Annotated in this window: 68 protein-coding genes and 1 pseudogene (2 of these 69 cut by a window edge); 36 read left to right on the plus strand and 33 right to left on the minus strand. The window is 63.5% G+C overall.

Annotation, left to right across the window (positions count from 1 at the left end; all coding sequences use genetic code 11):
• Nucleotides 1-1325 carry the 3' portion of a calcium-binding protein gene (locus tag GGR44_RS07840; RefSeq protein WP_183955029.1) on the plus strand. It extends 1099 nt beyond the left edge of the window, so only the last 1325 of its 2424 coding nucleotides appear in the window; the start codon falls outside the window, past its left edge; the stop codon is at nt 1323-1325.
• A gap of 27 nt (nt 1326-1352) precedes the next feature.
• Here GGR44_RS07840 and GGR44_RS07845 read toward each other — a convergent pair whose 3' ends face one another.
• The 5 genes from GGR44_RS07845 to pspF form a co-directional block, all read right to left on the minus strand.
• Nucleotides 1353-2774, minus strand: coding sequence for a DNA recombination protein RmuC (locus GGR44_RS07845; protein ID WP_183955030.1), 1422 nt, complete (start codon nt 2772-2774; stop codon nt 1353-1355).
• A gap of 86 nt (nt 2775-2860) precedes the next feature.
• Nucleotides 2861-3295 carry a DUF2141 domain-containing protein gene (locus GGR44_RS07850; protein WP_425511306.1) on the minus strand — a complete coding sequence of 145 codons (435 nt, stop codon included), beginning with the start codon at nt 3293-3295 and terminating at the stop codon, nt 2861-2863.
• Nucleotides 3292-4026 carry a sterol desaturase family protein gene (locus tag GGR44_RS07855; protein ID WP_183955264.1) on the minus strand — a complete coding sequence of 245 codons (735 nt, stop codon included), beginning with the start codon at nt 4024-4026 and terminating at the stop codon, nt 3292-3294. The genes GGR44_RS07850 and GGR44_RS07855 overlap by 4 nt, the downstream gene beginning before the upstream one ends.
• Before the next feature lie 31 nt (nt 4027-4057).
• Nucleotides 4058-5149, minus strand: a complete 1092-nt coding sequence (locus tag GGR44_RS07860) for a branched-chain amino acid aminotransferase (RefSeq protein WP_183955265.1) — start codon at nt 5147-5149, stop codon at nt 4058-4060.
• 311 nt (nt 5150-5460) lie between these two features.
• The gene (gene pspF, locus GGR44_RS07865) at nt 5461-6486 is read right to left on the minus strand and encodes a phage shock protein operon transcriptional activator (protein ID WP_183955031.1); all 1026 of its coding nucleotides are present in this window, start codon (nt 6484-6486) and stop codon (nt 5461-5463) included.
• Between the two features lie 181 nt (nt 6487-6667).
• Here pspF and GGR44_RS07870 point away from each other — a divergent pair, with 181 nt between their 5' ends.
• From GGR44_RS07870 to GGR44_RS07915, 10 genes are all read left to right on the plus strand, one after another.
• Nucleotides 6668-6847: a hypothetical protein gene (locus GGR44_RS07870; RefSeq protein WP_183955032.1), complete on the plus strand. Its 180-nt coding sequence runs from the start codon at nt 6668-6670 to the stop codon at nt 6845-6847.
• Between the two features lie 93 nt (nt 6848-6940).
• Nucleotides 6941-7609, plus strand: coding sequence for a phage shock protein PspA (gene pspA, locus GGR44_RS07875; protein ID WP_183955033.1), 669 nt, complete (start codon nt 6941-6943; stop codon nt 7607-7609).
• 4 nt (nt 7610-7613) lie between these two features.
• On the plus strand, nt 7614-7880 hold the full coding sequence (gene pspB / locus GGR44_RS07880) for an envelope stress response membrane protein PspB (protein ID WP_183955034.1): 267 nt from the start codon (nt 7614-7616) through the stop codon (nt 7878-7880).
• Nucleotide 7881: 1 nt separating this feature from the next.
• Nucleotides 7882-8262, plus strand: coding sequence for an envelope stress response membrane protein PspC (pspC, locus tag GGR44_RS07885; protein ID WP_183955035.1), 381 nt, complete (start codon nt 7882-7884; stop codon nt 8260-8262).
• A gap of 38 nt (nt 8263-8300) precedes the next feature.
• On the plus strand, nt 8301-8591 hold the full coding sequence (locus GGR44_RS07890) for a hypothetical protein (RefSeq protein ID WP_183955036.1): 291 nt from the start codon (nt 8301-8303) through the stop codon (nt 8589-8591).
• Between the two features lie 24 nt (nt 8592-8615).
• On the plus strand, nt 8616-8960 hold the full coding sequence (locus GGR44_RS07895) for a hypothetical protein (RefSeq protein ID WP_183955037.1): 345 nt from the start codon (nt 8616-8618) through the stop codon (nt 8958-8960).
• Nucleotides 8961-8997: 37 nt separating this feature from the next.
• Entirely contained in the window at nt 8998-9249 is a 252-nt protein-coding gene (locus GGR44_RS07900; protein WP_183955038.1) for a hypothetical protein, read from the plus strand.
• 57 nt (nt 9250-9306) lie between these two features.
• The gene (locus tag GGR44_RS07905; RefSeq protein ID WP_183955039.1) at nt 9307-9552 is read left to right on the plus strand and encodes a hypothetical protein; all 246 of its coding nucleotides are present in this window, start codon (nt 9307-9309) and stop codon (nt 9550-9552) included.
• Between the two features lie 56 nt (nt 9553-9608).
• Nucleotides 9609-10022 carry a SufE family protein gene (locus GGR44_RS07910; protein WP_183955040.1) on the plus strand — a complete coding sequence of 138 codons (414 nt, stop codon included), beginning with the start codon at nt 9609-9611 and terminating at the stop codon, nt 10020-10022.
• Nucleotides 10023-10118: 96 nt separating this feature from the next.
• Nucleotides 10119-10604 (plus strand): hypothetical protein, encoded by a 486-nt coding sequence (locus GGR44_RS07915; protein ID WP_183955041.1) that lies wholly within the window; start codon nt 10119-10121, stop codon nt 10602-10604.
• Here the strand turns inward: GGR44_RS07915 and ggt are convergent, their stop codons facing one another.
• Together ggt and GGR44_RS07925 are read right to left on the minus strand one after the other, a co-directional pair.
• Nucleotides 10605-12299, minus strand: coding sequence for a gamma-glutamyltransferase (gene ggt / locus GGR44_RS07920; protein ID WP_183955042.1), 1695 nt, complete (start codon nt 12297-12299; stop codon nt 10605-10607).
• Between the two features lie 78 nt (nt 12300-12377).
• Nucleotides 12378-13430, minus strand: coding sequence for a quinone-dependent dihydroorotate dehydrogenase (locus tag GGR44_RS07925; protein WP_183955043.1), 1053 nt, complete (start codon nt 13428-13430; stop codon nt 12378-12380).
• Nucleotides 13431-14095: 665 nt separating this feature from the next.
• Here GGR44_RS07925 and GGR44_RS07930 point away from each other — a divergent pair.
• The 12 genes from GGR44_RS07930 to GGR44_RS07985 all read left to right on the plus strand — a co-directional run bounded on the left by GGR44_RS07930 (nt 14096) and on the right by GGR44_RS07985 (nt 22553).
• Nucleotides 14096-14935, plus strand: coding sequence for a helix-turn-helix domain-containing protein (locus GGR44_RS07930; RefSeq protein WP_183955266.1), 840 nt, complete (start codon nt 14096-14098; stop codon nt 14933-14935).
• Nucleotides 14936-15012: 77 nt separating this feature from the next.
• The gene (locus GGR44_RS07935) at nt 15013-15456 is read left to right on the plus strand and encodes an RrF2 family transcriptional regulator (protein WP_183955044.1); all 444 of its coding nucleotides are present in this window, start codon (nt 15013-15015) and stop codon (nt 15454-15456) included.
• Entirely contained in the window at nt 15453-16949 is a 1497-nt protein-coding gene (gene sufB / locus GGR44_RS07940) for a Fe-S cluster assembly protein SufB (RefSeq protein ID WP_221214312.1), read from the plus strand. The genes GGR44_RS07935 and sufB overlap by 4 nt, the downstream gene beginning before the upstream one ends.
• 115 nt (nt 16950-17064) lie before the next feature.
• Nucleotides 17065-17259 (plus strand): hypothetical protein, encoded by a 195-nt coding sequence (locus GGR44_RS07945; RefSeq protein WP_183955045.1) that lies wholly within the window; start codon nt 17065-17067, stop codon nt 17257-17259.
• 11 nt (nt 17260-17270) lie between these two features.
• A complete protein-coding gene (locus GGR44_RS07950) occupies nt 17271-17726 on the plus strand; it encodes a hypothetical protein (RefSeq protein WP_183955046.1) in 456 nt (151 codons plus the stop codon).
• A 179-nt stretch (nt 17727-17905) separates the two neighbouring features.
• Nucleotides 17906-18652 (plus strand): Fe-S cluster assembly ATPase SufC, encoded by a 747-nt coding sequence (gene sufC / locus GGR44_RS07955; protein ID WP_183955268.1) that lies wholly within the window; start codon nt 17906-17908, stop codon nt 18650-18652.
• A 100-nt stretch (nt 18653-18752) separates the two neighbouring features.
• Complete coding sequence (locus GGR44_RS07960; RefSeq protein ID WP_183955047.1) at nt 18753-19499, plus strand: SufD family Fe-S cluster assembly protein; 747 nt, start codon at nt 18753-18755, stop codon at nt 19497-19499.
• Nucleotides 19496-20704 (plus strand): cysteine desulfurase, encoded by a 1209-nt coding sequence (locus GGR44_RS07965; protein ID WP_183955048.1) that lies wholly within the window; start codon nt 19496-19498, stop codon nt 20702-20704. The genes GGR44_RS07960 and GGR44_RS07965 overlap by 4 nt, the downstream gene beginning before the upstream one ends.
• Nucleotides 20701-21162 (plus strand): SUF system Fe-S cluster assembly protein, encoded by a 462-nt coding sequence (locus GGR44_RS07970; protein ID WP_183955049.1) that lies wholly within the window; start codon nt 20701-20703, stop codon nt 21160-21162. Before GGR44_RS07965 ends, GGR44_RS07970 begins: the two co-directional genes overlap by 4 nt.
• The gene (locus GGR44_RS07975) at nt 21162-21524 is read left to right on the plus strand and encodes a HesB/IscA family protein (RefSeq protein WP_183955050.1); all 363 of its coding nucleotides are present in this window, start codon (nt 21162-21164) and stop codon (nt 21522-21524) included. Before GGR44_RS07970 ends, GGR44_RS07975 begins: the two co-directional genes overlap by 1 nt.
• Nucleotides 21525-21538: 14 nt before the next feature.
• Nucleotides 21539-22348, plus strand: a complete 810-nt coding sequence (locus tag GGR44_RS07980) for a Rossmann-fold NAD(P)-binding domain-containing protein (protein WP_183955269.1) — start codon at nt 21539-21541, stop codon at nt 22346-22348.
• 61 nt (nt 22349-22409) lie between these two features.
• Complete coding sequence (locus GGR44_RS07985) at nt 22410-22553, plus strand: hypothetical protein (RefSeq protein ID WP_183955051.1); 144 nt, start codon at nt 22410-22412, stop codon at nt 22551-22553.
• A gap of 286 nt (nt 22554-22839) precedes the next feature.
• Here GGR44_RS07985 and GGR44_RS16845 read toward each other — a convergent pair whose 3' ends face one another.
• Together GGR44_RS16845 and GGR44_RS16850 are read right to left on the minus strand one after the other, a co-directional pair.
• Complete coding sequence (locus GGR44_RS16845; RefSeq protein WP_246344382.1) at nt 22840-23214, minus strand: cytochrome P450; 375 nt, start codon at nt 23212-23214, stop codon at nt 22840-22842.
• 135 nt (nt 23215-23349) lie between these two features.
• Complete coding sequence (locus GGR44_RS16850; RefSeq protein WP_246344383.1) at nt 23350-23544, minus strand: cytochrome P450; 195 nt, start codon at nt 23542-23544, stop codon at nt 23350-23352.
• A 336-nt stretch (nt 23545-23880) separates the two neighbouring features.
• Between GGR44_RS16850 and GGR44_RS07995 the strand changes: the two genes are divergently transcribed.
• Entirely contained in the window at nt 23881-24147 is a 267-nt protein-coding gene (locus tag GGR44_RS07995) for a hypothetical protein (RefSeq protein WP_246344384.1), read from the plus strand.
• A gap of 32 nt (nt 24148-24179) precedes the next feature.
• Complete coding sequence (locus GGR44_RS08000; protein ID WP_183955052.1) at nt 24180-24323, plus strand: hypothetical protein; 144 nt, start codon at nt 24180-24182, stop codon at nt 24321-24323.
• 30 nt (nt 24324-24353) lie between these two features.
• On the opposite strand, the gene GGR44_RS08005 is transcribed toward GGR44_RS08000, so the two are convergent.
• Both GGR44_RS08005 and GGR44_RS08010 read right to left on the minus strand, forming a co-directional pair.
• Nucleotides 24354-26750 (minus strand): TonB-dependent receptor, encoded by a 2397-nt coding sequence (locus GGR44_RS08005; protein ID WP_183955053.1) that lies wholly within the window; start codon nt 26748-26750, stop codon nt 24354-24356.
• 148 nt (nt 26751-26898) lie between these two features.
• Nucleotides 26899-27777 (minus strand): AraC family transcriptional regulator, encoded by an 879-nt coding sequence (locus tag GGR44_RS08010; protein WP_183955054.1) that lies wholly within the window; start codon nt 27775-27777, stop codon nt 26899-26901.
• A gap of 233 nt (nt 27778-28010) precedes the next feature.
• Between GGR44_RS08010 and GGR44_RS08015 the strand changes: the two genes are divergently transcribed.
• Nucleotides 28011-29285: an MFS transporter gene (locus GGR44_RS08015; RefSeq protein WP_183955055.1), complete on the plus strand. Its 1275-nt coding sequence runs from the start codon at nt 28011-28013 to the stop codon at nt 29283-29285.
• Nucleotides 29286-29336: 51 nt separating this feature from the next.
• On the opposite strand, the gene GGR44_RS08020 is transcribed toward GGR44_RS08015, so the two are convergent.
• The 4 genes from GGR44_RS08020 to GGR44_RS17085 all read right to left on the minus strand — a co-directional run bounded on the left by GGR44_RS08020 (nt 29337) and on the right by GGR44_RS17085 (nt 31932).
• Nucleotides 29337-29729, minus strand: a complete 393-nt coding sequence (locus GGR44_RS08020; RefSeq protein WP_183955056.1) for a carboxymuconolactone decarboxylase family protein — start codon at nt 29727-29729, stop codon at nt 29337-29339.
• Nucleotides 29726-30574: an NAD(P)-dependent oxidoreductase gene (locus tag GGR44_RS08025; protein WP_183955057.1), complete on the minus strand. Its 849-nt coding sequence runs from the start codon at nt 30572-30574 to the stop codon at nt 29726-29728. Before GGR44_RS08025 ends, GGR44_RS08020 begins: the two co-directional genes overlap by 4 nt.
• A gap of 312 nt (nt 30575-30886) precedes the next feature.
• Nucleotides 30887-31411 (minus strand): MFS transporter, encoded by a 525-nt coding sequence (locus GGR44_RS17080; RefSeq protein WP_281374209.1) that lies wholly within the window; start codon nt 31409-31411, stop codon nt 30887-30889.
• Nucleotides 31366-31932 carry an MFS transporter gene (locus GGR44_RS17085; RefSeq protein ID WP_343052308.1) on the minus strand — a complete coding sequence of 189 codons (567 nt, stop codon included), beginning with the start codon at nt 31930-31932 and terminating at the stop codon, nt 31366-31368. The genes GGR44_RS17080 and GGR44_RS17085 overlap by 46 nt, the downstream gene beginning before the upstream one ends.
• A 242-nt stretch (nt 31933-32174) precedes the next feature.
• Here GGR44_RS17085 and GGR44_RS08035 point away from each other — a divergent pair, with 242 nt between their 5' ends.
• Entirely contained in the window at nt 32175-32447 is a 273-nt protein-coding gene (locus GGR44_RS08035) for a PRC-barrel domain-containing protein (RefSeq protein WP_183955058.1), read from the plus strand.
• Nucleotides 32448-32590: 143 nt separating this feature from the next.
• Nucleotides 32591-33136 (plus strand): TetR/AcrR family transcriptional regulator, encoded by a 546-nt coding sequence (locus GGR44_RS08040; protein ID WP_246344386.1) that lies wholly within the window; start codon nt 32591-32593, stop codon nt 33134-33136.
• On the opposite strand, the gene GGR44_RS08045 is transcribed toward GGR44_RS08040, so the two are convergent.
• The 3 genes and pseudogenes from GGR44_RS08045 to GGR44_RS16855 all read right to left on the minus strand — a co-directional run.
• The gene (locus GGR44_RS08045) at nt 33043-33420 is read right to left on the minus strand and encodes a VOC family protein (protein ID WP_183955059.1); all 378 of its coding nucleotides are present in this window, start codon (nt 33418-33420) and stop codon (nt 33043-33045) included. The genes GGR44_RS08040 and GGR44_RS08045 overlap by 94 nt on opposite strands.
• Nucleotides 33421-33452: 32 nt before the next feature.
• A complete protein-coding gene (locus GGR44_RS08050) occupies nt 33453-34322 on the minus strand; it encodes an SDR family NAD(P)-dependent oxidoreductase (RefSeq protein WP_246344388.1) in 870 nt (289 codons plus the stop codon).
• A 52-nt stretch (nt 34323-34374) separates the two neighbouring features.
• A pseudogene (locus GGR44_RS16855) lies at nt 34375-34524 on the minus strand (sulfotransferase family protein); the annotation flags it as partial.
• 166 nt (nt 34525-34690) lie between these two features.
• Here GGR44_RS16855 and GGR44_RS16860 point away from each other — a divergent pair.
• Complete coding sequence (locus GGR44_RS16860; RefSeq protein WP_246344390.1) at nt 34691-34864, plus strand: hypothetical protein; 174 nt, start codon at nt 34691-34693, stop codon at nt 34862-34864.
• A 226-nt stretch (nt 34865-35090) separates the two neighbouring features.
• Here GGR44_RS16860 and GGR44_RS08060 read toward each other — a convergent pair whose 3' ends face one another.
• From GGR44_RS08060 to GGR44_RS16870, 9 genes are all read right to left on the minus strand, one after another.
• Nucleotides 35091-36221 (minus strand): phosphotransferase family protein, encoded by a 1131-nt coding sequence (locus GGR44_RS08060; protein ID WP_183955060.1) that lies wholly within the window; start codon nt 36219-36221, stop codon nt 35091-35093.
• A gap of 2 nt (nt 36222-36223) precedes the next feature.
• Entirely contained in the window at nt 36224-37306 is a 1083-nt protein-coding gene (locus tag GGR44_RS08065; protein ID WP_183955061.1) for a TIGR03857 family LLM class F420-dependent oxidoreductase, read from the minus strand.
• Between the two features lie 61 nt (nt 37307-37367).
• Nucleotides 37368-37823, minus strand: coding sequence for a nuclear transport factor 2 family protein (locus GGR44_RS08070; protein ID WP_183955062.1), 456 nt, complete (start codon nt 37821-37823; stop codon nt 37368-37370).
• Nucleotides 37824-37834: 11 nt separating this feature from the next.
• The gene (locus GGR44_RS08075) at nt 37835-39106 is read right to left on the minus strand and encodes a DUF1214 domain-containing protein (protein WP_246344391.1); all 1272 of its coding nucleotides are present in this window, start codon (nt 39104-39106) and stop codon (nt 37835-37837) included.
• Between the two features lie 28 nt (nt 39107-39134).
• Nucleotides 39135-39899, minus strand: coding sequence for a tyrosine-protein phosphatase (locus GGR44_RS08080; RefSeq protein ID WP_183955063.1), 765 nt, complete (start codon nt 39897-39899; stop codon nt 39135-39137).
• Nucleotides 39900-39903: 4 nt separating this feature from the next.
• Nucleotides 39904-40416 carry a VOC family protein gene (locus GGR44_RS08085; protein WP_183955064.1) on the minus strand — a complete coding sequence of 171 codons (513 nt, stop codon included), beginning with the start codon at nt 40414-40416 and terminating at the stop codon, nt 39904-39906.
• A 63-nt stretch (nt 40417-40479) separates the two neighbouring features.
• Nucleotides 40480-41232, minus strand: a complete 753-nt coding sequence (locus tag GGR44_RS08090; protein ID WP_343052309.1) for an SDR family NAD(P)-dependent oxidoreductase — start codon at nt 41230-41232, stop codon at nt 40480-40482.
• Complete coding sequence (locus GGR44_RS16865) at nt 41123-41749, minus strand: helix-turn-helix transcriptional regulator (RefSeq protein WP_246344392.1); 627 nt, start codon at nt 41747-41749, stop codon at nt 41123-41125. The genes GGR44_RS08090 and GGR44_RS16865 overlap by 110 nt, the downstream gene beginning before the upstream one ends.
• Nucleotides 41750-41753: 4 nt before the next feature.
• Entirely contained in the window at nt 41754-42155 is a 402-nt protein-coding gene (locus tag GGR44_RS16870) for a hypothetical protein (RefSeq protein ID WP_246344395.1), read from the minus strand.
• 82 nt (nt 42156-42237) lie between these two features.
• Between GGR44_RS16870 and GGR44_RS08100 the strand changes: the two genes are divergently transcribed.
• The 3 genes from GGR44_RS08100 (at nt 42238) to GGR44_RS08110 (ending at nt 44478) form a co-directional block, all read left to right on the plus strand.
• Nucleotides 42238-43527 carry a sulfotransferase family protein gene (locus GGR44_RS08100; RefSeq protein ID WP_183955066.1) on the plus strand — a complete coding sequence of 430 codons (1290 nt, stop codon included), beginning with the start codon at nt 42238-42240 and terminating at the stop codon, nt 43525-43527.
• A gap of 91 nt (nt 43528-43618) precedes the next feature.
• A complete protein-coding gene (locus tag GGR44_RS08105) occupies nt 43619-43936 on the plus strand; it encodes a 2Fe-2S iron-sulfur cluster-binding protein (RefSeq protein ID WP_183955067.1) in 318 nt (105 codons plus the stop codon).
• A gap of 38 nt (nt 43937-43974) precedes the next feature.
• Nucleotides 43975-44478, plus strand: a complete 504-nt coding sequence (locus GGR44_RS08110) for an ester cyclase (protein WP_017180948.1) — start codon at nt 43975-43977, stop codon at nt 44476-44478.
• A 161-nt stretch (nt 44479-44639) separates the two neighbouring features.
• Here GGR44_RS08110 and GGR44_RS16875 read toward each other — a convergent pair whose 3' ends face one another.
• Both GGR44_RS16875 and GGR44_RS16880 read right to left on the minus strand, forming a co-directional pair.
• Complete coding sequence (locus GGR44_RS16875) at nt 44640-44939, minus strand: hypothetical protein (protein WP_246344397.1); 300 nt, start codon at nt 44937-44939, stop codon at nt 44640-44642.
• Complete coding sequence (locus GGR44_RS16880) at nt 44902-45207, minus strand: helix-turn-helix domain-containing protein (RefSeq protein ID WP_343052310.1); 306 nt, start codon at nt 45205-45207, stop codon at nt 44902-44904. Before GGR44_RS16880 ends, GGR44_RS16875 begins: the two co-directional genes overlap by 38 nt.
• A 35-nt stretch (nt 45208-45242) precedes the next feature.
• Here GGR44_RS16880 and GGR44_RS08120 point away from each other — a divergent pair, with 35 nt between their 5' ends.
• Genes GGR44_RS08120 through GGR44_RS08130 form a run of 4 tightly spaced genes read left to right on the plus strand, consistent with a single transcriptional unit; the run spans nt 45243 to nt 48270 of the window.
• The gene (locus GGR44_RS08120; protein ID WP_183955068.1) at nt 45243-46181 is read left to right on the plus strand and encodes a Rieske (2Fe-2S) protein; all 939 of its coding nucleotides are present in this window, start codon (nt 45243-45245) and stop codon (nt 46179-46181) included.
• 14 nt (nt 46182-46195) lie between these two features.
• A complete protein-coding gene (locus GGR44_RS08125; RefSeq protein WP_183955069.1) occupies nt 46196-47269 on the plus strand; it encodes an aromatic ring-hydroxylating oxygenase subunit alpha in 1074 nt (357 codons plus the stop codon).
• Nucleotides 47270-47320: 51 nt separating this feature from the next.
• Nucleotides 47321-47506 carry a hypothetical protein gene (locus GGR44_RS16885; RefSeq protein WP_246344399.1) on the plus strand — a complete coding sequence of 62 codons (186 nt, stop codon included), beginning with the start codon at nt 47321-47323 and terminating at the stop codon, nt 47504-47506.
• Nucleotides 47476-48270, plus strand: a complete 795-nt coding sequence (locus tag GGR44_RS08130; RefSeq protein WP_343052311.1) for an LLM class flavin-dependent oxidoreductase — start codon at nt 47476-47478, stop codon at nt 48268-48270. The genes GGR44_RS16885 and GGR44_RS08130 overlap by 31 nt, the downstream gene beginning before the upstream one ends.
• Before the next feature lie 117 nt (nt 48271-48387).
• On the opposite strand, the gene GGR44_RS08135 is transcribed toward GGR44_RS08130, so the two are convergent.
• The 4 genes from GGR44_RS08135 to cofH form a co-directional block, all read right to left on the minus strand.
• The gene (locus tag GGR44_RS08135) at nt 48388-50046 is read right to left on the minus strand and encodes an FAD-dependent oxidoreductase (RefSeq protein WP_246344401.1); all 1659 of its coding nucleotides are present in this window, start codon (nt 50044-50046) and stop codon (nt 48388-48390) included.
• 71 nt (nt 50047-50117) lie between these two features.
• Nucleotides 50118-51038: a TIGR03619 family F420-dependent LLM class oxidoreductase gene (locus GGR44_RS08140; RefSeq protein WP_183955070.1), complete on the minus strand. Its 921-nt coding sequence runs from the start codon at nt 51036-51038 to the stop codon at nt 50118-50120.
• 196 nt (nt 51039-51234) lie between these two features.
• On the minus strand, nt 51235-51891 hold the full coding sequence (gene npdG / locus GGR44_RS08145; protein WP_183955071.1) for an NADPH-dependent F420 reductase: 657 nt from the start codon (nt 51889-51891) through the stop codon (nt 51235-51237).
• 43 nt (nt 51892-51934) lie between these two features.
• Nucleotides 51935-53779 carry the 3' portion of a 5-amino-6-(D-ribitylamino)uracil--L-tyrosine 4-hydroxyphenyl transferase CofH gene (cofH, locus tag GGR44_RS08150; RefSeq protein WP_183955072.1) on the minus strand. It continues 495 nt past the right edge of the window, so only the last 1845 of its 2340 coding nucleotides appear in the window; its start codon lies off the right edge, out of view; the stop codon is at nt 51935-51937.

A 53779-nucleotide genomic window follows, 5' to 3' on the forward strand; every position in this document is an offset into this window, starting at 1 on the left:
ACGATCTGTTGCAAGGCGGCGCGGAAGGCGATCTGCTGCAGGGCGGCGACGGGTTCGACGTGGCGAGCTATGCCCACGCGACCAGCGGCGTGACCGCCAACCTCCATCGCGGCCGCGGCATGGCGGGCGAGGCGATGGGCGACCGGTTCGAGTCGATCGAGGGCCTGGCCGGCAGCGACCATGGCGACCTGTTGCTCGGCGACATCGGCAATAATCGCCTGCTGGGCGCCGGGGGCGATGATGATCTGCGCGGCGGCGGCGGCAATGACTGGCTGAACGGCGGCACGGGCGCCGACCGGCTGGATGGGGGCCTCGGCCAGAACGGCGTCAGCTATGCCGGATCGGCGACAGGCGTCGCCATTGATCTCGCCAGCCAGACCGCATCGGGCGGCGACGCCGACGGCGACCTATTGGCCAATTTCGTCCATGCCGAGGGGAGCGATGGCAACGACGTGATCGTCGGCGACGGCCGGGCCAACCTGCTTTCCGGACGAGGCGGCGACGACCGGCTGGAGGGCGGCGGCGGCGCCGACATTTTGCGCGGCGGCGCGGGCGCGGACATGCTGATCGGCGGGACCGGGATGGACAGCACCGATTACGGCACATCGTCCGCCGGCGTCACGATCAACCTTGCCAACGGAACGGCCCTGGGCGGCGATGCGACGGGCGACAGCTTCGAGAGCATCGAACGCGTGATCGGTTCCGCCCATGGCGACAGCATCACCGGCGACGACAACGCCAACATGCTGTCGGGCGGGGACGGCGACGACCTGCTGACCGGTGGCGGCGGCAACGACGTGATCCGGGGCGGCTTTGGCGTCGACACGATGGATGGCGGCGAAGGGCGGGACACGATCAGCTATCAGGGATCGACCAACTGGGTTTCGGTCTTCCTGTACGCCGGCGTCGCCTATGGATCGGAGGGCGCTGGCGACAGCCTCACCGGATTCGAGAATATCCGGGGCAGCGAAGTGGGCGACGCGCTTTACGGCGATGGCGGCAACAACCGGATCGAGGGCGGCGGCGGCGGCGACTATATCGTCGGCGGCGGGGGCCGCGACGTGCTGGTCGGCGGCGATGGCGATGACGCCTTTTTGATGACCACGGATTCAGGCGTCGACACCATAGTCGATTTCCTGCCCGGCGGCGGTTGGGAGGATCGCATCCATGTCGACATGGGCGGCGCATTCGCCGATTTCGATTCGATCATGGCGGTGGCGACGCAGGTGGGCGACGACACGGTGATCGATTTCAGCGGCGGCAACATATTGATCCTCGCCGGGATCGACCGTTCGGCACTGACCGCTCAGGACTTCGTGATGTAGACGGTCACCGGCGAGGCCGCTTCGCCCTCATTCCGCCGCGTCGGGCAGGGCGCGTTGCGATTCGGGGGCGGCGGGCTGGCGCACCAGCGCGTCGACGGGCACCATCTCCTCCAGTTCCCTGCCGCCCGTCTCGATGCTGAGGTCGCGAAACTTGCGGCCCGTCACCAGCACGCGCCCTTCGAAACTGCCTACGAAGCTGTTGTAGTCGGCGACCGCGCCAGTCAGGCGATTGCCCAGCTTGCGCAGTGCGGCCGCGGCGGCGGCCAGCCGTTCGTAAAGCTCCTTGCCGAGCAGGCCGATGCGCCGGGCGTCGTCGGCCATCTTTTCTTGCCGCCAAACCGCCGCGACGGTGCGCGCGATGGCGATCAGATTGGTGGGCGTCGCCAGCAACACCCGCCGGGCAAAGGCGTGATCCCACAGCGTCGGTTCCTGCTCCAATGCGGCGGACAGGAAATGTTCGCCCGGCACGAACATGATGACATAATCGGGCGCTTCCTCGAATTGTTCGGCATAAGCCTTGCGGCCCAGCGTATCGACATGGGCGCGCATGGCGGCGGCATGGGCGGCCAGGAAACGGCGGCGCTCCTCCTCGCTCTGCGCGCCATAGGCGTCCTGATAGGCGTTGAGCGACACCTTGGCGTCGACGACCAGCGACCGGCCGCCCGGCACGCGGATGATGACATCGGGGCGCAGACGGCCATCCTCGCCCTCGACGCTCACTTCCGTCTGGAAATCGGCATGTTCGGACAAGCCGCAGGTTTCCAGCACATTGCGCAACTGCTGCTCGCCCCAACGGCCGCGCGCCTTGGGCGCATGACGCAGCGAGTCGACCAGTCGTTGCGCCTCGGCGCGCACCGCTTCCTGCCCCGCGCGCATCGCCTCAATCTGGCCGTTGAGCGCGCCATAGGCCTCGGTGCGCTGCTGTTCGATCTGGCTGATCTTCTGGTCGTACCGTTGGATCGTCTCGTTGACGGGATTGAGCAACTGGCGAAGCTGCGCCTCGCTCTTTTCCTGGGCCTGGGCGAAACGCTGGTCGGCGCGCTCGAGGAACTGGCTTTGCGCCTGGCCCAGCAATTTGCCGCCAATTTCCGCGAACTGCGCCGATAGCTGGTCCTTCGCCTCGCGCAAGGCGGCGAGTTGCGCTTCGAAGGATTCGGCGCGCGCCTGCGCGTCGGAACGCAGCGCAGCGAGATCGCGCATGGCCATTTCGCGTTCGCTCTCCGCCTGCGCCAGCCGGTCGCGCAGCGGCCCGATCTGGCTCGCCCGCTCCTGCTCCACCACCAGATCGCGCAGCGCCGCGTTGCGTTGTTCGCTGGCAAGGTCCAGCTTCGCGACGAGATCCGCCCGGTCCGCCAGCGCCGCCGCTGCGCCGCGCCCGCGCAGCAACCAGCCCAGCACGACGCCCGCGACCGCCGCGCACAGGACAAGGACGAGGGCAAGGGCATCCATCGGCAAACTATCCCGTGGCAATGAGAACGAATAGCGAACTTACCCGGGTGCGGCCTTGGCGGCAAGGGGTTTGGACGGCCGCGACGTCAGAGGAAATATTTGACGCGGATATCCTGTTTCACGGCCGCGCCCGCGATGGTGAAACGGGCCGAACGGAAACTGGGCGCGCCAAACCGGATCGCGGGATTGCAGGAAAAACCCACGCCCTCGCGCGGGATGCCGGCGAACGTGTCGAGCCGGCCATTGCCATTTTCATCATGGATGATGGCGATGGCATAATCGCCCGGCGCTACATCGCCCAGCGGCACCGGCGCCTCGCCGGCCGGAACCGCGAAATGCCGCCGGTCGGGGTCATCGCTGCAATCGGGGAAATGATCGGGCTTGCGCGTGACGCATATGAGGATTCGCCCCTTGTGCGATCGCAATCCGTCCATTGCGATGCTGAGCGGTTGCAGTTGGGCAAGCGGCGCAGCGCCGATCATCAGCGGGCAAAGGCCGGACAGGCACAGCGCGATCCTCATGGGATCGCCCGCTTTTCACCGAAATCGCCCAACCCCCGGTCAGTGCCGCACAGCCGGTCCCAGAACCGGAAATAAAGGCCGTAATTGCAGCGATACTGTTCATGGTGACGCTGATGATGGCTGGCGGTGATGAGCCATGCGCCCGCCGGTCCGCGCACCAGCCAGCGCGGAAACATTTCCCACCCCATATGGTTGGCGACGCCCATGACCGTCATCACGGTCAGCACCAGTCCCAGCGCGCCGACATGGATGGGAATGATGAAGACGAGCGCCGGGATGACGATGGCGCCGGTGAGCGCCTCCCACGGGTGAAAGCTCATCGCCGCCCAGGCCGTGGGCGGGCGACTGGCGTGATGGACAGCATGGGCGATGCGGAACAGCCGGGGTTCGTGCATGGCGCGATGGGTCCAATAGAACCAGCAGTCATGCGCGGCGAGATAGAGCAGCACCGAGACCGGCCAATACCAGAGCGGATAAGCGAATGGATCGTCGTAGATGCGCGTCCAGCCCTGCGCCCGCCAGCCCCAGGCGACCACCCCGGCCGGCGCGCCATAGATGAAGGCGGAGAGCAGCGACCAGCCGATTTCGGCCCGCATCTGCCCGCCCTGCCCGCGATACAGGCCGGGCTGGCGCAGATGGGTCGCCCAGGCGAAAGCGCCGCTGGCCAGCAGGTAGCGGACGGCGACGATCGCGCTCATGGCGATGGCGGAAAACAGGATGGCGGCGACCATGTCGGCGAGCATAGCCGTCCCCAGGCCGCTTTTACAGCCTTAGCAGCCAGCCTTCGGGGCCATCCACCGTGCCGCGCTGAATGCCGGTCAGCGTCGCGCGCAACCCTTCGGTCACGATGCCGCCATCGCCATTGCCGACGGTGAAATCGCCGTCCTTGCTCTTGACCGTGCCGATGGCGGTGATGACCGCCGCCGTGCCGCAGGCAAACGCCTCGCGCAGATGGCCGCTGGTAGCGTCGGCCCGCCACTGGGCAAAGCTGTAGGGTTCCTCGCGCACGGTCATGCCTTGCTGGCGGGCCAGCGTGATGACGCTGTCGCGGGTGATGCCCGGCAGGATCGTGCCCGACAGCGGCGGCGTGACGATGCAGCCGTCGGCCATGACGAAAAACACGTTCATGCCGCCCAGTTCCTCGACCCACCGATGTTCGGCGGCGTCGAGGAAGACGACCTGGTCGCACCCATGTTCGCTGGCTTCGGCCTGGGCGATCAGGCTGGCGGCATAATTGCCGCCGCATTTGGCCGCGCCCGTCCCGCCGCGCGCCGCGCGGGTATAATGTTCGGACACCCACAGGGTCACGGCCTTCTTGCCGCCCTTGAAATAGGCGCCGACGGGCGAAGCGATGACGCAGAAAATATATTCGGCGGCCGGACGCACGCCCAGGAACGTCTCGCTGGCGAACATGAAGGGTCGCAGATACAGGCTGCCATCGCCTTGCGGAATCCAGTCCGCGTCGATCTTCACCAGTTCCTCGACCGCCGCCATGAACATGTCCTCCGGCAGCGCGGGCATGGCCATGCGTTCAGCGGACTCGGCGAAGCGGCGGGCGTTTTCCTGCGGCCGGAACATGGCGATGGAGCCGTCGGCGACGCGATAGGCCTTCATCCCTTCGAAGATTTCCTGCGCATAATGCAGCACCGCGCAGGCCGGATCGAGCAGGAAGGGTTCGCGCGGGCCGACGCTGTGGCTGTGCCACCCCTGACCCTGCGTATACCGAATGGTCACCATATGATCGGTGAAAATCCGGCCAAAGCCCGGATCATCCAGCAATACGGCGCGCTGGTCAGCCGATACAGCCTGGCTGTTGCGGGTGACGGTGAAGCGCGATGCCTGCTGGACGTCCATGTCGTTCATACTCCTTTTGGATTGGACGGGCGTGCCTATGTCACATCGGGCCGGGCGTTACAATCGCGCGAAAAGGGCCTGAACGATCATATCGCCCCCCTTGAACCGGGCCAGCGCCCCACCATATGCGATGAGCGGGCCGGGCCCCTCTGGCGCTCCATCTCTGGCTTCCATCCCCCTCTCGGAAGCCGCGGAGCGCGATGTCGGACCGCATCGGTTGCGCCAGGTGATGGTTCGTGCGGGGATATGCCCCCTTCAGCCCCATGCGAAGACCTCACCGGCGCGGCCGATTCCGCCGTTAATGGCCCGCTTCAGCCCGCCGACAACCCATGTTTCTTCATGCAATGGCGCAACTGGTCGTAGGTCAGGCCAAGCCCCTTGGCCGTTGCCCGCTGGTTGAACCGGAAACGGTCGAGCGCGGCGCGCAGGATGGCCGCCTCATGCGCGTCCACCGCCGCCTTGAGATCGGTGACGGACTGAAAATCAATGGCGGGCGCGGCGGGGGGGGGCTCGGGCGCCGGCGCGGACGCAGCGTCATCCTTCTGCATCATCGGACGCGGCTTCCAGGGCGATGCAAAGGGATCGAACACCAGTGCGCTGACCGGGCGGCCCGGATCATCCCAGCGATAGACGGCGCGCTCCACCACATTGCGCAACTCCCGCACATTGCCGGGCCAGTCATGCGCTTCCAGTTCGGCCATCGAAGCGGGCGCGAAGCCGAGCCATTGCGGCCAGTTGAGTTCAGCCGCCATGCGCCGTCCGAAATGATCGGCCAGCACCGCCACATCCCCTTCGCGCGCACGAAGGGGCGGCAGGGTAATGACCTCGAAGCTCAGGCGATCGAGCAGGTCGGGGCGAAAACGCCCGGCGTCGGCGGCGGCGGGCAGATCCTCGTTCGTCGCCGCCACGATCCGCACGTCGACCCGCACCGGCCGCGAAGCGCCGATGCGCGTCACTTCGCCATATTCGATGACGCGCAGCAGCCTTTCCTGCGCCGCCATCGACAATGTGCCCAGTTCGTCAAGGAACAATGTGCCGCGATCCGCCTCTTCAAATCGCCCCGCGCGCGCGCGCGCGGCGCCCGTGAACGCGCCCTGTTCATGGCCGAACAATTCCGCTTCGATCAGGGTTTCGGGCAATGCCGCACAGTTCATCACGATCAGCGGCTCGCCCCAACGGGGCGAGAGGTGATGCAGGCGCTCAGCGATCAGTTCCTTGCCCGTGCCGCGTTCGCCAATGACCAGCACCGGTCGGTTGAGTTCGGCCGCCCGCCCGGCCAGTTCGACCGCGTCGAGGAACGCCAGGGATTGGCCGACAAACTGGGTGTTTTTGTCCATTCCCAAATGTTGGCTATATTTCCCACTTGTTCGCAAGGAAAATATTGACACAGCGTCTGAATCGGGAGAAAAATCCCTGATTTTCGCCATTTTTCAAAATTGGCACGCACCCTGCAATGCTGTGGTCAAGCCCGCCGACAAGAGGCGGTCATCAGAAGGCCAGAGTTTCAGGAGTATCGTGATGAACAAGAACACCCCCGCCCCGGCCCGCGCCATCGGCCAGACAGTGTCGGTCGCCCTGACCGCCGTGCTGTTCGGATCGACCATGATCCTTTCCGCCGTCGGCCCGGCCCGCGCCAGCGACAACCCGGTTCTTGCCAGCACGGCATCCAGCCCCGCGCCCGCCCGCTATCTGGCGTAAGCGGCCGCACCCCCCGGCCGGGGAGGGCAACGCCCCCCCTCTCGCCCGCCCCGGCCGGCCCCCTTTGAAGTTTCAGTCAGGAGTGAAGTTCCCATGGGTATTTTTTCCCGCACCCGCGACATCATCGCCGCCAATGTCACCGACCTGCTCGACAAGGCGGAAGACCCGGCGAAGATGATCCGCATGATCATCCTGGAGATGGAAGAAACGCTGGTCGAGGTGCGCGCTTCGGCCGCCCGGACCATCGCCGACCAGAAGGAAATGCGCCGCCACATCGCCAAGCTGACCGCCTTGCAGGATAGCTGGACCGAAAAGGCGCAGCTCGCCCTGTCGAAGGATCGCGAGGATCTCGCCAAAGCCGCTTTGGTCGAGCGCCAGAAGGCCGCCGACATGGCCGAGCATCTGTCGCACGAGATCGAGGTGCTGGACGAGGCGCTGAAGGCTTCGGAGGAAGACATCAGCAAGTTGCAGGCCAAGCTGCGCGAGGCCCGCGCCCGCCAGAACAGCCTGGTCACCCGGATGCAGAGCGCCGAGAGCCGCCTGCGGGTGCGCGAAGCCTATGCCGGCGAGAAGGTGAACGAGGCCTTTGCCCGGTTCGACATGCTGGAACGCCGCGTCGACCTGGCCGAAGGGCGCGCCGACGCCATGGGTCTGGGCGCACAGCCCAAGACGCTGGAGGAAGAGATCGCCGAGCTGAAGTCCGCCGACAAGGTCGACGCCGACCTCGCCGCCCTGAAAGCCGCGATGAACAAGGAAGCCTGATCCCATGGAAGACGTGCTGGTTCCCATCATGGTTTGCGGCATGCTGTTCATCGGCATGCCCTGGCTGATCTTCCACTATGTCACCAAGTGGAAGCAGGCGCCCAAGATCACCGACGAGGACGAGAGACTGCTGGACGAGCTTCACCTGCTCGCCCGGCGGCTGGAGGAACGGTTGCAGACGGTCGAACGGATCGTCGCCGCCGACAACCCCGATTTCCGCCCCGCCCGCCCGTCGCAGGACGACCAATATGAATTCGACCGGAGGAACTGAGATGACCGCCCGCCGCACCAAATTCTACCTCGACAAGCAGAATGGCAAATGGATGGGCGTGTGCGCCGGCATCGCCGACTATACCGGGATCGACGTGGTCTGGGTGCGGGTCGGCGCTGTCCTCATCACCCTGATGGGCGCCTTTCCCTGGTCGCTGATCGCCTATTTCGCCGCCGCCTATTTCGCCGACAACAAACCGTCGGGCCTTTATGCCGACCGCGACGACGAGAAGTTCTGGCAGGGCGTGCGCACCAACCCGGCGCGCTCCACCCGCGACGTCCGGTCCAAGTTCCGCGACATCGACCGTCGCCTGGCCGACATCGAAACCTTCTACACCAGCCGCAATACGCGCCTGGCCGAGGAAATCGACAGCCTGCGCTGACAATAGCGCAGCGGGGCGAAAAGAACAGGGAGACTAAAATGACCTTCGCAGGACCAACTTTCGTCCTCGCCATCATCGCCATGTCGACGCTGGGCTGGATGTTCACCACCTGGGTCCGCGCCCGCCACGGCTATCCGGTTGAAAATGAATGGCGCGGCACCGTTGATCGAAGCGAACCCGACGCCGGTCGAAAAATCGACCTGCTGGCGAGCGAAAACGAAAAGCTGATGGGACGAATCAGCCGCCTGGAAGACCGCATCGCCGTGCTGGAGCGGATCGCCACCGATCCCGCCGCCCGCACCGCGCGCGAAATCGACGCGCTGCGCTGATCCGTTCAAGCAAGGGGAAAGATCATGAACAAGGCCGATATTGCCGACGCGGTCATCATTCCGAACCTGCCATGGATCATCGGCGGCGGATTGCTGATCGGCGCGATGGCCGTGGCGGGATGGATTTTCACCACCTGGCTGCGGGTGCGCCACGGATACCCGCTGGACGGCGCATGGGGACAGGCCATCTATCCCCAGAGGAATGAGGAAATGGTCGAACGGATCAGGCTGCTGAGCCAGGAAAACGCCCAGCTCCGCGCCGAAATCGGTTCGATGAAGGACAGGCTGGCGGTGGTCGAGCGGATCGTGACCGACGAAAGCCACCAGCTGACCCATGAGATCGAACGGCTGCGCGGCCCCGCCAACTAAGGGCGTCGGCCTGGCGCGCCAACAGGGAGACAAGCATATGAACCCGTTTGAAATGGTGGTCGCCATTGTCGCCATCACCGCCATCGCCAGCGTCATTCGCGCCAAATATGGCGTGGTGCGCCGCCACAAGGGCGAGGATGTCATCCAGCGCGGCTCCGACCCGGAAGCCGAGCGGCTGCGCGCGGAAGTGAAACAGTTGAAGGAGCGGGTCGCGGTGCTGGAACGGCTGGCGACCGACAGTTCGACTGCGCTGGAACGCGAATTCGAAAAGCTGAAACACAACGATTGAGGCCTAACCGGTCGCCTTTGTTTTCAGGCAGACCCGCGGCTTGAGGAGGAAACCCCCATGCAGGATCCCTTCACACTGATGACCCTGGCGGCGACGAGCCTGGCAGCGGTGACCATATTGGCCATCTCTGCGCTCAAGGGCTGGAATGGCTGGCTGGATTACAAGCGCGCGGAACTGGCGCGGCGTGGCGGCGGCTTCGATGAAGGCCCCGCTCCTTCTTCGGCCGGCGCCCGGATCGAGATCGCTGACCTCAAAGAACGCATCCGCAAGCTGGAAGCGATCGCCGCGGGCGTCGACATCTGAGCCGTGAACGGGAAATGCGGGTTTCGTCGCGCGCATTTCTCCCTATATGGGCGGCCATGACCCAGACGCCCAGCCTGTCCGACCTGTATGACGAATATGAATTTCTGGACGCGGACGACCGCTATCGCCTGCTGATAGACCTTGGCCGCGCGCTCGAACCCATGCCCGACGCGCTCAAGACCGACGCGACTCTGGTGCGCGGTTGCTCTGCGGCGGTGTGGGTCTATCCCACCATGCTCGATGACGGCCGTCTCCATTTTCTGGCGGACAGCAATGCCGCGATCACCAAGGGCATCATCGCGCTGGTGCTGATGACGGTGCAGGACGGCGCGCCCCGGGCCATCGCCGACGCCGATATAGAGGGCGCTCTGGCCCCGTTCGACCTGAAGAACCAACTCAGTTCCAACCGCACCCAGGGCATTCCCAACATGATCGCCCTGATCCGTGAGACGGCGGCGCGCTACATCTGAGGACGCGCGCGCCGCCTCCTCGCTCCGGCGCGGGGAAACCCGCCCGCGCTCCGCGCGTTATCCTGTCCACTTGTTTTCGTGGAGAGGAGAATGCGGATGCGCGCCTTCCTGACTATCGCGGCCGTCGGGCTGCTGGCCGCCTGTTCATCGGGCAAGGACGAGATGACCCAGCGCGAGCAGATCGGCCAGAACTGGAAATATGAGCAGGCGGTGGCGGGCCGCGTCGCCTATATCGGCAGCGCCAACAGCGTCGCCACCATCCATGCGCCCGACACTTTTTCGGTGATGCTGGTCCAGCCGATGGACAATGGCGAGAAGGATGTCCGGGTGAAGCTGGTCGGCGCGCCCTTCACCTGCGACCTGTCCGACTGCGCCGTCACCGCGACGACCGACGATGGCAAGACCCATCGGTGGAAAGGCCGGATGACCGACACCAACGACGGTATCGAAATCATGCCGTCGCAAAAGGCCTATGAAACGATCGCGCAGGCCAGGAGCGTGAAGGTCGACCTGGCCGTGGGGCCGCAGGACCGGACATTTCCGTTCGAATTCCGCGTCGCCGGACTGGATCTGAAGGGCTGATTATTCCTGGAAGGACACGCCGGGGCTGCGCGGGTCGGCGGCCCCTGTCCAGCGGCCATCGGGCAGGCGTTCGGCGGCGTTGGCCTTCAGCCCCAGCCGCGACACGCTGGTCTTGTGCCCCATCGCCTCCAGCGGCGCCTTCATCCCCTCGACAATCGTTCCCTGTTCCAGCACGAGCCCGTCGCGGTTGAAGTAGACCAGGCCCATGGCGATCGAATCCTGCGCCGACAGGCTCCAGTCGAAATGGGCGATCAGCGCCTTGGCCACCTGCATGATGATGGTCTTGCCCCCGGCCGCGCCGACGGTGAAGATGGGCGTCCCCCTTTCGTCGTAGACGATGGTCGGCGACATGGAAGACAGCGGGCGCTTGCCCGGCTGAACCCGATTAGCGACCGGCGCGCCGTCCTTTTCCGGCGTGAAGCTGAAATCGGTCAGTTCATTGTTCAGGATGACGCCGTTGGCAATCAACTGGCTGCCGAAGAAGCTTTCGATGGTGGATGTCCAGGCGGCGATGTCGCCGCTCCTGTCCACCGCGACGAAATGGCTGGTGCCGGATTCGGGCTGCGGCAGGGCGGCGGTGCGCAGCGCCGCCCCGGTGGGCAGGCCCGCGTCATAATGGCCCATCGCCTTGCCGATGCGAATGGTGGCCGAACGGCGCTTGAGATAGACGGGATCGATCAGGCCCGCCACCGGCACATCGACGAAATCGCGGTCGCCCAGATATTTTTCGCGGTCGGCATAAGCGAGTTGCATGGCTTCGGCGATGACATGCCAGGACCGGGCATCATCCTTGCCCCATCGGGCGAGCGGGAAGCGTTCGACCATGCCCAATATCTGCAGCACGGTGACCCCGCCCGACGACGGCAGGCCCATGCCGCAAATGGTGTAGACGCGATAAGGACCGCACACCGGCGGGCGCTCCTTCGCGCGATAGGCGGCGATGTCCTCCACCGTCATCGGCACGGGGTTCTTGGGCGCGTTGGTAACCGCCTGAGAGAGCAATTGCGCATTTTCGCCGCTGTAAAAGGCTTCCGGCCCTTCCGCCGCGACACGCTTCAACAATGCCGCGAGCGGCGGGTTTTTCAGCATCGTCCCCATCGGCGCGGGCTTGCCGTCGATCCAGAAATATTTCTGGATTTCCGGGAAGTCGGCCCACACCGGCGCCACAGCCTTCATTGCGGTGTCGAGGCGCTGGCGCACTTCGAACCCCTCCTCCGCCATGCGGATGGCGGGCGCGAACAATGTCGCCCAGGGCAGCTTGCCCCATTTGTCATGCGCCATCTTCGCCAGGCGCAGATTGCCCGGCACGCCGACCGAATAACCGCCTGGCCAGGCCTCGCGAAAACCCAGAGGCTTGCCGTCCGGTCCCATGAAACGGTCCGGCGTGGCGGCGGCTGGCGCAGCCTCGCGCCCGTCGATGGATTCCAGCACGCCGGTTGCGCCGTCATGGTGCATCAGGAAACCGCCGCCGCCGATGCCGCTATTGTGCGGCTCCACGACATTCAACGCCAGCATCATGGCGATGGCGGCGTCGGTCGCGCTGCCGCCCTGGCGCAGCATCTCCTGACCCGCCTGCGCCGCGCGCGGATCGGCGGCGGACACCGTGCCGTTGATGCTGACCGGCTCGCGCGCGAACGCGGCGGTCGGCAAGGTGGCGAGCAAAAGCGCGGAGAGCGGGGCGAGGAGGATCTTCATTCCCGGCACCCTATCGGCAGCAGGAGCGAAGGCAAGTGGCGAATGAAAACGGAAGATGGCCATGCCCGGTTCAACGGATCAGGCGTCGACCCCCACCACGTCGCCGATAGTGCGGACGCCCTCGCGCGCCATCAGCGCCTTCAACCCGTCATTGATGCGCCGCGCCAGCCACGGCCCTTCATAGACCATGGCGCTGTAAAGCTGGATCAGGCTGGCCCCGGCGCGGATGCGCGCCCAGGCCTGATCGGCTGTCGCGATGCCGCCGACGCCGATCAGCGGCAATCGCGCGCCCAGCGCCCGGCGGAAATCGCGCAGCCGCTCCAGCGCCATGTCATGCAGCGGCGCGCCCGACAGGCCGCCCGCTTCGCCGGCATGGACGGACCGCAGCGGCGGGCGGCTGATCGTGGTGTTCGATACGATCAGTCCGTCGATATGGTGGTCGAGGCAGGCGGCGGCGATGTCGTCGACATCGGCGGGGAGCAGATCGGGCGCGACTTTCAGAAAGATCGGCGGGCCGCCAACGCCCCGCGCCGCCATCACCGCGCCCAGCAATTCGTCGAGCGCCGCCCGGTCCTGCAGCGCGCGCAGGCCCGGCGTGTTGGGGGAGGATATGTTGACCGTCAGATAATCGGCCAGCGGCCCCATCACCTGCACGCCGGTCACATAATCGCCGACGCCGCGCCCCGCGGCGGTCGCATCCTTGTTGGCGCCGATATTGATGCCGACGACCGGCCGGTCGGGGCCGGGCGCGCGGCGCACCGCCACCCGCTCCGCCGCCGCCGCCTGGCCGCCATTGTTGAAGCCCATGCGGTTGATGACCGCGCGGTCCTCGACCAGCCGAAAGAGCCGGGGTTTGGGATTGCCCGACTGGGGCAAGGGCGTCACCGTGCCGAGTTCGGAAAAGCCGAAGCCAAAGCCATGCATCTTGTGCGCGACCATGCCGTCTTTATCATAACCCGCCGCCAGACCGACGGGGTTGGGAAAGCGGATTCCCGCGACCGTCTGTTCCAGCATCGGGTCGGGCGCGGCGATGGCGGGCGTCGGCATCATCCGCACCAGCATCAGCGACAGCCGGTGGGCGCGCTCTGCATCGAGCGCAAAGAAAAGCGGGCGGGCAAGAGCATAGACCATGGTGCGCCTATGCCAGCAGGGCGGGGTTCCGTCGAGTCGCTGTTGCTGCCGTGCAACATGGGCGGCGCATCGTTATTTTCTAACGAAAATCGTCATGTCTGGAACGCATTTGGCCCGGCAAATGGCGAATCTGTCCAATAAAATTACCCCGAATCAGCGGTAGAGCGCTCCTGCGACCCGAAGGCTCTTGGCCATCCGCCAACGAGACCTTTTCCTGGCCCGGAGGTGAAAACTTCCGGGCCATTTTTTTGGCGCCGGCGGCATGATCGCCCCACCCGCGGCCCAACAGCGACACGCCCGTCCAGGTGGAGCCATGGGTCGTTTAGCCAACAACATTCGTCAACGCCAGGGCATCAAAAGGCATCGTCATGCGCTTGATCGGGGGGGGGGCCGACAATATCGGCGTCTTCTGTGTTCAATGAGCATGGGACGCGACGCAGTTGCCGGCGCAGCAACCGCCATATGCGCCAACGCCTTCTCAAAACATCCTTCGCTCTTTGCTTGCATGACTTCGCAAATATCTGCAATATAACGCAAATAAGGGGCACAATAACGGGATCGCAAATTTGGACCAACCAGGCCGTCCGGGCATTGGCGACGACAAGGGCGCGTCGCAGAATCGCAATTTTCCCTTTTCAGTGGACGGCGCTTATGGGCCGGTGCGGCTGCGCTATTTCGCGCCGCCTGTAAAGTTGCGCGCCTATTTCGGATCGCTTTATCTGTTCGAAGTTGATCTGGCCCAATATTCCGACGTGACCCGCGCTGATGTGCCGCAACTACGGTTCATGTTGTCAGGGCAAGGACAATATCGGTTCCGCGATGGCCATGATGTCGACACGCCCGAAATTTGCCTGCTGGGGCCGACGCTGGGCGCAACCCGATTCGACCTGACATCGCCCGCGCGCGTCCTGGGCATTTCGCTTTTGCCTGCCGGGTGGATCACGCTGCACGGCGGCGATGCGAGCAGCTTTGCCGACCGGCCATGCGACATGGGGGTCGGCCCGGCAGGCGAACCCTATCGCGCCATGCTGGAACAGGCTCGCACCATTGACGATCCCGAACAGATGGCGGCGCAGGCCTGGCGCTTCATGGCTGCCCGGATCAGGCCGTTGACCGATGCGACATGGACGTTGCTGCACGCGATCGACCATTGGTTGACCGATGAGCCATCGCCGCGCATCGAAGTGCTGGCCGATGCCACCGGCCTGTCCGTGCGGCAGCTCACCCGGTTGACCCGCAGCCTTTACGGCGCGCCGCCCAAATTGCTGGCGCGCAAATATCGCGCCCTGCGATGCAGCGCGCGGATCGCGGTGGACGGCGAAAACTGGCAGGCCTTGTGCGACGATGGCACCTTCTACGACCAGTCGCATTTCATCCGTGAAATCAAGCAGTTCATTGGCCTGACCCCACATCAGTTGATGACCGAGCCCAGCGCCGTCGCGGCGCTCACCATGTTGCGCCGGTCGCTGGGCGGCGACGTCGCCGCGCTCAACCGCCTGTCATAAATAAGCCTTGATTATCGGGCCGCAGCGGCCCACATGCGCAATCGGATTGATTCCATCCGATTTGAGAATGGTTCGCAATGAGGCTGTCCAGTTTCGCCGATTATGCCGTGGTGCTGATGAGCGCGGCCGCGCGCCATTGCGGCCACGCCGGGCTTGCCCCGGCGAATAGCGAAAAAGCCGCCAAGATGAACGCGACGACGCTGAGCGCGGAAACCGGCATCCCCCTGCCCACCGCGCAGAAGCTGGTCAGTCGGCTGTCGGCGGCGGGCCTTTTGGAATCGAGCCGCGGCACGGGCGGCGGGGTCCGCCTGTCGCGCCCGCCCGCCGCGATCACGCTGGCTGATGTGGTGGAGGCGGTGGAAGGCCCCATCGCCATCACCGCCTGCGCCGAACAAGGGACGCATGACTGCAATCTGGAAACGGACTGCCGCATCCGCCCGCATATGAATGTGGCGAACGACGCCATCCGCCAGGCTTTGGCCGGGGTGACCATCGCAAGCCTCACGAGAGAAATGGCATGACCGACGACACGACCTTCACGGACAATGGCGTCCGCAATCAGGAAGCGCTGGAAGCCGCGGAGCGCGCCTCCACCTATGAGCATGGCTGGTCGTCGGACATTGAGCAGGACTTCGCGCCCAAGGGGCTGAACGAGGATACGGTCCGCTTCATTTCTGCCAAGAAGAAGGAGCCGCAATGGTTGCTCGACTGGCGGCTCAAGGCGTTTGCGATGTGGAAGACGATGACGCCGCCCGACTGGGCGAAGTTGAACGTGCCGCCGATCGACTATCAGGACGCCTATTATTATGCGGAGCCCAAGAAGAAGCCGGAACTGAACTCGCTGGACGAGGTCGACCCGGAGATTTTGGCGACCTACCAGAAGCTGGGCATCCCGATCGCCGAGCAGGAGATGCTGGCCGGCGTCAAGGGCAGTCGCAAGGTCGCTGTCGACGCCGTGTTCGACAGCGTCAGCGTGGCCACCACCTTTCGCAAGGAACTGGAGGAAGCGGGCGTCATCTTCCGCTCCATTTCAGAGGCCGTGCGCGAATATCCGGAGCTGGTGAAGAGGTGGCTGGGCAAGGTCGTGCCGATGCACGACAATTATTTCGCCACATTGAACTGCGCGGTCTTTTCCGACGGCACCTTCGTTTATATTCCCAAGGGCGTGCGCTGCCCGATGGAGCTCAGCACCTATTTCCGCATCAACGCGGAAAATACCGGGCAATTTGAGCGCACGCTGATCGTCGCGGACGAGGGCAGCTATGTCTCCTATCTGGAAGGCTGCACCGCGCCGATGCGCGACGAGAATCAACTGCACGCCGCCGTCGTCGAACTGGTCGCGCTCGACGATGCGGAGATCAAATATTCGACAGTCCAGAACTGGTATCCGGGCGACGCGGACGGCAAGGGCGGCATCTATAATTTCGTCACCAAACGCGCACTGTGCCAGGGCCGCAACTCCAAGGTTAGCTGGACGCAGGTGGAAACCGGCAGCGCCATCACCTGGAAATATCCGTCCTGCGTGCTAAATGGTGAGAATAGCGTGGGCGAATTTTACTCGGTCGCGCTGACCAACAACATGCAGCAGGCCGATACCGGCACCAAGATGATCCACAATGGCAAGGGCTCGCGCTCGACCATCGTGTCGAAGGGGATCAGCGCGGGGCGCTCCAACAACACCTATCGCGGCCTTGTCCGCGTCGCGCCCGGCGCGGAGGGCGTGCGCAACTTCACCCAGTGCGACAGCCTGCTGCTCGGCGACCAGTGCGGCGCGCATACGGTGCCCTATATCGAGGTGCGCAATCCCTCGGCCCAGATCGAGCATGAGGCGACAACGAGCAAGATCAGCGACGACCAGCTGTTCTACGCCATGCAGCGCGGGCTGGATCAGGAAAGCGCGGTGTCGTTGATCGTGAATGGCTTCGCCCGCGAAGTGCTGCAGCAACTGCCGATGGAATTCGCGGTCGAGGCGCAGAAATTGCTGGGCATTTCGCTGGAGGGGAGCGTGGGGTGAGCGTCGCATCTACCTCCTCCGTCATGCCGGACTCGATCCGGCATCCCGCTACTTCAGGCACAGCGCTAGAAGGCAGCGAGACCCCGGATCAAGTCCGGGGTGACGAGTAATGACAATGATCGACCTTGCCGAAATGCTTGAGCGCTTCGTTGGTGATGCGCCAAATTGCGGCAAGTGGGAATGGGACAACTTTACGTCCGTGAAGGCAAGTCCCGAACTTGAGCCATTCCGTCAGCGCCTGTTGGAGCAGGGTGACGGCTGGATGGACCTCGACGAGATTCGCGGGCTCATCGCTGAACTGAAAAGTTGAAGGACTAAAACTTGAGCGACGAAGACGATATTCAGGATGCCCTCGCCGATTTCGCGGAGGATGTCGGCAATGGCCAGGCATGGACCGCCGCGATCCGCGTCCTGACCGAGGATTATGAGCTGGAAGAGGGCGAGCTTGCCGCCCGCGCCGCCAAGGATTTCGGCGATCTTGATGCCTATCAGGCCGAGTGCCGCGCGGCGCTGGAAAAGGGCGACGTCGCTTTCACCGAGAAGCTCAAGTCCGACAAGGCGTTCCATAAGGCCAAGGCGCCCAACCTCGCCCGCATGGGCCCGGTGACGGAATTCGTGACGGGGCTGCTGGAAAAGGGTTCGCCCGAACCGGGGGCCGACTGGTGGCCCTATATGCCGATCAAGCGCCATATCGACACGCTGTTCCCCGCGCCGGGCGACGTGCGCGACATGGCCTTCTGGACCGCGCGGACGCTCCAGCGCGCGCATAAGGGGTAAGATGGCGGGGTTCGCTCACCTGATCCTCCCCTGTAAGGGGAGGCGGACCGCCAGCGAAGCTGGTGGTGGAGGGGTATCCTCCCTCTCGATAGCGGAATACCCCTCCGTCAGCACTTCGTGCTGCCACCTCCCCTTCCAGGGGAGGATTGAAATTCAAGCCGCATTGCCGGGACAAAATGATGCTTACTATCTCTGACCTCACCAATGAAATCGACGGCAAGGCGATCCTGAAAGGCCTGTCGCTCTCCATCAACGCGGGCGAAATCCATGCGATCATGGGGCCGAACGGCGCGGGCAAGTCAACGCTCGCCTATACGCTGGGCGGGCGGCCGGGCTATGATGTGACCGGCGGCGGCGCCACCCTGGACGGTGTGAACTTGTTCACATTGGAGCCGCATGAGCGCGCCGCCGCCGGCCTGTTCCTGGGCTTCCAATATCCGGTCGAGATCCCCGGCGTCTCCAACCTGCAATTCCTGCGCGAATCCTTAAACAGCCAGAAGCGCGCGCGCGGCGAAAAGGAGCTGAACGGCGGCGAATTCATCCGCCTGGCCAAGGAAAAGGCCGCCTTGCTCGGTCTCGACATGGAAATGCTCAAGCGCCCGGTGAATGTCGGCTTTTCGGGCGGCGAGAAGAAGCGCGCCGAAATGGTGCAGATGGGCATCCTCGATCCGAAGCTCGCGATCCTCGACGAAACCGACAGCGGCCTCGACATCGACGCATTGAAGATCGTGGGCGCGGGCATCAACGCGATCATGCGCAAGCCTGAAAAGGCGGTGCTGCTCATCACCCATTATCAGCGGCTGCTCGACTATGTGAAGCCGGACTTCGTCCATGTGCTGGCGGCCGGGCGGATCGTGAAGTCGGGCGGCCCCGACCTCGCGCTGGAGCTGGAACGCGAAGGCTATGCCGAAGTGGTGGCCGCATGAGCGCCGCAGGCAATCTCATATTCTCTCTGCGTCGCTCTGCGCCTCTGCGCGCAAATATAATGTTCGCGCAGAGGCGCAAAGGCGCAGAGGAGCACCGCGCATGAACGCTCTGCCGACGCGCAAGGCCGAAGAGTGGCGCTATAGCGATCTGGAGGCCGTCGCCTCCGTCTGGCCGCTGCCCGCGCCTATGCACATAGATGTGGCGGCGGGCGAGGTTGCGCACCATCATCTGTTGCAGGATGCGGCGGACGGCGCGGCGGCGGTGCATGAATATGTCATCACCATCGCCGACGGCGCACGGTGCGATTTTCATGTATTGAACATCGGCGGCAAACTCGGCCGCGTGACCTTTGCCGTGACTCTGGGCAGGGGGTCGCATTTCGAACTGAACGGCGCGATCATCGGCGGCGGGGATCAGGTGCTGGAGATCGTCACCAGCGTCACCCATGCCGAGGCCGACGCGACCAGCGGCCAGACGATCCGCTCGATCCTGGGCCAGCGCGCGACCGGCAGCTATCTGGGCAGCATCAACGTCGCCCGCCACGCGCAGCGCACCGACGCATTCCAGTCGATCAAGGCCATGCTGCTCGACCGCACCGCGACGGCCAATGCCAAGCCGGAGCTGGAAATCTACGCCGACGACGTGAAATGCGCCCACGGCGCGACGGTGGGCGAGCTGGACAAGGCGGCGCTGTTCTACATGGCGTCGCGCGGCATGGACCCGGCGACCGCCAAGACCTTGCTCCTGAAAGCCTTCGTCGCCGGCGTATTCGACGATGTGGCGGACGAGAGCGTCAAGGACGCGCTGGAGGCCGCCGCCATAGCCAAGCTGGAGACTCTGGTATGAGCGTGATCGCGCCTGCGCGGCTCAGCCTGCGCCATGATTTCCCGGGGGTTGGCGACTGGCATTATCTGGACAGCGCCGCCACCGCGCAGAAGCCGACCGCCGTCATCGACGCCATCGCCCGCGCCTATGGCGCCGATTATGCCACGGTGCATCGCGGCGTCTATGCCCGGTCGGCCAATATGACGCTCGCCTATGAAGCGGCGCGTCGGAAGGTGGCGGACTTCATCGGCGCGGCCTCCGACAGCGAGATCGTCTATGTGCGCGGCGCAACCGAGGGGATCAATCTGGTCGCCCAGTGCTGGGCGGCCGAGCAGTTGAAGGCGGGCGACCGCATATTGCTCTCCATGCTGGAGCATCACAGCAATATCGTGCCCTGGCAGATGGTGGCCGAAAAAATCGGCGCGGTGATCGACGTCGTGCCGCTGACCGACGACGGCCGGATCGACCTCGACGCGATGGCCGCGATGATACGGCCTGAACACAGGCTGGTCGCGCTCGCCCATGTCTCCAACGTGCTGGGCAGCGTGCTTGACGCGCGCCGGGCGGCCGACATCGCCCATAGCGTCGGCGCAAAAATCCTGATCGACGGGTGCCAGGCGGTACCGCGCCTTGCCGTGGATGTGCAGGCGCTGGATTGCGACTTCTACGTCTTTTCCGCGCACAAGCTCTACGGCCCGACCGGCATCGGCGTGCTGTGGGCGCGCAAGGCGCTGCTCGACGCCATGCCGCCTTATCAGGGCGGCGGGTCGATGATCGACAAGGTGACCTTCGAAAAGACGACTTACGCCCCCGCGCCAACCCGGTTCGAGGCGGGGACGCCGCATATCGTTGGCGTGGTCGGGCTGTCGGCGGCGATCGACTATGTGCAGGCCATCGGCCTTGACGCGATCCACGCCCATGAATGCGCATTGGTGGCCAAGGCCCGCGCCGCACTGGAAAGCATGAACAGCATCCGCCTGTTCGGGCCGGAAGACAGCGCGGGTATCCTCTCTTTCGAGCTAAGGGGGGTGCATCCGCACGATGTCGGCACCATATTGGATGAAACGGGCGTCGCGATCCGCGCAGGACATCATTGCGCCCAGCCGCTGATGCGCCATCTGGGCGTCGAGGCCACCGCGAGGGCGAGTTTCGGCATCTACAGCGACGAAAGCGATGTCGATGCGCTGGTCAAGGGATTGGAACGAGTGAGGAAGATCTTCGGATGAACGACGAACGGAAGATCGTGGTCGAGGAAGTGGACGCGGTCGACAGCCCGCCCAAGGTGCGCGTCGACGAGGCGGAGGCCGCGCCCCGCCAGCGCGACTATCTCGACGGTTTCCTGAGCGCAACGCCCGCGGAAACCCCGGCGGGCGAGCCCGGCGGCGACCTGTATGACGCGATCATCGACGCGCTCAAGGAAATCTATGACCCGGAGATCCCGGTCAATATCTATGACCTTGGCCTGATCTATGGCGTGGACGTCACTGGCGACGGCCATGCCGTCGTCACCATGACGCTGACGACGCCCCATTGCCCCGTCGCCGAATCCATGCCGGGCGAGGTCGAACTGCGCGTCGGCGCGGTGCCGGGCGTGGGCGATGCGCAGGTCAACCTCGTCTGGGATCCGCCATGGGATCCGCAGAAGATGTCGGACGAAGCCAAGCTTGAACTGGGGATGCTGTGATGACCGAAGCGACCACCAGGCCCCGCGCCCGCCCCGCCGCCGTCATCCTGACGAAGAGCGCGGAGCAACGCATCGCCGATCTGATGGCAAAGGCCCCTGAGGGGACCATCGGCGTCAAATTGTCGACCCCGCGCCGTGGCTGTTCGGGCCTCGCCTATTCGGTCGATTATGTGAGCGAAGAGGCGAAGTTCGATGAGAAAATCGCAACGCCCGGCGGCACATTCTATATCGACGGGGCGTCGGTGCTCTACCTGATCGGGTCCACCATGGACTGGGTGGAGGATGATTTCACCGCCGGGTTCGTGTTCAACAACCCCAATGCCAAGGGCAGTTGCGGCTGCGGCGAGAGCTTTACGGTCTGAACGGCCGCATGCCCATGCCCCATATGCTGATCCTGGGTCTGGGCTATAGCGCGGGTCATATGGCCGAACGCCTGCGCGCCGATGGTTGGCGCGTGACCGGCGTGCGGCGGACGGCGGGGCCGGACATCATCGCCTTTGACGATGACGCAGCCGTGCGCGCGGCCATCGCCGCGGCCAGCCACATCCTGTCTTCCGTGCCGCCGGTCGATGGCGTCGATCCGGTGCTGACGCGATATGGCAAGGCCATCGCCGCTGCGCCCACATCATGGATCGGCTATCTCTCCTCCACCGGCGTCTATGGCAATGCCAAAGGCGCCTGGGTGGACGAGGGCAGCGCCACGGGCTTCGGCCGCCGCGCCGCGCGCGCGATGGCCGACGCCGCTTGGGGGGCGCTGCGCGATCAGGTCTACCGCTTCCGCCTGCCCGGCATCTATGGCCCCGGCCGCTCGGCGCTGGAAAGGGTGCGAGAGGGGAAGGCGCATCGCATCGACCGGCCCGGACAAGTGTTCAGCCGCATCCATGTCGACGACATTGTCGGCGGCGTCATCGCCTCCTTTGACGGGCCGCCGGGCGCCTATAATCTGGCCGACGACCTGCCCTGTCCGCAGAACCGCCTGATCGAGGGGGCCTGCACCCTGCTGGGCGTCGATCCGCCGCCTTTGCTGACGCTGGAGCAGGCGCAATTGTCGGCCATGGCGCTGGGTTTCTATGCCGAAAATCGCCGGGTCGCCAATGGCCGGGCAAAGCGTCTGCTGGGCTGGAGCCCGCGCTTCCCGACCTGGCGCGAAGGGCTGGCCGATTGCCTTGCCCGCGCGGCCTGGTGACCATTTGTTAACCTCCTGAGGACGAAGATTGCAGGGCCATTTTCGCACGAGGATGCCCGCCATGACCGACATCGAACGCAGCTTTGAGGCGCTCAGCCGGGCGATGCGGCGCGACGCCATCATGCCTCCCGCTCCGCGTCCCGTGCCGATCGCCCGGCTGGTGGAACGGATAGAGGCTGCCCGGCGGAGCGGCGCTCGCGGCTGAAAGCCAAGATCTGGCTAGGGCGAATGTTGATCCGACCTGCTTCAGAACAGCGCCTTGCCTGCCACCACCGAAATTCCGCACCGGCCCGGTGAGCGGGTTGGACTAGCTCTCACAGATCGCGAGCAGCGTTTTCTTCAGCAACGTCCTGGTATGGCTGGTGATCGGCGACGGGGCAGCGGCGCCTTGCGATCGAAGCGGATCGCCTGGGGATTTTCTTAGAAAGCCGGATCGCGGCCGATCACGGGTAACTGAAGGCCACATAGTCCCGGGCATGATCGTCTGCCCCTTAATTTCGATGACCTTTGTGGCGATACGGAAAGCCGTAACCGGCGCGAAGGCGCGCAAAAAATTCCTCGACCGCCAGGACGATCAGCGATGGATCAGCGCGCAGTTCGTTCCGCTTGTCCGGATGCGACGCCAGATAGTTGAAGATGTTGCCCAGCATGGACGTGACCGTGTCGAGGCCGCCGATATAGAGATTAAAGCAGTGGCCCAGCACCTCATCGTTATTCCACAAACGGCCGTCGACCTCGAAGATCAGTATCTTGCTGATATAGTCGTCGCGCGGCTGCTGGCGGCGGGCTTCGATTTCCTCGAGAAGATAATTCTTCACGCAACGCACGGCGTTGCCGCGCACGGCCCGATCGTTGGAATGAAGCATTTCCTTTTTCCCATTTAAGGAATTGCGCCATTCTTTCCTGCGGCAGGCCCAGCAGGTCGAGGACGATGTAGATCGGGAATTTTTCCGAGAATTGGTCGATAAAGTCGCACGGCCCGCGATCCTTGAAGACATCGATCAGGATGCCTGTCCGCGCACCTGCTCCATCATCGCAAACATCTTCTGCGGCGAAAAATGGCTATTGAGCGCCTTGCAATAGCCGGTGTGGATTGGCGGATCAGCCTCAGTCGGAATGACCAGCCAGGTTTCGCCGATATTCTGCGTCCATTTGCCCATGCCGTTCTTGGTGAAATTGTCGGCGTCGCGCAGCATCGCCTGCACATCTTAGGCGTTTTTGAGCAGCCAGCCGGGCTGTTCGCCCGGAAAGATGTTGGTGACATAGGTGATCGGCGGCAGCTCCGCATGCATCGCGGGAATCACCACTTCCTGTGGGTTGTCTTAGACCACCGTCCGCGAAAACAGCGGCAGGGCCATAGCCAGTTCGGGCGGCACATGATCCGGCAGGGCTTTATTTTCGACTTGGGTCATCACGGTCTCCGAAGCAAAAAGCAGACAAATTCCACTCTTGCCAAAGACAGGTGCGGTGATGGCCGCGCGTCCGGGACTGCCGCACGAGCAGAAAAACCGCAATGGCAGGAGGCGATGCACATGAACGAGGCGGATGCATTGGACCTGGAACAGGCGATCCGGGACAATTACCGGCTGTGGAACGAAGGAAAGCGCGAGGAACTCGACCGCCTTTTCCGGACGCTCGGGTCAGACGGATTCACCATCGAATATGTCGGATCGCCCGCTCTGGACGGCGCCGCCGCGATGGCGGAGATGTGGGCGGAATATGAAGGACGGCATCGTGACGCCGCCAAGCCTGGCAACCCAAAATATTGCCGATGGCAGGCTGACGATCCGCCATTTTGATCGGACAGCCCACTAACCTGCCATATATCGACATGCAGGCGATGGACACCGATCAGTGCTTCGCTCGCGGGAAGGTGGCCGAATATTGCGCGAGCGCGATGATCGCCACCCTGTCCACCCGTTTCGTCATCGCGCGCATTCCGCAGCGATGGGCTGGCGAGAGAAGGCCGCATTGATCGCAGCCTGTCTCGCCAGCGCCTGTCCGGTCAGAATTTAAACGTCGTTTCAACGCCATAGGTGGCCGGCTGGCCAACATAGGCGGCCGCGATGCCCAGCGACCGATAAAGATCGGGGAAGCGACGCAGCAGATATTTGTTGTTCGTGATGTTGCGGCCATAGACCGCCACTTCGACATTGGGATCGTCCAGCTGGAACGCGATACGACCGTTGAAAATGCCATAGCCCGGTACGAAACCGAGGCGGTTTTCCGTATCGTAAGCGGCCTTTGTCGCGGCCGACGCCTGATCCGCCGCCCGGACCGCATCGAAATGCTGACCGCCGACATAGGAATAGGCGCCAGTAACGGCAAGCGTGCCGCCGCCGACCGGAATTTTCTGCGTGGCGCTGATGTTCAGCTGCTTCTTGGGCAATTGCAGCAACGGCAGGCCGCTCAGGTCGACGACGCAGCCGTTGGCGACACCGGCGCTGTTGGTGCAGCCGCTGCCAGCCACCACCTGGATTTCGCTGAAGCTGCCCTTCACATATTTGCCGTTTTGCAGCGAGCCGTTGACGCTGAGCGTCATGCCTTCCCAAGGCACGGCGGTGATTTCATTTTCCATGCCCCAGATGCGAACCTTGCCGTTGTTCTGGATATATTGGGTCACGCCGATGCCGGTCACGAAGCTGTTGACGATCGCCTGATTGTCATCCTTCCAGGTGTGGAAGACCGCTGTGTTAAATCGCAAGCGGCGGTCGAAAAGATCGACCTTCAAACCGGCTTCCACATCCTTCACCTTTTCAGGAGAGAAGGCGGGCAGGCCGCCCGCACGCAGATTCCAGCCGCCAGCCTTCGCCGCGCCGCGGGTTGCGGCATAGATGAAAAGATTGTCGCTCGCCTGCCAGTCGACGCCCAGATTCCACGCTGGATAGTTGAACTTGGCATTTTGTTCCTGATTGCACGTCGTGGCCGTCACCGGTTCGGTCGGATTGACGGTGCAGTTGATGCCCGTCGGCGTGCCCGCCACGGCGACATTGTAAGGCAGACCATATACCTGCGCATTGTGCAGCACGCTGTTGCGCGTGTCCCAAGTATAACGGAAGCCGCCGACCGCGCGCAGGGTCGAAGTCAATTCATAATAGGCCTGCGCGAACAGGCCGAAGGTCTTGTTGGTGACGTCGGCGTTGGAATCGCGGATGAGACCGCCGAATATCTGCGACCGGCTGAATTCGTCGCCGCTTTCCTTGCCCGCATAAGCGCCCGTGATGAAGCTGAGGCTGTCGGTGATATTGCCGGAGAGCTGGAATTCCTGGGATATATAATAGGAGCTGGAACCCGCAAAGGTCGCCAGCAGCGGCACGGCGGTGCCATCCGTGTCGTTCTGGCCATAGTTCATCGAATGGCGATAGCCGGTGATCGATTTGAAGTTCAGGTCGTTCAGCTCGAAATTGAGCGTGGCGGAAAAGCCATATACTTCCAGCGTATTGAATGGCTTCACACCATAGAGAGCCTGCGCTTCTGGAGTCAGCGAGCCGATCGTGGCCGGGATCGATGTCCCGGTGACCGTATTGCCCCACCAACGATCCTTCGTCAGCAGGCCCGCAGTCAGACCCGGCTGGAAGGCAGCAGGGATGATAGCCGGGTTGAAGGCCCACAAAGCGATCTGCTGACCATGGTTGGTTTGGCGGTTCCAATCGCCCGAAAGGGTCAAGTCCCAGCTATCCCCCTCATATTTGATCTTGCCGCGCAGGAATTTGCTGTTGTTGTCGGCCACGTCGCGCTTGGTGGCGAGATTGTAACCATAGCCGTCCCGGTCGGTCATCGCGCCGCTCAGTCGAATCGCCAGCCCATCTGCGAGCGGCACATTGATATTGGCCTGCGCGCCCAGTGTGCTGTAATTGCCAAACTCCGCCTTGAACGCGCCGCTAAGCTGGTCGTCGGGATCGTTCGTGACGATGTTGATCGCACCGCCGGTGGTGTTGCGGCCGAACAGCGTGCCCTGCGGCCCGCGTAGAACCTCCAGTCGCTGGACGTCCTGAATGTCGGTCATGCCCGTCGAAGGCCGCGGGATGTAGATGCCGTCAATATAAGTGGCGACAGCCGGATCGTTGGCGAGAATGGGCTGGAGATTGCCCTGGCCGCGAATGGCGACAAAGACGATGCCGTCGCCGCCGGCGGAACCGCGACCGATGACCAGGCCCGGCGCGGTGCGCTGAAGATCGACGACGTTTTCCACCTTGGCGGTCGCCAAAGCTTCCGGGGTGAGCGCCGTGACGGCGATCGGGGTCGTCTGTAGACTTTCTTCAGTGCGGCGCGCAGTGACGACGATATCCTGAATGCCTTCGCCAGCGCCCGATTGCGCCGGCTGCGCAAAAACGGGCTGCGCCATGGCGGCGGCGAGCGCCCCCATGCCGATCGCGCCCAGTGTTGCGACTCTTTTGCTCATATCTTCCTCCCCGTATTTCACGATGGCTCAAATTTTTCACATCACCCCTGCCTAACGCGGGGCGGATATCCTCCATAGTGGCCAGTCCAAGATTGACTGTCCGGCGACATGATTTGGCCGCTCATCTATATTTTTGCGCGGGGGCCGATCAGTGTGGCCGCAGCGATGACGAGCGGAAGGCCTTGGGCGTCTGCCCCGTCGCCGACCGGAATGCGGCGGAAAAAGACGACGTGCTGCTAAAACCGCAGCGCCAACTGATCTCCTTGATGCGGGCGTCGTCCTTTTGCAGCAGTTCCTTTGCCATGGCGATGCGGCTGCGTGCGACAAATTCACCCAGGCTGACGCCGGAGCCTTCCCGGAAAACGCGCGCGACATGGCGCACGCTCATGTTGCAGTCGCGCGCAATATCGGCAACCGTGAGAGGCTGCGAGAGATTGTCCATCACATAGTCGATGATCTTCTGGACCTGCTGCGGATTACGCGCATTCCCATAGGCTCGTTCGCTCGGTCCCATGTGCCGGACCAGTTCGACCGCAAGGCCCATGAGCATTGATTCGATCATCGTCTGGCTGGCAAATCCGGGTGTCCGCAATTCCGCCGCCAGCCCTTCAAAGAGGCGGCGCATGGAGATATTCTGAATGTCCGCGCACGGTTCGACTCTGTTCAGCGGCTGCGCCCCGTCAAACACCTTCTCCAGAAATTTCTCGCCAAGCGCCACGCAGACGAGATGCCGCTGCTGAAGCGCGGGCTCACCGAAATATTGGCGGTGTGGCGGCATGTAGAGAATGTCGCCCGACGCGGCGCGCCGGTCCGGGCGACCCATACTGACCATGCTGCGCCGCGGCACACCGTCGAGCGAATAGTCCAGATAATGTCTCTCGGGGCTGAAAACGCCGCTGCTGGGTTGGACCCAGTCAAAATGACGCACATCCACATAAGCGTCGCGAACGCTCGTCGCCGCTTCGATGAAGAAGTTCTTGACGCCAAACCTGCCCTGTCCGCTCCAATCGCTCTCCGGACGAAACAACCCTATTACTCCCAGCCTTTATGTCTTTGTCGCTGAAATAGACGCAGCGCGGGCTTGTTCCTCTATCTTTGGATAGGTGGTCAATTTGTCATGAGCGGACAGGTTTGGGCTGGCGCCCGACCGTAGCGCGATACTGGTGCAGGGGGGACAAATTTCGCCATGCGCCCCCGTTCAATCCTAAAAGACAGGAGGCGCTCAATGTCCATCACACCGCTCTTGCAGCAGCGGACGCCATGAGAGCGCCATCAAACAAGCCCGCAGCCAGCCTTTATCCCTGGTATGTGCTGGGCATATTGACGCTGGCGCAGACCTGCCATGGCATCGACCGCGCCATCATCGGGCTGGTTCTGGCCCCGGTCGGGCATGAATTTGCGCTGTCCGACGGGCAATTGGGAATATTGGCGGGTTTCGCCTATGGCATATTCTTCGCCCTTGCCGCCCTGCCCTTCGGCGTAGCGGTGGATAGCTGGAACCGGCGCAACCTGATGGTTGCCGCATTGACGCTGTGGAGTGGTGCGACCGCCCTGTGCAGCCTCGCGACCGGGTTCTGGACTTTGCTCATCGGCCGCGCCGCCGTGGGGACCGCCGAAGCGGGCGGATCGCCGACCGGCATGTCCCTGCTGAGCGATTATTTCGGCGAAGACCGGCGCGCCACCGCCATCGGCATCTGGTATCTGAGTTCCGGGATCGGCCTTGCCATCGCGTTCATCGTGGGCGGCGCGATCGTCCAGAGCGCCGGCTGGCGCTGGGCGTTCGTGGCCGCCGGCGTGCCGGGGTTGTTGCTGGCGCCGCTGTTGCTGCTGACGGTGCGAGAGCCAGTGCGCGGCGCGCACGACGGGCCAGCCCAGCCGCAGGGGGACACGCTGCGGCTGGGGCAGCGCGTCCGCCTGCTCGCGGCGCGGCCCGGACTTCTGTATTGCATCTTCGCCATCGTGCTGATCGCGGCGGGCATTTACGGCATGAGCACATGGCTCACCACTTTCCTGATCCGGGTCCACGGCATGCCCATCGCCAAGGCGGGCATCCTCATCGCCATCGCCTATGGCGGCCTCGGTTCGCTGGGCGGATTCCTCGCGGGCTGGGTGATCGACCTCGTCAACCGGCGGCGGGGCGGTTTCGATCCGGCAAGGACATCCCTGTTCGGCGCGGTGATCCCCTTGCTGACGGCGGTGACCGGGGTTGGGACGGTCCTGGTCCGCGACTTCGATCTGATGCTGGCGCTGCTGATGGCCTGCGGCTTCCTCAGCGCGTCCTATAACGGCCCAATCTACGCCGTCATCGTGACGATCGCCGGGCCGCGCCTGCGGGGCCTTGCGGTATCGCTGGTGCAACTGGGCGCGAACCTGATCGGCGTTGGCGCGGGCGCCTATCTGATCGGCGCGGTCAGCGATTTTGTCGGGGGGACGGCCGGCGTCGCCTGGGGAATCGGCACCGCCATGCTGTTCACATTCGCCGGGGGCCTATTGCTGCTGCTGGCTTCGCGCGCGATCCGGCGCGCCGAAGCATAAAAAAGGCGGCTTGGTCGCTCGACCAGACCGCCCTTCCTCATGCGCGTCCCGTCATTTCTCGGCCTCGCGCGCCTTGCGCCGGGCCTTTGCCGCTTCGATGCCACGAAAGACGGTAGTGGTGTTGCCCGCCCCGGCATAGAAGAGCAGGAAGAGCGGCATGAAATCCAGTTCCTCATCGGTGAATTCGCCATTGATGAGGGCGCCATTCATCTGGATCTCGACCAGATCGGTTCGACCCAGCATGGCTGTCACGCCCAGGACCAGCAGGCGCTTCTCCCGCATCGAGAGGATATCGCTACCCCAAAGATTGGCGAACTGGTTGCCGACGATTTCCTGGTTGAAGGCGGAGTCGCGATACGGGAGGGTCATTTCCGACGATCCCGGTCCATAGACCTGGTCGAAAACCTCCAACCCCTTCTGCCACTGTGCTTCATCAATGCTCATAGCTTCTCTCCCATTATATTTTCCAGGCCCACAACCGCCCGATCAGTGCTGCGCGTCAATTCCACCAAGGGCAGCGCGATGCCGTGGCTGCGCGCCAGGTCGATGGCCGCATCCAGATCCTTGACCATAAGTCCTCGCGTATATTCGCGCACCGCCGCTTCCTGCGCGCTGGACGACGGATCATCGCGAACCGCCAGCATCAAGGGTCCGCCCACGCTGTCCGAACTGGCGTCGATCACCTGTGCAAGCTGTCGAACATCCACCCCGGCATTGCGACACAGGACGGACGCTTCATAGCCGGCGCGCAGACAGCCGAAGACGATGACGTTGCGAGCAATCTTCGCGGCCATGCCCGCGCCTGGGCCACCCATATGCGCCACCAGCTTGGCAAAGCCGTCCAGAACCGGACGCACCTTTGCGATTGTTTCATCTGTACCGCCGACGAGGCAAACGAGACCATGCTCGCGGGATTTAGGGCCACCCGTCACGCCGCAATCGACCAGGTCCACGCCCGCCGCGTCGGTCAGGCCACGAATGGCGTCCAGATCCTCGATCGAAACGGTCGCGACCAGCACCACGATCATGCCCGGTCGTGCGCGCGACAGCACGCCGTCGGGGCCGGACAGCACCTCGATCGTCTGCTTTGCGTTGACGACGGCGATGATGACGACATCTGACTGCGCGGCCAGCGCCGCCGGGCTGGCGGCGACGGGCGGAACGCCCTCCAATGTGTCGGCCGCATCCGCCCGAATGTCGTAAACCGCCGACAATTGCTGCGTCCGCGCGAGGCATATGGCGACGCCAGCGCCGATCTGCCCCAAGCCGATGACCCCTGCTCTTCCCATCCTCATCATCCTTTCCGCCGCCGGGTTTGCGGTCCTGCCTTAGCCAAGCCGCAAAGGTGGCATAGCCGGGGCCACGGCGTCATCCCGTCCAGCGCTGCGTGGCCGAACCTCGACAGCTTTACCGTCCTTCACGATGCATTTGCCTCCAGCGGCAGATTTTTTTGCGGCCCGGCAATAATGGAGAACCGCGATCAGGAGCACGGACGCCGACAATTGCATGCTCAGTTGCAGGCCGTTTGCCGGCGCGGAGAGACAGGCGGCGGGCGGCGATGCCGTGCCGGAGACGAGGCAGTCGGCGGCATAATCGCCCCGTTAGAGAAGGGCTGCGAGGCGATCGCTGAAATAGCCCAGCACCACCGATCCCGGCCCCAGTCCGGCGACGGTCTGGCCGAAGGCGTGAAGCGCGGCGGCGGACGCCCGCATACTGGGTTCAACCAGCGACTGGGTGATGGTCATGATCGCGGGCGTAAACGCATAGAGCAAGGTCGTCGCGACGAAGAGAAAGGCGACCAGCCACCGCCAGTCCGATTGATGGATCGGCAGCAGATCAAAGGGCAGAGCCAGCCCCACCGCGATCGCGGGCGCCCAGCCGCCCCAGCGCATGTCCCGCCGGATCAGCCGTCCGATCAGATAGCCGCCGCTCACTTGTCCCGCCATCGTCGCGAGACTGAGGGACAGCGCGAACACCAGCCCCGCCTGCGCCAGCAGGAGATCGAAGCGGCGCATCAGCAAGGGAATGAGGAACAGGTTGGTGCCGAATCCGACCAGCCCCACAAAGCCGTTGACTAAGGTCAGGTGCAGGAAGGAAGGCGAACGGGCGAGTCGCCGCAGCACCATCGCGAAGGGGGCGTATCCGCACTCTGCCCGGCATCCTTCCGTTCAGGTTCGGGAATGGTTGCAAGCAGCAGTAGCGCCAGCAACAGTCCGGGCGCGCCCACCGCCACGAGCGCGAGCCGCCAACCAAATGCCTGCGCCACCGCGCCGCCCGCAATCGCAGCGATGGCGCCGCCCAGGGGCACGCCCATCGCAATCAGCGAAAAGACGACCGCGCGGCGCCCGGCATCGAACCGGTCGGAAATCATCGAAACAAGCGCCGGGGTAAAGCCCGCTTCCCCGACGCCGACGCCCATCCGGCAAAGCAGCAGTTGAACATGACTGCCGGCCGCGCCGGACAAGGCCGTCATCAGCGACCAGAGCATGGTCATCGCGGCGATGATCCGCACCCGGCTGTAGCGTTCGGCGAGCCGCGCCAGCGGGATGCCCAGCACGGCACAGAAGATCGAGAAGGCCAGGCCGCCGGGCATCCTGAGCTGAAGGTCTCTGAGGCGCAGGTCGTGGCGAATCGCCTCGCCGACCACGGCGATGATCGTGCGATTAATGAAATGGAAAATGTAATTCTCGCGCAGCAGCTGCAGGAACCATCTGTCATGGGGGGGACCCGCCTTCGCCTGTCATCGCCCATCCCCCCCGCCAACCGGCCTCTTCCTCTTGCACATGGGACAGATGGAACAGATTCTTTTCGATGTGTATCGGTTTCCCCTTGAAACCATCCTGGGACTGCGCCAACAGAACGGCATCTTCGACAAAGGAATATCAGCATATGAAGAAGATCATTCTTACGATCGCCGCTCTGGGCCTCACAGTTCCCGCCTTTGCCCAGGCGCCTGCTGTGGATCGCAATGATACGATTTACTCCGCCGATGGAACCAAGATCGGCAAGGTTGATCGCGTCGTCACCGCCGCCGACGGCGCGGTATCGGCCATTCGCATCATCTATCGCGGCAAATTCATCACCATCCCCGCCGCGACGCTGAGCGCCGGCGAAAAGGGCGTGACGACCACCATGTCGAATGCCGAACTGAAGAAGCTCTAATCCGCTGGCCCACGGTCTGGCAGGACCGTGGGCCATGGACCAGCGCCGCTCCTGCGCTTAAAGCGGACGGATGACGGCAGACCGGCAACCGCTTGCACGGATTTCGAGACGCGGCCGACCGCCGCAATCCGAGGGGCCTGCCCTTGATCGCGCGGCTCGTCGCCACGTTGCTGGACATGGCCCGGTCTGGCGGCATCGATGCGCTCAATATACGCCCTGTCGCACAGCGTTTGGGGGTGTCGCCGCGAATCCTCTACCACCATGTCCGCGACAAGGAGACGATGCTCGGTCTGCTGACCGACCCAATCCTTGATGGCCGGCTGCCCGACCTGTCGGCGCCCGATTGGAAAAGCCGCCTGCGCAGCATCGCCCGCTCGGTGCACAGGGCCTATCCGGATTTCCCTGGCTCTGCCGCCTTCATCCTGTCGCGCAGCGCCAATCGGCTGGAATTGCCCAATGCGCTGGCGATCCGGCGCGCCCTCCTCACCGCCTTTGAAGAGGCCGGGCTGACGCGCAGGCAAGGCGAAGAGATGCTCGTGATCTTTTCCGTTATCGTTTTTGGCAATGTCGTCGTGGCGGAAAGCCTGGAAGACCATCATGATCGGCTGGCGATGCAGCGCGATGTGGTGGAAGCCGCCTTCACCCGCGCCATCGACATGCTGCTAGACGCGATCCACGCCATCGCATAGCCTTCGCCCGATCGCCGGTCGACGCCCTGATCATAGGGGATGCGCAGCACGACATGATGATAGCCGTCGCCATGCCGGTCCAACATTTCGGTGAAGACCGAAGGCCCGTCATTGGTCTGCTGGAGCGATTCTATCAGCAGTCCACCGGAAAAACCGAACGCGACCTTCATGGCGACCTCCGTCGGTTCGCCCCGATAGATTTGCCCGGGCAGCACGAGCACATCGAACACGAACAACGGCCCGGCGCCCATGACGCGGGTCCAATGATCGAGGGCGCGGTTCATTCAGCCGGTTGGGTTCGGGATGACCCAGAAAATCATTTTTGAAACCCGACCAGAAAGCCACCCAGGCGGGCAGGTCGGCGATCATGGTCCGCGCGATCTCTTCCTCGCCGCGCGAGCGGTGGCCGGCTGGCGGATCGAGGCGGCGGACGCTGACCTGCGCGGGCGCCTGCCGCCAGTCGCGCTGGCCTTCGCGGGTATAGACCTGCATTCGCGCCCCCGGCTCGACCTCGGCAACGATGCTGAATTGCGGCGGATCGGCGGCAAAGCGGATGTCGACCCGTTCGATAAGACGCCGCGCCGAAACGCCGGATCGCGTTGCGCTCGGCAAGGCCCGGTCCCCTGTGGATGGCAGCTTCCTGACCGTCCGGGCTCATCGTTCCGACGCACAGGCAGTTGATCCTGCTGTGCGGCGCCAGCGTCTTGGCCAGCTCGCGCACCAGGAAAAGCAGCGCCGCCTTCGACACGCCATAGGCGACGGCCGGCGGGATCGGCTTGAAGCCGCCACAGCTCTGGACAGATATGATGTTGCCCTTGCCATTCGCCTTCATATCGGCTTCCGTCAGTTCTGTGCGGCGCCAGGTCGCCATGACGTTGACGTCCATCGCCGTCTTCCGGACCTCGTCGGTATTCGCCCACAGCCCGCCGTCCGCGGCATAGACCACGCCCGCCGCCGCATTGTTGAACAGGATATGGATGGGACCGAATGCTGCGCGCGCACCATCGACGAGCCGTTCAAGATCGGCCTTCTCGCCGGCGTCGGCGGCGATGGCCCGGCCGCCATCAGCCGCCTTGATCTTTGCAGCGATCCGGTCGTGCGAGCGGACTGACAGCACGACATTGGCGCCCAGGCCGGCACAGGCCTTGGCGACATGTTCGCCCACCCCCAGCCCTACCCCGGTCAATATGGCGGTGCGCCCGCGCCAGCCCCGCGCGCCAGGTATCGACCAACGACCGGCCGATGGCCTTCAGGTCGTTGGCCCCGCCCACCGCCGCCAAAAAGTCGGCTATCATGCTGGACAAGGAAGAGAGGGTCAGCACAGGGTCGCGGTGCGTCCACACCGGCATTGCGCCCGGATGGGCCTCTGCCAATCCCGGAAGATCCATCAGGTGCTGCGGCGCTTTCAGCGTCCATCATCCCCGTGGGCCCTTTCCCCTGGGAATGCTGGAGCATCCGCTTGTGGGTGCGATATTGTCCCTCCGGCAAAACCTCCTGCAGCCATCGGGCGAAGGCGGGCACGCCCAGTTCGGCCGGGAAATTGGTGTTGGCGAAATGCAGCATCATGCCGTGATTGCATTCGCCCGGCTGGGTGCAATCCATCCGCTGGATCTCGGCCAGTTGCGTCGCGAGCAGGCCGACGATCTTGCGATGCGCGGTTTCGCGCAACTGGGCGGGCGGGTCCATTGCCTCGACCGCATCGACCAGCCGGTGGAAAGCCGGTCATGAAAGACAGGTCTGGACCGAAGTCCTACAGTCCCGTCGCGGCGCGCGCTTCCGCGATCAGTGCATCGGCGGAAAGCGGCGTGCGCCCTGCGACAGCGCTGTTCATAAATGCGCTTAGAGCAGTCTTAGCCGCACAACTCGCCTCTCCATCACATTATTCCACACTGCATATTTATTGGATGAAGCAGCGATCAAGCGGGCATTGGGATCTGCCCTTAGAAAGCCGGTTTTAGGCGGCCTTATCTTCCACAGGCGTCAGATTTTTCATGAAGGCCACAAAATCGGGGCCGAATTCAGGAATGGGCAGCCCCAGCTTTTCGGCCAGATAGAGGGTCATGAAATTGTCGTTCAGCGATTTGTTGGTGGCGGGAATATTGCCGATGCCGACCTGCCGGTCAAAAGCGCCCACCACAACCAGCGCCATCCGAAGCGCCGCGACAATATCATAATAGTCGAGATGCTTTGCCTTGCGACCGCTCGCCGCTTCCCAGATGGCGATCGTCTCGTCCTTGCTCGGCAACCCTTCAAGACGGGTAACACCGAAGCGGCGACCGAACAGATCGTCGAAATAGAGCCACCAGGCAAGGTCCAACTCAGCCGGCCCCAGCGCCGCCAGTTCCCAGTCGATCAGCGCGTTCACCTGCCCATCAGCGGAAAACATGACGTTCGACGGGGTGGGATCGCCCCACAATACATTCACGCCCGCATCGCTGGGCATGTTGGCGCGCACATAGGCCATGGCCGTATCGACGATCGGCATGGCCCGGCCCCGTCCGGCCGCCTTATGCCATGCCTCCAGCGCGCCGACATATTGATCAAGGCCCGGCTGCCCGTTTTCCGGCTGGGCGAGAAATTCAAAACCGTCGCGCCAGTCGATCTTCGCAAGGCTGGCAAAGGCGTTGATGGCGTTGGTGAAGCTTTGCCGCCGCTGCGCCGGCGTCATCTCGACCAGCCAGCCTTCCAGATTATAGTTGGGCTTCTGCTTGGCGCATTCGCCGTCGACCTTGCCCATCACCAGGAATGGCAGGCCGAGGATATCGGGGTCGAGATGCATGCCGATCCACGGCGGGACGGGAAGGTCGCCGCGCGCATCGAGCGCCGCCATCATCTTGCCCTGCAGCGCCAGGCTGCTGCCGAACACCACTTCCAGGTCCATCGGCTGACGGCGAACCACGAGCGTCTGGCTCTGTGGGCCAGCCGGATCGACATAATCGACATCGACGAAAAAGATATCGGCCGAAAACCCCGCCCCCAGCGTCACATCGAGCGGACGGACGCGAATGTCACGCCATTCGGGCTTCTCGCCCGCCAGCCAATCCTGCAGCTGCACGGTGATGCGATCGGGGGTCAGCAATTCCATGTTTACAGCCCCTTCGCCGCCAGCGCGCGCTTCAGTTCGGCGGTGAGCGGCCCCATATCCTTGGGCGAGGAACCATGGAGCAGGATTTCATCGGCGCCGGCGTCCAGAAAGGCCATTAGCTGGTCGGCGCACTGGGCGGCGGTCCCCACGGCAGCGCCTTCATCCAGCCAATGCTGCGGAATGAGGCGGCTGACATCGACCAGTTCCTGCCGGGTATAGGCTTGATCCGCAGGCTTGCCGTTGAGGCCGGCGATCTTGGGATGGGCGCGGATTTCCTCCAGCACCTTCTTGTCCCAGCCATTGATGTCGACGATCAGGTCGCCAAAGCCGGGCAATTCGAAATAGGTGATGGCGCGGCCGCCGACGACGGCCTCCTCCTCATCCTTGGGCAGGTCCGGGGCGACGATGATATTGTGATAGATGCGCACGGACATGGGATCGCGCCCGGCCCTTTCAGCCGCGTCGCGCACGATTTTCGCGCTGTTCTTCACCCCCTGCGCCGACACGAAGGGATGCAGCAGCACGCCGTCGCAATGTTCGCCAGCAAATTCCAGGCTCTTCGGGCCGATCGCGGTAAAGATGATCGGCGGCGGCGTGCCACCATGGCGGTCGGTCAGGCTGATGGCGGGAAACTTGCCCAATATGCCTTCATAATCGACCTTTTCGCCCGCCCAGAGACGCCGACAGATCGAGATCAGGTCGGCCAGCCGCTCCATGGTGATCGGCGGCGAACCAAGCATCTTCATATAGGCGGGGACAGCCCGCGCTAACATCAGGCGAAAGCGCTCGCCGCTCATCGCCTGCATCATGTCGGCGACGCTGGCGGTGACAAGGGGATGGCGCATGGTCGCATACATGGTGCCGGTGATGCGTATCTTCGACGTGGCCTCCGCCACGGCGCCCGCCAGAACCGCCGGTTCCTTCAAGGCATAGCGCTCGGAAATCCAGACACAGCCAAGGCCGATGCGTTCCGCCTCCTTCGCCTCTTCGATGCCGCGCCGCGGATCGCTCACCCGGCCAGGCAGGATATAGGTGCCGAATTTATCGAACAGTGCCTGAGCACCCGGCTCCACCGCTTCCGTCATTCCCACGTCCTCTCAAAAGATAGGCCGCTGCATTGCCGTCGGGGCGATCGTCGGCAACCTGTCAAACGACAGGGTTGGGATGGACCTCGACATAGAGGCGCGTGAGCTTGAGCGCCGCGATTTTCCACTGTCCGTCCCGGCGCACATAGCGTTCGGTATAATGGCCGAAACCGGTGATCGAATGACCGCCGGGAATCGGGCATTTGCCCGGCGCCCAGACCACCCGGTCCTGCATCGCCGTGATCATGTCCGCCTCGTCGCCGCGCAGGTCGATCTCCGACGAGTGTATCTGATGCGCCGACCGTGCATCGATGACCGCGGAGCGCACCTGCTCCAATATGGCGGCATGCCCGCTCATCGGCGGGTTGCCGGTGTCCTCCTCCACATCCAGCACCGCATCGGGGGTGAAGAGAGAGAGGAAGCCGTCCCAATCCTTGGTATCGAGAAAGCGGCAATAGCGCGCCTTCACATTGCGGATCGCCTCATAGTCGATCAGCCTGGCCAGTTCGTCGCTCATCGCTACCTCCGTCACCAAATGATGCGCGTATGCGCCCGCAGTGTGCGTTCGCGGATCGCCTGCGCACGCGCGTCGGGCGTGACCAGCACAGTGTCGGCGGGCAGATGGCTGCGCACATCGGCCAGCTTGACCTTCTTCATCGTCGGCGTCGGCCGCTCGTCGGTGTTGAACCAGCGCCCCTGCACCGCGCCGCTGGCATAGCCGGATGTGTCCAGCCAGTTGTGGACGCCAGGATCGCGCGCCGAAATGACCGCGCGGAAATGGCCGTCGCCATCGAGCACGGCCTGCGCCGCATTGAGACTGGACTGGTTGTGATACCAGTCGGTCGTTTCATATAATTCATTGGTCAGGATCAGCGACCAATAGCCGACATCTTTGGGTATCTGAACTTCTGTGATCAGCGCTTCGTCATCGGCCAGTTCATAGGCGCCCTCATAATAGGACTGCCGGGCAAGACCGGTCATCTGCGAGAAGTCGACCACTTTCAGCGTATTGATCAGCCCCTCGTCGCGCAGCTTTTGCACCTTGTCGGGAAAGGCCAGCGCACAGACTGCCGCGGTGGCGGGGATTTCGGCAAAGCGATGCGCCAGTTGCTCCAGCGTGGGACGTCCCTTGGCGGCATGATCGGCGTCCAGGCGCACGATCCCGAAGCGCGGCTCGCGCTCCACGCCCCAGTCGCAGGCGACAATACGAACCATCAGCTTCTCGGTCGCCGGCTTCAATTCCCACCAGTCGCCCTCATGCCCGGCGGGCCGGGTCGGCGAAAGGATGACATCGAAAGTACCGTCGGCGCCGATATGCAGATCGTCGAAATCATTGGCGTCCTGTGCAGGGTGATGCTGGCCGGTCCGCAACGTGTCCGGGCCGAGTTGCGCCAGGATCATCATCCGCGTCGTGCCGCGATCGCCCCGGATGCGGTAGGTTCCGCCCTTTTCGATCAGCGCCGCCTTGTAGATGGTGTCCGCATTGGGCTGAAAGATATTCTGGCAGATATTGAGTTCGGGCACAAAGATCGGATGACTGCGGTCATGCATGATCGCGTCGTTGGCGGTCCGCAACACGCCCGACAGCAGCAGCCGCATGGATTCCTGCATGACGTGCGGATCGCTGCGCAGTCTTTCGGGAATGCGATCGCGCATCAACTGGCCCAGCGGCCTCAGCCGGTCGAGCAGCTCTTCCCACTCGAAAATGCCCTTGTCGATCATCTTACTCTCCACGATATTTTCCCGGTTGAAGACCGCAGCCCCCGCTTTCCCGCCCGAAAGCAGGAGACCGGCCATCATAGCGGGCACGCCCGCGCAGATTTCCCGCCTAGTCGGTGACAAGCAGAGACCTAAGCGCCGCGCGCCGATTGGCGTCGATGCCTCCCGCTTCGAAATAGCCTTCGATCCCGCCCCAGCGCGTGGCGATCATATCGAGCGCGCTCGCCAGGAAATCATCTTGAACGCCGATCAGCACGGCCACCATTTCGTCGGGCGGCACGAAACCGAAAGTCTTTTGCAGATCGTTCGAAAGATGACCCGACATACGCAGATTCTGGCCGAAGACATCCGACTTGCGATAGTCCTCCATGATCACGGGGCGGGGCACGGCGAGCAGGTCGAGGAACAGCGCGATGACCACCCCGGTCCGATCCTTGCCCGCGGTGCAATGGACCAGCATCGGCGTAGCCTGCGCCAGCAGCGCATCGACCATCCGCGACAGATGAGGCAGGAAGGCCTGCGGCATGAGGCCATAATTGTGCGTCATCACCTCGACGGCGCGCGCCGCGGTCGGCTCGCGACCGAGCGACACCCACATATCCTCCCCCTGCGCGCGCAGATCGGTATTCATGTCGAGGTCGAGCATCCGGCAATCCGGGCCGCACCAGCGATGCGGCGCAGCATCCCGCTCGATTGTGGAACGAAGGTCCGCCACCGAGCGGAAGCCCAGGTCCGACAATTCCGCGTGATGATCATCGAAAAAGCTGGCCGGGCCTTCGGACCGGAACAGAATGCCGGATCGGAGCTGGCCGCCGGCTGCGGTCGGCAAGCCGCCGATGTCGCGGAAATTGAGGCGGGACAGGGCAATCGTCATGCATTTAGTCCTTCACGGGCGGATAGCTGGGGACAACGACGCGCATCTGCGCCAGAAGGTCTGGCGACATCCAGACATGTTCGACATAATGGCCCAGCGTCGCACGCTCGTCAGTATATATATAGCGCAACATATCGCCCAGCCCGCCTTCGAACACGACAGGGTGACGCGCCAGATCGAGCGAGGCGACATGGGCGTCCCAATGGGTAAGCGGTCCATCTATCCGGGTCGCAACATGATGGAAACGAATGGCCAGTTCGTCGCCTCCGGGCAGAAAATCGCTGAACAGGGGCGCCGTGTCGCCCACAGGTTCGATCAGTTCGATCTCGACGCCGCCGACCACCGCAAGCGCGATCTTGAGCACCGGCCTGCCCGTCGGATCTTCTCCGGGCTGAATGTTCGTCAATTCGAAGAAGCCCGGCGTGTCATAGGCCTCCTTGAGCGCGGCCATCGCCGCTTGCAGATCGTTGGTGACATAAGCGACCTGGCAATGCTGGCTGTTGGGCCGGGCAAACATGCGCATCTCCTGCTGTTATCGGTATTCAGACCGTGAAAATCCCGCGCCGCACTTGCCGCTCGGTCAGTTGGCGAACATTTTGCCGCCGTCCACCACCAACGTGTCGCCGCTGTGGTAAGCGGCCATGTCGCTTGCGAGATAGACGACCGCGCCTTCCAGATCGGCCGGCTTGCCCGCCCGGCCGAGCGGCGCCTTCGCGGCGACCATGTCCGCGATCATCCTGCCGACCTCCGGATCGGCAAATGTCATTTCCGTCTCGATGAAGCCCGGCGCGATGACGTTGCAACGCACGCCGATCGGACCGAGTTCGGCCGCCAGCGCCTTGGCCAGGGCATTGAGCGCACCCTTGGCAATGCCGTAATGGGCCATGGTCGGCACGCCCTGAAAGATCGAGCCGCTGCCGCAGATGATCAGCGAACCGCCCGGATCGCCAGCCTCGGCGCGCGCCTTCATGTGCCGCGCGCCCTCCCGCAGGGTGAAGACCGCGCCATCGAGATTGACGTCGATCAGCTTGCGATAAGTGGCGACGTCCATATCGGTGAAGGCCACCTGGCTGGCGATGCCGGCATTGGCGACGACCGTGTCGATCCGGCCCATGGCATCGAGGGCGCGCGCAAAGCCGGCGACAATCGCCGGCTCGCTGGATACGTCGACGACATCGGCGAACACCCGCACCCCATGCGCGCGCAACGCGGCGGCCGCTTCTTCATTCTTGTCGGCGCGACGCCCCCAGAGAATGACGTCGCTGCCGGCGCGAGCCAGGCCGCGGGCAAAGCCGAAACCGAGCCCCGAATTGGCGCCCGTGACCAAAGCCACCTTGCCGCTGAGATCGAACAGATTTTCCGGCACGTCCATTCTCCCGATGACCGCTCGAACAGGGGCGGCGCTTTGGCCCGACATTGCTGGCGACCAGGCCGATGGACAAGCAAACCCAGTTTCGCAATCGCGCCAATGCCATCGCGAAACGGCCCTGCCCCCAGTGCATCGCGCCCTCGCGAAATTGCCGGGGCGTCAGTCCTGTCACCCTGCGGAAGTCCGCCGAAAAGGCGGCTGCGCTGTCGAAACCGCAATCCCAGGCGATGACCTTGATCGCGGGGCTGGCCTGGCGCTGCAACTGCTTTGCCCGTTCGATCTTGCGGTCGGCGACGTAGCGGGCCAGCGTCCGCCCGGTCGCGACCTTGAACTGCCGGAAGAAATGTCGGATGGAAAGACAGGGCTGGGCCATCTCCACGGCGATGCGGCGCAGCCCTTCGCGCACGGCGGGGCTGCGCACGTCGAGCGAGGCCTGCAAGACGTCGCTCGACAGGTCCGGCCCATCATGATCGAAGCCCATTCCGTCAAAGCCGCTGCATATGGCAGCATATGGATGTCTGCTCGCCCTCGCCCCATTCGGTATGCAATTCGCGTCGCGCCGGAACAAACAGCACGTCGCCCAGGGTGCGGCCGCTGCCCTTTTCCATCCCGCCATAGCCGCCGAAGGGATGTCCCAGGCGAGGAGACAGCGCAAGATCGAGAAAGCTGCCCGGCGAAGAAAAAACTCCGCCCTGCTGTCCGCGGAAGCTGTAACGATGCAATTCCATCACCACGCCGGGCAGCGCGATCCCGCCCCGGACCGTTCGTTCCATCGTCGGTGTGACGGGCAGATCATAGACCTGGGAAACAGGGTTCGTCCGACCTCTCCGAACAGTTTCGCCTGCCGCGACGCCATGGCTGGACGGCATGGCGCTTTTGCGGGGCATTTGGCGCAGCGGCGATGGCTGGGCGCCTTGCGGAGGAGCAGGTCCGCGCTTTTAGATGGCGCATCGAAAAGAGGAGAGAGCCATGGGCAGTGCCGTGCAGGAAGAGGCCGCGCGCCGCAACATCATCGACATTACCGACCTGCACCACCCCGTGCTGACCGACATGCAGAAGCAGGTGTTGGCCGGGGCGGAGGCTGCGGCGGATCAGATCGTTCTGAAGCCCGCGGTTATCCTGGCCGCGGCGCAGGCGCAAACCGGACTGTCGGATTTTGGCGCGGAGGATTTTCACGAGCGGCTGGCCGTCTGGTGCCAGGCGGTGGACGAGGATGCGAACGCTTCGGCGGTCACGCGCGCCAACCTGTTCCAGATGATGATCCGTCTCGCCGCGACCCGTCTGCGGATCGAGGACATGGTGAAGCGCCACCCGGAGATATTGGACATACAAATCGACCGGCCGATCATCGTCGCGGGCCTTCCCCGATCGGGCACGACGCATCTGCTCGGTTTGCTGTCAGCCGATCGTCGCTTCCGCTCGCTGCCCTGGTGGGAAGCGATCGCGCCCGTTCCCGCCCCGGACGAAACCCCGACCGACGAGGACAGCAATCCGCGCTGGACCAAGGCGGAACAGGGCTGGCGGATGATGGAATCCATCCTGCCCTATATGGCGATCATGCACGAATTTTCGCCCGATCATATCAGCGAGGATATCGAGCTTCAGGCCGTCGATTTCTCCTCCTATCTGATCGAATGGCTGGCGCATGTGCCGCGCTGGCGCGACTATTATCTGACCCACGACCAGACGGGCACCTATGCCTATCTGAAAAAGGGTCTCCAGGTCCTGACCTTCCTGAAAGGACCAAATCGCTGGGTCATCAAATGCCCTCAGCATATGGAACAGTTACCCGCCCTCTATAAGACATTTCCCGACGCCACCTTCGTCCTCACCCACCGCGATCCGGTCGGATCGATCCGGTCGCAGCTCACCATGTACAGCTATGCGGCGCGGATGTTGCGCAAGACGATCGATATTCAGGAGCCGCTCGGCTACTGGCCCGACCGCTATGAGAAGCTTCTTCGCGCCTGCGTGCGGGATCGCGACATTCTGCCTCCCGACCAGACGATCGACGTCTATTTTCATGACTGGATCAAAAATCCCGATCCGATCCTGAAGGAGATTTATCGCATTGCCGACATACCGCTGACCGATGAGGCTCTGGCCGATCTGCACAGCTATCTGGCCGAGCATGGCGAGCAGGCCAAAGGCAAGATCGTCTATGATCTGGAACGCGATTTTCATGTGACCGGAGAGGAATTGCGCCGCCCCTTCGCTTTCTATTTTGACCGGTTCCCGGTGCAGATCGAGGTCAAATAGGCCTGTCCCACCACCTGCCTTCGGACAGGATGGAAATCTGCGCCAGCCGATTAGCTCGACGCACTGCCTTCGATCAGAACAGGGGAGCTTCATGCCCGAATTGAATGTCATTACCCGTGACGGCGCACAGCAGACGATCAATGCATCCGCCGACGTTTCGGTAATGGAAGCCATACGCGATGCCGGTTTCGATGAGTTGCTGGCGCTGTGTGGCGGCTGCTGTTCCTGCGCGACATGCCATGTCTATGTCGACCCGGCCTTCGCGCAGTCCCTGCCCCCGGTGTCGGACGACGAAAGCGACCTGCTGGATGGATCGCCGCACCGCAACGACTATTCGCGCCTGTCCTGTCAGGTGATGATGTCGGACGCGCTGTCGGGCCTCACGGTCACCATCGCCCCTGAAGACTGAACTTAATGCCCATCCTGAATGAACGAGAGAGGACCGTCGTGGCCTGGAAAGAAGATATTCGTGAACAGCTTGACGTGTCGGATTCGACCGTCCTGACCGACAAGCAGAAGCAGATGGTCAAGCATTGGACCGACTTGCAGGAAACCCTGAACGCCGGCGATTTTGACGGTATGGATCGGTTTTTCCATCCCGATTTCCGATATGGCAACCCCAACCGGCCGGATCTGGGCACCTATGAACAGTGGAAGACGTCGCCGGTCGCTCTTTACAAGACCTTCTTCCCCGCCGCCTACAAGACCATCGACGCGGTCGGCAAGGGCGACGACGAGATCTGGATCTACGCCACCCACTACTGCAAGCATGTCGGCGGTCCCTATATGGGCGTGCAGCCGACCGGCAACGAGTTTCAGGTCAACTGGTTCTCGATCGTCAAGTTCAAGGACGACAAGATCGTCAGCATTTTCAGCATTTCCGACGTGCTGACCATGTTGAAGGATATCGGCGTGGTGGAAGTTCCCCAGCCTGTCGATCCCTACAAGTAAGCAGATGCGTCGCTGCCCTTCTTCCGCTTCAGTCAGGCGACCGGCGGCAGGAGGGCGGCGAGCAGGAAAGTGGCCAGCCGGTCAGCATGTTCGACGGCATCGGCGTCATCCACCTCCTGCCCCGCGCCCAGCCGTCCCTGCATCGGCACGGCGCAGAAATACTAGCCGCCCCCCCGCACCAGCAACGCCATCAGGGCGGCCGTCGACAAGCCATGCACCGGCCGCTGGAGCCGCATTACGTCGAGCAGGCTGTCGAGCCGCCGCTGGAACGGCGGCACGAAATGTTCGACAATATGGTCAAGGCGCCAGGTCGAACGGCAACCCTCCATATTGGTCATCGAAACAATGTCGCCATTGTCCATCGCCCAGAGGCAGAAACGCTGGATCAGATGGCGCAACCGCACCGCCGGATCGGCCGGTTCGTCAAAGGCGGCTTCGACAACGGGCGAGGCCTGCGCCATGCGCCAGTCGACCGCACCTATCCAAAAAATCCTCCTTCCGTCCAAACCGGACGTTCAGGAGATTGTGGCTGACCCCAAGCCGCTTAGACAGATCGCGTAGCGTCGTACCCTCATAGCCGCGTTCCGCGAAGGTCGCGAAAGCCAGGCCCAGCAACTTGTCCTCGTCCACGGCCCGGGCGGCATTGAGCGCGGGCCGACCGCCTGTGCGCTGGGGACGATCAAGCATCAGCAAGTCCATAGCAAAAAAGGTTGACAGATAAATTGTCATTCGTCAATTTAATTGAAAGGAGAGTGGATAGCGCTATGAGTCTTGATTCTGATCTTTGGTGGGCGGTCGCACGGTCCGAGGAAGTGACCTCCCAGAAGCCGCTGTCCTTGGATATCGGCGATCAGCCGGTCGTGCTCTGGCGCGACAATCAGGGCATCGCCCGCGCGCTGGAGGATCGCTGCCCGCATCGTCGCGCGCCGCTGTCGCTTGGCTGCATCCGGGACAATGGCCAGATTCAGTGCGGCTATCATGGCTGGAGCTATGACGGCGAGACAGGTCGCCTCAAAGAAATCCCGAACATGAAGGATCAGCAGAAATTCCCGCCGATCTACAAAGCCAATGCCTTTGCGGTGTCCGAACAGCCCGGTTTCGTGCGCGTTTGCCTGAACCCCAAGGCGCAGGCGCCGCTCAACGCCGACCCGAAATATACCTATGTCGGCACCGTCAACGTCAGTTGCAGCCATCAGGAATATCTGAACGCGCTCTATGACGATCCGGGCCTGATCCTGTCGATCCGCGGCGTCCGCTTCAGCCCCTATCTGATGTCGGAACTGCACGAGGAAAACGGCATGCTGGTGATGGAGCGCAACTGCCAGTGGCATCCGCTGCATTGGCCATCGCATTTCGTGGCCGAATTTCCGCTCACCCTGCTGACGCGCACCCATCCGCTGACCGGCGAAACGCAACTAACGCTGCGCGACGACCAGTTCCACGATCTGCTCTACGCCGTCCTCTCGCCCGTGCCTTCGGCGCGGGGGGTGACCGCCGTCCGCTGGCGGGCCGAGCTGGGCGTGCGCCATCCGGGCGTGCGCGGCGCCGTGCTGCGCGGGATCAATCCGCTGTCGGTGCATGCTTCGGTCGACGGATCGAAATTGCGCGCCACCAAGCCCACCGTCTCGCTGCATGGCGAGGATTTGCGCAAGGTGATGCTGGAAACCACGCCCGCGACCCATGATCAGACCGTAGCGGCCTGAAGGAGGATTTGAAGATGCTCGAAACCGCCGATCGTCCCGTTTCGCACGACGACAGTTCCGCCGCGTCGTCGGGCCACAGCCCGGTTGCGCTGAATGCCATCAATCGCTGGGTGCCGCATAATCTGGTGATGCGCGACAGCTGGTTTCCGGTCGCGCATGATTATTCCGTGACCGGCAAACCGGTCCGGCGCGCGATCTATTCACACCCCATCTTCCTGTGGCGCGACAATGGCGTCGTCGTTGCGAGCGAATTTCATCCCAATGAACGGATCGCCCGCGACAAGAGCGAATTCACCAACACCCAGGGCCGCTATCCGGTGATGGAGCATTATGGCGTGGTCTGGATATGGTTCGGCAATCCGCTGGCCGCCGATCCGCGCCATTTGCCCAGCCTGCCCTTCCTCCCGCCCAAGGGCGGCCTGCCGCGCCACATGACCGCGACCGTCCGCTTCGAGAGCGCGGCGCCGATCAGCCTGGAAAACCTTATCGACCTGACCCATGCCGACTTCCTGCACGCTGACGTCGTCGGCGACGAACGGTCGGACAGCGAGACGGTGGAGACCTTTTACGACAGCGAGACTGTCACGATGGTCCGCACCTGCGTCAACAAGTCGGTCGCGCCGGTGATGAAGTTCTTCAGCGGCATCAAGCAGCCGACCCAGAATGTGCGGCAGGTGATCCGCATCTATCTGCGCTCGCACTGCGCCATCGCCTATGGCCGGTTCAGCCCCGGCGACGACGTGCCGCTGTTCCACCCCTGCACGCCCGAAACGCGGGACCGCACGCGGATGGAAATGGTGATGAACACATCCAATGCCGGTCTGATGTTCCGCCATGTCATGCCCAAGGCGGGTTACAAGGTTTCGCGGCAGGACAGCTACATGACATCCCCGCAAAGCCCCCGCTATATGCGCCATACCGACCGCAAGGACCTGCACAGCAAGTTCGACCAGGCCGGGCAGCGTTATCGCATGGCGATGATGGAACTGGCCGACCGGCAGGCGAACGGCGATTTTGCCTATCGTGACAATGTGAGCGCCGATTGCAGCGACATTATCGGCCTGCGCAAGGAACTGTTCCGCTTCTGATTTAATCTCCCCCCATGGGCCGACGGCGGCGAACGCCGCTGATGGGCGATCATGCCGACCCTGCCCGCCCCCACCCTGGCGGGCGCCGGCCAGCAGATGGAAAAGGCGGGCTTTGAAGGCTGCTTTTCGCTGCAGATTTACGAGGCCGCCATTCGCGCCGATGGCCGCTACCGCCGCGCTGACCAACGCTTAAGGTCGGCGCCGGCGTGGCGATTGCGGGCACGCGCAGCCCGGTAGAGACAGCCTATGTGGCGATGGACGTCGATCGTCGCATTTCCAATGGCCGTTTCGTGCTCGGGCTGGGCTCCAGCATCAAGAGTTGCGTAACGGGCCTGTATGGCGAGCCGGAACGCAAGCTGCTGTCGCACCTGCGCGAAAGCGTCAAGGTGATGCGCTATGTCATCGCCAATGCGCACAAGGGTCTCGATCCAGTCGCGGGGGAATATTTCTCCGCCGATTTCGAGGAAATGATGCTGACCGCCCCGCCAGTGCGGGAGGACATCCCGATCTGGATCGCAGCGCTGCAGGAAAAGATGACAGCGCTGGCGCTGGAGATTGGCGATGGCATGAGGGTCCATGCCCTCTGGTCGACCGTCTATACCAGGAGCCGCCTGCCCTTCATCACTGACACGCTGGCGAAATATGGCCGCAAGCGCGAGGATATCGAGATCAACGCCTGGCGGTGGATCGCGGTCAATGACGACAAGCAGAGGGCGATCGACGACAGCCGCGCCACGGTTGCGGCCTATTCGGGCTACAAGGAATATGAACCCTTCTTCGAGGCGATCGGCTTTGGCGATCAGGCCCGCGCCTGCCAGCTCAGCCTGGCCGAACATGGCGACATTGCCAAGGTGATCGGCAATGTATCCGACGAGATGGTCGAAGCCTTCGTGACCTGCGGCCCGGTGGACGAGGTTCTCGAAAAGATCGAGCCGTTCTGGGATGTGGTGGACTCGCTCTGCCCGATGACGCCCTATCGGGACCTCACCATGGGCAGCTGACCGAGTATAATGCGGGCCTGTTTAAACTGGTGGCGACCGCCCGGGCGCGCGCAGGCATGGTTTCCGAACCGGCATAGCGGCGCGGTATTTCAGCGTTTCCACCCCATCCCAGAAGGATCAGGCCGAAACGGCAGACTCCGCCATCGTCTTGCCCGCGATGAAACCCGTCACCATGGCCGGGCCGACATTGCAGCCATGGGCCGGCGATTTGCCCCGCCAGATGGAATTGGCGTCGAGCCCCGCCGCAAACAGCCCACCCACCGGCGCGCCATCCGTGCCGATAACACGGCACTGGGCGTCGATCTTAAGGCCCACTGTCGTCGACCCGTCGCCCGGATAGATTTTTATGGCATAGAAGGGCGCCGTCTCCACCCGGCCCAGGCACGGGTTGGGCTTATGCTTGGGATCGCCGATCTCGATGTCGATCTGCGTATCGCCCTTGCCGAAATCCGGATCCTTGCCGGTTTCGGCATAGCGGTTCATCTTCGCGACCGTCTCCATCAGGCCATCGGCATCGACGCCGATCTTCGCGGCCAGCTCGCGCAGGCTGGGCGCCTCTGTGACATAGCCAGCCGCGATCAGCTTCTTGAGGCCGCCACCGCCAGGATACACCATGCCCATGCCATATTTCTTGATGAAGGCGGCGTCGCCGATGATGTGGGCGGGCACGGCGCCACTCTTGTGCATGGCTTCCACAAAGTGGACCGAGGCTTCATTCCCGAACCGCTCACCCTTCGCATCGACCGCGATGCAACCGGGCTTAGACATGTCGATCAGATGGGCGTAGCGCGCGACATAGCCATCCGGCCGCGTCATCTTGGACACCACGGCCCAGACGGCATTGACCAGATTGTCCCCGGCGAGCGACGCGCCGGCTTCCAGCCCCATATTCATCCCGTCGCCGGTATTTTCATAGGGCAGGATCGAGACATGCTCCTCGGCATAGGGGATATAGGCCTTGCGCAACTGTTCGTTGGCGGAAAAACCGCCCGACGCCAGCAGGACGCCCAGCTTCGCCGCAATGTCCTCCCCATTGACGCGCACGCCAGTCACCCGGCCGTCCCTCACCAGCAGCCTGTCGACGGCAGCGTCCTTGCGGAGCGTGACGCCGGCATCGATAGCCGACCGCATCAGCCGCGCCGCCAGCGCATTGCCCATGGTCAGCCGCGTGCCGCGCGGATAGCGGCGGACCTTGTCCATGCCGAACTTCGCGGCCAGCTTGCCGAAATGGAACAGCGACTTGGGCGAGGGCATTTGCGCCAGATAGGGAAGATCGAACAGATCGATCATGAAGCCGCCCGGCGCGTTGAACTCCTCGCGCGCGGGGCGCAGTTCGGCGAAATGATCCCCCAATTTCTTGCCGTCATATTCCTGCGGTGAGAGCAGCCGGCCATGATCGGCCGCGCCGGGAACTTCCGGATACCAGTCGCTGCTGGGCGGCGAGAGCAGGAAATGCACCTGGCTGTTCTTGTCCAGCCATTCCACCATTTCCGGACCAGCGTCGAGATAGGCGTCGATCAGCGCGGGATCGGCCGTCGGTCCGATCACGTCCAGCACATATTGGCGCGCCACGGCGCGGCTGTCATCAACACCCGCTGCCCTCGCCTGCGGGCTGTCGGGGATCCAGATGCCGCCGCCCGACACCGATGTCGTGCCGCCGAAATGTTCGGCCTTTTCCAGCACGAGAACCGACAATCCGCCAGAGGCGGCCCGGATCGCCGCCGTCATGCCTGCAGCGCCCGATCCTACCACTACAACATCATATTGGGCCATCATGTCCTCCCGATCCTTCTTTCGATAACCATTGGGAAAGAGCGCAGCCGTCTGCGCCTTTCCCCCGGCAGGTTTCAGATTTTGGGCATGATTTCCTCGGCCACCCACTGGAGCCGATCGAGATATTCAGTGAGGCCGGATATTCCCGGCGGTAGCGGCACGATGGTTTCGTTGACCCCCAGTTGCTTCAGCCAGCCCACCTGATCGATAACCTTTTGCGCATCCCGCGTTCCGGGCGCGCGCGGGTCGTCCATGATCTCGTGATGGGCGCCGACATTGAGCATTTCGAGCGCAAAGAACAGATCGATGGGTCGTCCGTCATATTCGGGCTGTGAACGGATAAAATCGAGACATTCGGGGAATTTTTCCGGCGGCGTGCGGAAAGGCGACCATCCGTCGCCGAATTTCGCCACGCGCTTGAGCACCGGTTCGGCGTCGCCCCCGAGCCAGATCGGCAAGCGCGGTTGCTGCACCGGCTTGGGTGCGAAACCGACATTCCGGAACTGCACGAATTCCCCTTCGAATTCGGGCTTTTCGGACGTCCACAGTTCGATGATCGCGGCAACATATTCATCGGCCATGCGTCCGCGCTTGTGAAAATCGACATTCAGCATGTCGAACTCCTCCTTCAGCCAGCCGACCCCGAACAGGGCCGTGGCCCGCCCGCCGCTCAGCCAGTCGAGGGTCGACCAAGCCTTGGCCTGGACGATCGGGCTCTGGAGCGGCAGGATCGACACAGAAGAGCTGAGCTTCATTGTCTGGGTGCGGCCGGCCAGGAAAGACAGGGCGACCGTGCCATGCACATAATGGTCTCCCGACAGGCCAATATGTTCCTGCGGGATGATGAAATGTTCGCCCAACATGCATTTGTTGAAGCCCAGCCTGTCGGCCGTCGCCATCGCCCGTCCGATATCGTCGCCGGTCAGGCTATATTCCCAGGCCTGCGTCATCGCCGCGACATGCATGCTGTTGGGCACGCCCACGTTCAGTTTCATCGACCGATCCTCCCCGATTTTCAGATTAGCGGGCAGGATGGCCGGGATCGTATCGACCACACCTTCCCTTGGGAAGGATAGGGCGGGTCGAGACTTCGTTAGCGCCCCGCCGAAAGCAGATAACGAAGCGGGGCCGGATCACCCGGCCCGACCTCTTCCAGTTCGGTCAACGATGGTCTCGAAAAAGATATGAACCTCATGCCTCGGGCGGGATCAAATCGCCTGTGATGCGAATGCCCGCGCCGTCAACCTTGTAGGTCTTGTTCATGAAGATGAGGATCGACGTCAGCGCCTCGGCCGCGGCCGAGTTCACCAGCGCGCCGCCGTGCAGCCCCCTCAATCCCATGGCGTCGGCCAGCGCCACGATGCGACCCCGGGCATCCTTGTCGTCGCCAAAGACCAGCACGTCGCAGCCGACATCAATGTCTTTGGCCAGCTTGTGCGCGGCGACATTGTGGAATGCGGACACAAGCGTCACGCCCTCTCCCAGAACCGCCTGCGCCTTTTGCGCGGCGGAGCCTTCATCGGGCAACTGGACCCGCATCACCTTGGGCGGAACGAGGGGAACGGTCGTATCCACGACCAGTTTGCCGACGACATGCGGCGCGATGTCGCGGAGCGTCGTTTCCTGCGCGGCGAAGGGCACCGTCACGATGACGATGTCGGCATGCGCGACGACATCCACATTGGCGCCGCCCCGCAGGCCATGCCCCAGTTCGGCGGCGGCCTTTTCGGCGCTTTCCGCGCTACGCGATCCGATCGTCACGGGATAGCCGGCGCGCGCCAGTCGCCAGGCGATGGCAGCGCCAAGGTTACCGGTGCCGCCGACGACGGCAATGGCGGGAAGAGTCATATATTGTCCTTCAGTTACGCTCGCGAGCGATATGGCAGATGGTTCAGGATAGTCCAGCCAGGGCGGCGCGCCGCGGCCTAACCGGTTCGTAAAGGGTCGTGCGTTGCCGCACAGGGCGCCCGACGGATGCCGCCAGAGCCTGCATTTCCCTGGGACCGAATTCCTGTCCGTTGACGCCGCCGGCGGCCCGGGTGATCGATTCGTCCATCAACGTGCCGCCCATGTCATTGGCGCCCGCATTCAGGATCGCCGCGGCGCCTTCCGGCCCCATCTTCACCCAGGACACCTGGATATTGGGGATCACCGGATGGAGCACGATGCGCGCCACGGCGTGCATCAACACCGCTTCGCGATAGCTGGGCCCCGATCGCGCCAGCCCTTTGCGCCATATCGGCGATTCCATATGGACGAAAGGCAGGGGCACGAATTCGGTGAAGCCGCCCGTCTCTTCCTGCAATCCGCGAATGCGCAGCAGATGGCGCGCCCAATGCCTATATTCCTCGACATGGCCGAACATGATGGTGGCCGTGCTGCGCAGGCCCACGCCGTGCGCCACGCGCATCACCTCGATCCATTCGTCCGCTGTCACCTTGTCCGGGCAGATGATGTCGCGAACTTGCGGGTCGAGTATCTCCGCCGCCGTGCCGGGCAGGGTGGACAGCCCAGCCTCCTTCAGCCGCGCCAGATAATCCTCGAGCGGCAGGCCAAGCGTGCGCGCGCCATGCGTCACCTCCAGCGGCGAAAAGGCATGGATATGGATATCCGGCGCGGCCGCGCGCACGGTCTTGAGGACATTGAGATAGGTATGCCCATCATAATCGGGATGAATCCCGCCCTGAAGGCAGACTTCGGTCGCGCCCCGATCCCAGGCTTCGGCCGCACGGCGTCCGACCTCTTCCATGTCCAGCCTGTAGGCCGGACCGCGCATGGCCCTGGTGCTGCCCTTGGAAAAGGCGCAGAAGCCGCATTTATAAAGGCAGATATTGGTGTAATTGATGTTGCGGTTGACGGCATAGGTCAGCGTGTCGCCCACGGCTTGCCGCCTCAGCCGGTCCGCCCGGTCCACGATGGCGGCAAGATCATGCTGGTCGGCGTCGAACAGGGCGACGATGTCCGCCTGGCTCAGCCGTTCGCCATCCTCCGCGGCGTCAAGGATCGACAGGATTGATCGGCAGGCGGGAGCGCGCTCAACCGGCATGATGTCGGGCGCGGGATCGCCATGCCCCGCGGACCATTCGTCCACCTTTGGCAAACCCCGTCCGTCGATGGCGCGCAGGATGTGGGTGGCGATGGCTGGCGCAGCCCAATCCCGCGCAGCAAGGGCATGACGCGGGCCGATGGCAAGCCGCTGCATCAACATCCGGCCTGCGGCTTTGGTGGCGTCGGCCAATATCTCCAGATGCGGCCAGGGCGCCTCCGGATTCACATGGTCGGGCGTCACGGGCGACACCCCCCCCCAGTCATTGACGCCCGCACGGATCAGCGGCGCCAGATCCACCCGGTCGTGGAGGTTCGGCGGCGCCTGGATCGTCATTTGCGGCCCCAGGATGATCCGCGCGGCGGCGATGGCCCAGAGATGATCGTCGAGCGACGGTTCGGCATGATCCGCCATGCGCGTCCCCGGCTTTGCCCGGAAATTCTGGATGATGACTTCCTGAATATGGCCGTAGCGGCGATGCAGATCGCGAATGGCGACCAGCGCCTCCACCTGTTCGTCGCGTGTTTCGCCGATACCGATCAGCAGGCCGGTGGTGAACGGCACGCGCGCGCGCCCGGCCTCCTCGATGGCGGCCAATCGCAGGGCCGGTTGCTTGTCGGGCGAGCCGAAATGCGGGCCGCCGCGCGCGCACAGGCGATCCGAGCTGCTTTCCAGCATGATGCCCATGGA

Origin of the sequence: Sphingobium fontiphilum (genome assembly GCF_014196635.1) — a bacterium.
In the GTDB taxonomy this organism is placed as follows: Bacteria; Pseudomonadota; Alphaproteobacteria; order Sphingomonadales; family Sphingomonadaceae; genus Sphingobium; species Sphingobium fontiphilum.

Excerpts from the sequence above, each read along its gene's own strand:
- GGR44_RS08005 (WP_183955053.1), bottom strand. The coding sequence starts at position 26,750 with ATGAGCAAAAGAGTCGCAACACTGGGCGCGATCGGCATGGGGGCGCTC.
- pspC (WP_183955035.1), top strand. The coding sequence starts at position 7,882 with ATGACCGCCCGCCGCACCAAATTCTACCTCGACAAGCAGAATGGCAAA.
- sufB (WP_221214312.1), top strand. The coding sequence starts at position 15,453 with ATGACCGACGACACGACCTTCACGGACAATGGCGTCCGCAATCAGGAA.
- GGR44_RS16850 (WP_246344383.1), bottom strand. The coding sequence starts at position 23,544 with ATGCTGCGCGACGCCGACAATTTCACCAAGAACGGCATGGGCAAATGG.
- GGR44_RS07890 (WP_183955036.1), top strand. The coding sequence starts at position 8,301 with ATGACCTTCGCAGGACCAACTTTCGTCCTCGCCATCATCGCCATGTCG.
- GGR44_RS08085 (WP_183955064.1), bottom strand. The coding sequence starts at position 40,416 with ATGTTTGCCCGGCCCAACAGCCAGCATTGCCAGGTCGCTTATGTCACC.
- GGR44_RS07850 (WP_425511306.1), bottom strand. The coding sequence starts at position 3,295 with ATGAGGATCGCGCTGTGCCTGTCCGGCCTTTGCCCGCTGATGATCGGC.
- GGR44_RS07960 (WP_183955047.1), top strand. The coding sequence starts at position 18,753 with ATGAACGCTCTGCCGACGCGCAAGGCCGAAGAGTGGCGCTATAGCGAT.
- GGR44_RS07845 (WP_183955030.1), bottom strand. The coding sequence starts at position 2,774 with ATGGATGCCCTTGCCCTCGTCCTTGTCCTGTGCGCGGCGGTCGCGGGC.
- GGR44_RS08080 (WP_183955063.1), bottom strand. The coding sequence starts at position 39,899 with ATGACGATTGCCCTGTCCCGCCTCAATTTCCGCGACATCGGCGGCTTG.
- GGR44_RS08125 (WP_183955069.1), top strand. The coding sequence starts at position 46,196 with ATGCTCGAAACCGCCGATCGTCCCGTTTCGCACGACGACAGTTCCGCC.
- GGR44_RS08060 (WP_183955060.1), bottom strand. The coding sequence starts at position 36,221 with ATGGAATTGCTGACCCCCGATCGCATCACCGTGCAGCTGCAGGATTGG.
- GGR44_RS08100 (WP_183955066.1), top strand. The coding sequence starts at position 42,238 with ATGGGCAGTGCCGTGCAGGAAGAGGCCGCGCGCCGCAACATCATCGAC.
- ggt (WP_183955042.1), bottom strand. The coding sequence starts at position 12,299 with ATGAAGATCCTCCTCGCCCCGCTCTCCGCGCTTTTGCTCGCCACCTTG.
- GGR44_RS16865 (WP_246344392.1), bottom strand. The coding sequence starts at position 41,749 with ATGGGCTTCGATCATGATGGGCCGGACCTGTCGAGCGACGTCTTGCAG.
- GGR44_RS07980 (WP_183955269.1), top strand. The coding sequence starts at position 21,539 with ATGCCCCATATGCTGATCCTGGGTCTGGGCTATAGCGCGGGTCATATG.
- GGR44_RS07975 (WP_183955050.1), top strand. The coding sequence starts at position 21,162 with ATGACCGAAGCGACCACCAGGCCCCGCGCCCGCCCCGCCGCCGTCATC.
- GGR44_RS16860 (WP_246344390.1), top strand. The coding sequence starts at position 34,691 with ATGCAGCATCATGCCGTGATTGCATTCGCCCGGCTGGGTGCAATCCAT.
- pspB (WP_183955034.1), top strand. The coding sequence starts at position 7,614 with ATGGAAGACGTGCTGGTTCCCATCATGGTTTGCGGCATGCTGTTCATC.
- npdG (WP_183955071.1), bottom strand. The coding sequence starts at position 51,891 with ATGACTCTTCCCGCCATTGCCGTCGTCGGCGGCACCGGTAACCTTGGC.
- GGR44_RS16885 (WP_246344399.1), top strand. The coding sequence starts at position 47,321 with ATGCCGACCCTGCCCGCCCCCACCCTGGCGGGCGCCGGCCAGCAGATG.
- GGR44_RS08105 (WP_183955067.1), top strand. The coding sequence starts at position 43,619 with ATGCCCGAATTGAATGTCATTACCCGTGACGGCGCACAGCAGACGATC.
- GGR44_RS16845 (WP_246344382.1), bottom strand. The coding sequence starts at position 23,214 with ATGCTTCATTCCAACGATCGGGCCGTGCGCGGCAACGCCGTGCGTTGC.
- GGR44_RS08020 (WP_183955056.1), bottom strand. The coding sequence starts at position 29,729 with ATGAGCATTGATGAAGCACAGTGGCAGAAGGGGTTGGAGGTTTTCGAC.
- GGR44_RS16870 (WP_246344395.1), bottom strand. The coding sequence starts at position 42,155 with ATGCCCCGCAAAAGCGCCATGCCGTCCAGCCATGGCGTCGCGGCAGGC.
- pspF (WP_183955031.1), bottom strand. The coding sequence starts at position 6,486 with ATGGACAAAAACACCCAGTTTGTCGGCCAATCCCTGGCGTTCCTCGAC.
- GGR44_RS07910 (WP_183955040.1), top strand. The coding sequence starts at position 9,609 with ATGACCCAGACGCCCAGCCTGTCCGACCTGTATGACGAATATGAATTT.
- GGR44_RS08140 (WP_183955070.1), bottom strand. The coding sequence starts at position 51,038 with ATGAAACTGAACGTGGGCGTGCCCAACAGCATGCATGTCGCGGCGATG.
- GGR44_RS16880 (WP_343052310.1), bottom strand. The coding sequence starts at position 45,207 with ATGACAATTTATCTGTCAACCTTTTTTGCTATGGACTTGCTGATGCTT.
- GGR44_RS08000 (WP_183955052.1), top strand. The coding sequence starts at position 24,180 with ATGCAGGCGATGGACACCGATCAGTGCTTCGCTCGCGGGAAGGTGGCC.
- GGR44_RS08035 (WP_183955058.1), top strand. The coding sequence starts at position 32,175 with ATGAAGAAGATCATTCTTACGATCGCCGCTCTGGGCCTCACAGTTCCC.
- GGR44_RS07970 (WP_183955049.1), top strand. The coding sequence starts at position 20,701 with ATGAACGACGAACGGAAGATCGTGGTCGAGGAAGTGGACGCGGTCGAC.
- GGR44_RS07925 (WP_183955043.1), bottom strand. The coding sequence starts at position 13,430 with ATGGTCTATGCTCTTGCCCGCCCGCTTTTCTTTGCGCTCGATGCAGAG.
- GGR44_RS17080 (WP_281374209.1), bottom strand. The coding sequence starts at position 31,411 with ATGGTGCTGCGGCGACTCGCCCGTTCGCCTTCCTTCCTGCACCTGACC.
- GGR44_RS16875 (WP_246344397.1), bottom strand. The coding sequence starts at position 44,939 with ATGGCGCAGGCCTCGCCCGTTGTCGAAGCCGCCTTTGACGAACCGGCC.
- GGR44_RS07935 (WP_183955044.1), top strand. The coding sequence starts at position 15,013 with ATGAGGCTGTCCAGTTTCGCCGATTATGCCGTGGTGCTGATGAGCGCG.
- GGR44_RS07985 (WP_183955051.1), top strand. The coding sequence starts at position 22,410 with ATGACCGACATCGAACGCAGCTTTGAGGCGCTCAGCCGGGCGATGCGG.
- GGR44_RS07855 (WP_183955264.1), bottom strand. The coding sequence starts at position 4,026 with ATGGTCGCCGCCATCCTGTTTTCCGCCATCGCCATGAGCGCGATCGTC.
- GGR44_RS07945 (WP_183955045.1), top strand. The coding sequence starts at position 17,065 with ATGATCGACCTTGCCGAAATGCTTGAGCGCTTCGTTGGTGATGCGCCA.
- GGR44_RS07995 (WP_246344384.1), top strand. The coding sequence starts at position 23,881 with ATGAACGAGGCGGATGCATTGGACCTGGAACAGGCGATCCGGGACAAT.
- GGR44_RS08045 (WP_183955059.1), bottom strand. The coding sequence starts at position 33,420 with ATGAACCGCGCCCTCGATCATTGGACCCGCGTCATGGGCGCCGGGCCG.
- GGR44_RS07965 (WP_183955048.1), top strand. The coding sequence starts at position 19,496 with ATGAGCGTGATCGCGCCTGCGCGGCTCAGCCTGCGCCATGATTTCCCG.
- GGR44_RS07905 (WP_183955039.1), top strand. The coding sequence starts at position 9,307 with ATGCAGGATCCCTTCACACTGATGACCCTGGCGGCGACGAGCCTGGCA.
- GGR44_RS08070 (WP_183955062.1), bottom strand. The coding sequence starts at position 37,823 with ATGAGCGACGAACTGGCCAGGCTGATCGACTATGAGGCGATCCGCAAT.
- GGR44_RS08025 (WP_183955057.1), bottom strand. The coding sequence starts at position 30,574 with ATGGGAAGAGCAGGGGTCATCGGCTTGGGGCAGATCGGCGCTGGCGTC.
- GGR44_RS07915 (WP_183955041.1), top strand. The coding sequence starts at position 10,119 with ATGCGCGCCTTCCTGACTATCGCGGCCGTCGGGCTGCTGGCCGCCTGT.
- GGR44_RS07900 (WP_183955038.1), top strand. The coding sequence starts at position 8,998 with ATGAACCCGTTTGAAATGGTGGTCGCCATTGTCGCCATCACCGCCATC.
- GGR44_RS08075 (WP_246344391.1), bottom strand. The coding sequence starts at position 39,106 with ATGATGGCCGGTCTCCTGCTTTCGGGCGGGAAAGCGGGGGCTGCGGTC.
- GGR44_RS07860 (WP_183955265.1), bottom strand. The coding sequence starts at position 5,149 with ATGGACGTCCAGCAGGCATCGCGCTTCACCGTCACCCGCAACAGCCAG.
- GGR44_RS07895 (WP_183955037.1), top strand. The coding sequence starts at position 8,616 with ATGAACAAGGCCGATATTGCCGACGCGGTCATCATTCCGAACCTGCCA.
- GGR44_RS07870 (WP_183955032.1), top strand. The coding sequence starts at position 6,668 with ATGAACAAGAACACCCCCGCCCCGGCCCGCGCCATCGGCCAGACAGTG.
- GGR44_RS08120 (WP_183955068.1), top strand. The coding sequence starts at position 45,243 with ATGAGTCTTGATTCTGATCTTTGGTGGGCGGTCGCACGGTCCGAGGAA.
- GGR44_RS08015 (WP_183955055.1), top strand. The coding sequence starts at position 28,011 with ATGAGAGCGCCATCAAACAAGCCCGCAGCCAGCCTTTATCCCTGGTAT.
- sufC (WP_183955268.1), top strand. The coding sequence starts at position 17,906 with ATGCTTACTATCTCTGACCTCACCAATGAAATCGACGGCAAGGCGATC.
- GGR44_RS08135 (WP_246344401.1), bottom strand. The coding sequence starts at position 50,046 with ATGATGGCCCAATATGATGTTGTAGTGGTAGGATCGGGCGCTGCAGGC.
- pspA (WP_183955033.1), top strand. The coding sequence starts at position 6,941 with ATGGGTATTTTTTCCCGCACCCGCGACATCATCGCCGCCAATGTCACC.
- GGR44_RS08065 (WP_183955061.1), bottom strand. The coding sequence starts at position 37,306 with ATGACGGAAGCGGTGGAGCCGGGTGCTCAGGCACTGTTCGATAAATTC.